Below are 54,831 nucleotides of genomic sequence, written 5' to 3' on the forward strand. Positions count from 1 at the left end.
AGGCCGAGCACGGCAAAGGAGAGGACGAAGATCGCCCCCAACCAAAGCCATAGCTTCTTTGAATATTCCATCTCAGCCCCCTCAGGTCGGCAAATCGTGGAGGCTGCGGCATTAGAAACGCCCAAGGGGCTCGCCTATTCGGGAGTTCCCCCTACGTAGTGTTCCGGAGGGGCGGCCTATTCGCGCGCGATCGCGACGGCCGCCGCACCTTCCGCGTCCGCCGGGGCTGGGCCGTCGAGCGTCACCACGACCTTGCGCAACGCGCCTGTGAAGCGGAACGGCGCCGGATAGTGGGAAACGGGGCTCGCCCGGTCCTGGCCGATATCGAGGCCGGACCAGGAGATGAAGTTGACGAAGCCGTAGCGGATCGGCCCGGTGCCGACCGGTTCGCCGTCGACCAGCAGTGTCGCCACGAGGCCGTTTTCCTGCTTTTCCGCCTTGAGGCTGAAGACGTGCTCGCCGGGCTCGTGCGGGCTGTCGGCGGTGACGACCTGATGCTCACCGACATTCTGGTCGTAAACGAGCCGCCCGTCCTTGATGTAGAGGCTGTAGCCGCAGGTCGCGTCGCCGTGCGCGATCAGCACGCCCTGGTCGCCGGGCTCGATCGTCGCATAGGCGTCAATGCGGAAGCTCCGGTCGCGCAGGTCGGGCGCGATGTCGGTGGGGATGTGCCCCATGCCGGCGTGGAACGTGAAGACGCGCCGGCCGCCCAGCCGCCGCGCCGCATTCTCCGCGAAGCGGGGGCCGAAGCGGTCGTCGAGCGGCAGCACCTGGTGCTTCTCGGCCTCCTGCCACCACAGATCGATCATCTCGGCGAGCTTGTCCGGCCGCTCGGCGGCAAGGTTGCGCGCCTCGGAAAAATCGTCGGGCAGGTAGAACAGCTCCCACTGATCGGCGTCATAGGACGTGCCTGGCGGGTGGAACGCGACCGCCTTCCAGCCGTCCGCGATCACGCCGCGATGACCGAACATCTCGAAATATTGCGGGCTCGTCTTGCCGGGCGCGGCGCGATCGAAGAGCGAGGCGGCGAAGCTTTCGCCCTCGATCGGCATCTGTGCGACGCCCGCGACCGTCTCAGGCGGCGCGATGCCGACCAGCTCCAGCAGGGTCGGCGCGACGTCGACGGCATGGGCGAATTGATGCCTCAGCCCGCCCCGATCCGCGATCCGCCTAGGCCAGCTGACCACCAGCGGGTCGCGGATGCCGCCGCCATGCGTGTTCTGCTTATAGCGCCGCACCGGCGTGTTCGCTGCCATCGCCCAGCCGAGCGGGAAATTGCTGTGGCTCGCCGGCCCGCCGATATCGTCGATCCGCGCCAGCTTCTCCGCCGGGAATTCGGGGCGCTGGTTGTATGGCCCCATCGCGTTCACGAAACCATAGACCAGCCCTTCCTGGCTCGCGCCATTGTCGGAGAGGACGAGCACGAGCGTGTCGTCGGTCAGACCGGCGGCATCGAGTGCGGCGATCACGCGCGCGATCTGCCGGTCGGCATGGTCCAGCATCGCCGCATAGGCGCCCTGCAGCCGGCACGCGACGCGCTTGAAATCCGGATCGAGCGCGTCCCAAGGCTGCACGAAGTCGTTGCGCGGCGGCAGGACCGTGTCCGGCGGCACGATCCCCATCTTCTTCATCCGCGCGAGCCGCCGCTCCCGCTCCGCATCCCAGCCATGCTGGAACAACGCGTCGTAATGGAGGATCAGGTCGCGCGGCGCCTGATGCGGCGCGTGGCAGGCGCCGAACGCCAGCCAGAGCAGGAACGGCGCATCGGGCTTCGCCGCGACATGATCGGTCATGTAGCGGATCGCTTCGCCCGCCAGGTCTTCGCTCAGGTGGTAGCCGCTCTCGTAAGTGCCCGGGGCCGCGACCGGCGTGTTGTCGCGCACCAGCTCCGGCGCATACTGATCCGTCTCCGCGTCCATGAAGCCGTAGAAATGATCGAAACCACGAGCGAGCGGCCAGCCGTCGAACGGTCCGATCGGGCCGGTTTCGCCCAGCGGCGTCACGTGCCATTTGCCGACCATGTAGCTGTTGTAGCCATGCGGGCGCAGCATCTCCGCGATCGTGCCCGCCTCGCGCGCGATCTTGCCGCGATAGCCGGGATAGCCGCTGTCGAAATTGGCCAGGCACCCCATGCCCACCGAATGATGGTTGCGCCCGGTCAACAGCGCCGCCCGCGTGGTCGAGCACATCGCGGTGGTGTGGAAGCCGGTGTAGCGCAGGCCCCGGGCCGCGATCGCATCGATCGCAGGCGTCGCGATCGGGGAACCGTAGCAGCCGAAGTCCGACAGCCCGACATCGTCGAACAGGATGACGAAGATGTTCGGGGCCCCTTTCGGCGGCGTCGGCCCAGAGGGCCAGTGCGGCGGATGGGGGGCGGCAAGCGGGTCGCGGTTGTCCATCCTCGAAGGCTGCCCCTGGCTGCCGGCGCGCGCAAGCCGTTTCGCCCCTGGATCGACCTGCGGGCGGAATCGTGCCGAAGTTCTCGCGCCTGGCGGCGGCTGGATACCGTTTCTTCACCGGAATGGCGGTAACTGCGGCCTGATGTCTGTCCCCAGACCGCCAGAGCCGTCAGTCGGGCCGTGCGGCGACCATGTCGCGCGCGGACTCAAATTGCTGCTTGAGGCGCATGGGCGCAAAGACGTGGACGGCTTTCTCGACAGCTTCGCGGCGATGGCGGAATTGCAGGCGGCCGCGGCGCAACTCGCCGTCAGAATCGTCAATGCGGCATGGGACGAGCTGTCGTCATTCCAGCTGCCGGTGCTCGCGCTGGGCGACGCAGAAGCCTTCCTGATTACCGGCATCAGCGGCAACGTCGCCCGCGTCCGCTATCCGCTGCTCGGGGAGTTCACGCTGCTGCGCCCCTGGGTCGAGGAACGCTGGTCGGGCCAGATCGCCTTCTTCGGCCCGGCGGCACTGCTCTGGACGAGGCACGTCGGGTGATCGCCGACCTCGTCTCGTTGCGCGACGCCCCGCGATCGAAGCCGCGGCTGCGCATCCTGCTCTGGGCGCTGGCGATCTGCATCGTGCTGGGCGCGATCGAATTCGGCGAGCCGCTGGACGACACGTTCAAGGCCGCACGCGATATACTGCGCAGTCGGCCGGCGAGCGGCGAGATCGTCGTCATCGGCATCGATGATCGAACCGGGGCACGATATGGCGGCTTCTCCTTTTCGCGGCGCATCGACGCGAAGCTGGTCGACAAGCTTTTCGCCGCGGGCGCCGAGCGCGTGTTCTTCGATCGGGTTTATGCCGACGAGACCAATCCGGCGGATGATGCCGCGTTCGCGGCGGCGCTGGCGCGCCATCCCGGCCGTGTATTCCTGGGCGCGATCAGTCCGCCCGGCGAATCCCAGGAGCGAGTCGAGACCTTGCCGCGCCCGCAATTCCGCAAGGTCGCTCCCTATCGATCGCTGAACGGCGGCAACACGCCTTTCATGCTGTCGGCAAAGCTGGCGTTCGCCGATCGTTTCGAGGGAAAGCTGGTGCCGTCGCTCTCCAGCGAGATTGCCGGCTGGCCCGTTTCCGCGAAAGGTTATTACCGGCCCGACTGGTCGATCCGGATGGCGACCGTGCCGACCTACAGCTTTGTGGACGTGATCGACGGCAGGGTCCCGAAACTGGCATTGGCGGGCAAGGACGTGATCGTCGGCCCGACATCGCCAACGCTTCGAGACGTCTATCCGATCCTGTTCCAAGGCCGGTTTGCAGGGGTCTATTTCCACGTCATCGGTGCAGAGACGCTGCGCGCCGGCACGCCCCGCGACTGGGGCTGGCTGCCGCCGTTCGGCTCCGCCGTGCTGCTGTCGTGCCTGTTCCTGCTCGCGCAGCGGCGCCTGACGCGATTGCTGACGATCGCGGTCGCGCTGGCGACCTTTGCCGCGCTGCCCGTGTTCCTGGCGTCGCGGCTGATCGAGGTCGATGTCTTCCCCGCGCTGCTGCTGGTCGCGATCGTCGCCTATCGCGGCTTCAGCCTGGCCCGGGTCGAGGCGACGCGCCGCACCAACCCGGCTTCGGACTTGCCCAACCTGGTCGCGTTGATCGAGAGCGAGGCGGGCGACGCACCGACCGTGATCGCATTGAAGCTGCGCAACCAGGCGGAGATCGTCGCCAGCTTTCCCAACGATGTAGCCCGCGCGCTGATCGGGGAAGTCGAGCGGCGGCTGCGCGTCGCCGGCGGGAGCGACCAGCTCTACCATGGCGAGGACGGGCTGTTCTGGACCTCCCGCCAGCCGGTTTCCGACGAACTGCTGCAGCACCTGCGCGGGCTTCACAAGCTGCTGGCCCAACCGATCCAGCTCGGTGACCGCAGCGTCGATCTGCTGACCGCGTTCGGGATCGACGGCAGCACCGACCGGCCGCTGACGAGCCGGATCGCCAGCGCCACGCTGAGCGCCGAGGAAGCCGCGCGTGCGAACGAGATCTGGAAGCTCTATGACCCGCAGCGCAATCACGCCGCCGCGTGGCAGCTGTCTCTGATGGGTCGGCTCGATTTCGCGATCGAAAGCGGCGAGCTCTGGGTCGCGTACCAGCCCAAGGTGTCGCTGCCGACGCGGCAAATCGTCGGGATGGAAGCGCTGGTGCGTTGGAATCATCCGACCGCGGGGCCGCTCAACCCGGTCCAGTTCATCGCCGCGGCCGAAGCGCACAACAAGATCGCTGCGCTGACCTATTTCGTGCTCGACCGCGCGCTTGCGGACCTCGCCGCGCTGCACGCGGCCGGGCACATGATGGGCGTCTCGGTCAATCTTTCGCCCAAGCTTCTAGAGGAATCCGACCTGGTCGAGCGGCTGTCGGAGGCGCTCGCCAGGCACCGCGTGCTGCCGTCGGACGTGACGCTCGAGATCACCGAGACCGGTGACCTGCTGAGCGTTCCGGGCAGCATCGAGACAATGCAGCGGCTGGTCGCGACCGGGGTCAAGCTGTCGATCGACGACTATGGGACCGGCAACGCGACGCTCGAATATCTCGCGCGGCTGCCGTCGCACGAAGTGAAGATCGACCGGACGTTCATCACCGATCTCGACCAGAATCGCGACAATCTGATCCTGGTGCGCGCGACGCTGGAAATGGCACACCGCCTCGGCCGCCACGTGGTGGCGGAAGGGGTCGAGAACGAGGAAGTGCTGCGGCTGCTGCAGAAGCTCGGCTGCGACATCGCCCAGGGCTATCTGCTCAGCCGACCGATTCCCTTTGCCGACCTGCTCGCGCTGCTGGACGCCGATTCCGCCCCGGATCGGGTCCGCCTTGTCATATCGTAAACGCAACGTTAACCTTAACATAGGGCACACCGAGTCGCGTGCCCCGTGTGCAAGGGAGACGTTATGGCGAAGAAAACCGTGAAACGGCCTCAGCCGAACGGCAAGGGGTTCTGGGGTGACTTGATCGGCGGCTTTTTCGGCTGGCGCTAAGTCCTCATAGGGATTCAGACGAGGGCTCCGCTGCTGCGGGGCCCTTTTTCTTTGCCCGGCCCACGGCGCGGCCTAGGGGCGTTGCTCCTCCCGTGACCCTCTGCTAGCCCCGGCACCATGTCGCGTTCGGCTGTCATCATCATCCTGATCATCGTGCTCGTCGGCGGCGGGCTCTGGTACCTCTCCGGCGTCGATGCCGAGAAACCGCTGACTCGCGTCGAGAAGACGATCCCAAATGAGAAATTGGGCAAGTAGGCGGCTGCTCGGCGGGGCGGCGCTGGCCGCCGCGCTCGCCGCCGTCGCGATCCCCGCGCTGGGGCAGGACCAGGCGCCCGAATCGCTGCTGCCGCCCGGTTTTGGCGACACGCCGGTCACGCCCACGCCGCCCCCGGCGGGACAGCCGGCGCCGCAGCCCGGCGCGACTCCGGCCGCGCCCGGTGCCGAGCTGCCGCTGACCGCCGAGGACCAGCAGGCGACCGGCGAGGAAGAGCTTCCGGCCGATGAAACGGAGACGGCCGAGGCGAGCCCCTTCGACCTGCCCGAGGCGGCGCGGCGGGATCCAAACCTGGTCGGCGTGCTGACCCCCGACAATGGCGGCTATGATGCCGACCAGTGGGGCAATGTCGACGGCCGTTTCGCTTCGACCCTGATGCGCGACATCAAGGCGCCGGTCGCTTCGCGCTGGGCGCAGATCCTGCTGCGCCGCGTGCTGTTGACGCGCGCGCCGGCGCCGGCCGGGATCGACGGCGCCGACTGGGTGGCGGAGCGCGCCTGGCTGCTGCTCCGGATGGGCGAGGCGGATCCGGCGCGGATGCTGGTCGCCGGCGTCGATGTCGATCGCTTCACGCCCAAGATGTTCGACGTCGCCCAGCAGACGGCGCTCGCGACCGCGGACCCCGCGGCGATGTGCCCGCTGACCGACCATGTGCCGGCTAGCGCCGACCAGACCAGCTGGGACCTGGTCCGCGCGATGTGCGCGGCGCTGTCCGGCGATAACGGTACCGCCGGCGCGATCGTCGACGCCGCGCGCCACCGCGGCCGCGCGCGCGGCATCGACCTGCTGCTGGCCGAGAAGGTCGTGGGTGTGGGCGGCGCCCGGCGCGCGATCAACATCGAATGGACCGGCGTCGACAACCTGACCGCCTGGCGGTTCGGCCTGGCCAACGCGGTCAACGTGCCGATTCCAGCCGCGCTGTTCGATACGGTGGGGCCGCATGTCGAGGCATGGCAATATCGCGCGCCGATGATCTCGAGCGACCAGCGGCTGGTGCCGGCCAGCTGGGCGGCCAGCCTGGGCGTGCTGTCCAACGCGGCCTATGTCGACCTGATCGGCCGCGCCTATGAGGATGCGGACCCCGACACGATCGAGGACACGGCCGGCTTCCGCCTGCGCAACGCCTATTCGGCCGACGATCCAGCCGACCGGATCGAGGCGCTGAGAACGCTCTGGTCCCAGCCGAAGACCGACATGGAGAAATACGCGCGGCTGGTGCTGACCGCGCGCGCGGCGGCGCGGGTTGCGCCCGGGGAAGACTATGCAGACGATGCGCGTAACCTGATCGCGTCGCTGTTCACCGCCGGGCTGGACGACGCCGCCTCGAAATGGGGCGCGGTGGCCGACCAGCTCGACGACGGGGACGATGGCTGGGCGCTGCTTGCCGTCGGCGCACCGAAGCGCGTGGTGACGATCAGCGCGGGCCGCGCGGGCGACTATGTCGACCAGCAGAACGAAGGCAGCCGCAAGGGCGCGTTCCTGGTCGCGGCGCTCGCCGGGCTGGGCCGGATCACGCCGCAGGAAGCGCAGACGCTGGCGACCGATCACCAGCTGCCCTTGGGCCTGCAGAACAGCTGGACGCGGGCGATCGACCGGGCGGCCGCCCGGAACCAGCCTGCCACCGTCGCGCTGCTCGCCGCCGCCGGCATGCAGACGCTGTCGTGGAAAGCGGTGCATCCCGCCTATCTGATGCACATCGTCTCGGCGCTGCGCCGCGTCGGGCATGAGCCGGAAGCGCGGATGATCGCCGCCGAAGCCATCACCCGCGCGTGAGCGGCGACCGGGAGCTGATCGAACGGTTCCTGGAGATGCTGACGGCTGAGGCCGGGGCTGCGCGCAACACGATCCTCGCCTATCGGACGGACCTGGAGCAGGCATCGGCGCTGCTGGCGGACGGGCTGACGGCGGCGGACCAGGCGGCGATCGCACGGGTGGCGGAAGAGTGGATGCCGCTCGCCCGATCGACGGTGGCGCGGAAATCGGCGGCGCTGAGGCGCTTCTTCGCTTTCCTGCAGGAGGAAGGGTTTCGCGCCGACGATCCGGGCAAGGCCTTGCCGCGTCCCGGTGGCGCGCGACCGCTGCCGAAAGTGCTCGACCGCGGCGACGTCGACCGGCTGTTCACCGAGATCGACCGGCGGCTGGCGGCCGAGCATCCGCCGCTGGCCGATATCCGCCTGTCCGCTTTGATCGAATTGCTCTACGGCTCCGGCCTGCGCGCGACGGAGCTGGTCTCGCTGCCGCGCGGCGCGATCGCCAGCGACCGGCCATTCATCATCCTGAAGGGCAAGGGCGGCCGCGAGCGGCTGGTGCCAATCTCCGACCGCGCCCGCGCCGCCGTCGCGCGCTGGCGGGCGCTGGTGCCGTCCAGCCAGCCCTGGCTGTTCCCGTCCGGCAAGAAGCATTTGAGCCGCGTGCGGCTGTTCCAGATCGTGAAGGCGCTCGCCGCCGCGGCGGGCGTGCCGCCGGACCGCGTCGGCCCGCATGGGCTCCGCCACGCCTTCGCCACCCATCTGCTGGAGGGCGGCGCCGACCTGCGCGCGCTGCAGGCGATGCTGGGCCACGCCGACATCGCGACGACGCAAATCTACACGCATGTGGATTCGCGCCGGCTGGTGGAGCTGGTCAACGCCCGCCACCCGTTGGCGGATGAAACTCCCGGGCGTCGCTGAGAAGGCTTTCGGCTAAGGCTGGAAACGACGCATTGCGGACGAAAATCTCTTCGGTAGCTTTCTCCAATGGTCGATCGCTTCTGGACTTTTGCCATCGCGCTTGCTTTGCTGTCGGGCTGTTCGGATCAGCAAAGGATAGGTGAGGCGCAATCGCGCATCGCGAAATTGGAGGGGCCGTCTCCAGAGTTTCGGGATGTGCGCATATCGCGCGATGGTTCGGCCGTCTGCGGCGAAGTTCGCTCGATAGCGCCGTCCGGCAGTCTGGGAAGCTTCCGTCGTTTCCACGTTGGCGAACAAATCGCCGAGGTTGAGCCATATCCGCCATTTGCACCCCGGGAATCTGGCCGACCGCTAACTCCCTTCGACTACTTTCAAATGCGGGATGAGGTCTGTCGCGATTGATGCGAGGGTTCGGTCCTATGTCCGAAAACCACCCCTTTTGGATATAGGCTTCGCCTATCTCCGCGGCACAAGCCGAAGGGATAGCCCGCCCGACATTGCGTTGGGGCGCGCAAGCGCTTAACCGCCGCCCCCGATGATCAGCTTTCTCGATTTCGAAAAACCGATCGCCGAACTCGAGGCGCGGGTGGCGGAACTGCGCGAGACGGCGGCGGGGGGCGCGGTCGATATCGATGCGGAGATCGGCCGCCTCCAGGGCAAGGCCGACAAATTGCTGCGCGACACCTATGCGCGGCTCACGCCGTGGCAGAAGACGCAAGTCGCGCGGCATCCGGCGCGGCCGCATTTCAAGGATTATGTCGCGCGGCTGGTCGATGATTTCATGCCGCTGGCTGGCGACCGCGCCTTTGCCGACGACCAGGCCATCATCGGCGGGTTCGGGCGGATGGGCCGCCGCAAGGTGATGGTGATCGGCCATGAGAAAGGCGACGACACCGCCAGCCGGCTGAAGCACAATTTCGGCATGGGCAAGCCGGAGGGCTATCGCAAGGCCATACGGCTGATGCAGATGGCCGACCGTTTCGGGCTGCCGGTGGTGACGCTGGTCGACACGTCGGGCGCCTTTCCGGGCGTGCAGGCGGAGGAGCGCGGCCAAGCCGAAGCGATCGCGCGATCGACCGAGCAGTGCCTCGCGCTGGGGGTGCCGATGGTCGCGGCGGTGGTGGGCGAGGGCGGCTCCGGCGGCGCGATCGCGCTGGCGGCGGCCAATCGCGTGCTGATGTTCGAGCACGCCGTCTATTCGGTGATTTCGCCCGAAGGCTGCGCCTCGATCCTGTGGCGCACCGCCGATCAGGCGCCAGCCGCGGCGGAGGCGATGAAGATCACTGCACAGGACCTGCAGGCGCTCGGCATCATCGACCGGATCGTGGCGGAGCCGGTGGGCGGCGCGCACCGCGATGCCGACGCGGCGATCGACGCGCTGGGGAAGGCGATGGGCGAGGCGCTTGACGAGTTGGCGCCGCTCGACCGCGATGCGCTGCGCGCGGACCGTCGCGCGAAGTTCCTGAAGATGGGCACGCTTTAGAGCCGCAAAGAGCTAATCGCTCGTCCCGAGCGAAGTCGAGGGGCGCTGCTCCGAGCCGGCGCCCCTCGACTTCGCGCTGCGCGCTCCGCTCGGGACGAGCGATAAATGCGCTTTGAGGGCCGTGCGGGACATACGAAAACGGGCGGCGAGTCGCCTCGCCGCCCGTCGTTCGTTGGCAGTAAGCTTTGGGCTTACTGGACCATGCTGCCGGCGACGTTGTTGAACGTCTTGCCGACCTTCGAACCCAGGTTCGACATGGCGGTGATGGCGGCAACGGCGATCAGCGCGGCGATCAGGCCGTACTCGATCGCGGTCGCGCCCTTGTTGTTGCGGAAAATCTTGCGCAGAATCTGCATGTTCGGTCTCCCTGGCCAGTAATTCCCCGTTGACCCGACTGGCCGGCCGAAGATCAACGCATACTCTGCTAGTGCCGGCCGGGTTGCGAAAAACTAAATGGTCATAGCCTTACGCGCGTTAACCAAGCCGCCCGTCAGATTACCTTGCGATTCGTCGAGCTGTTGTGGAACGCGGCGCCGAGATCGACGCCGAGGCCGGTCATCGCAGTGAGAGCCGCAACCGCGGCCAGCGCCGCGATCAGCCCGAGCTCGACTGCCGATGCGCCATGGCTTGACCGCCCCAGCCTGTTCACGAACAAGGCCAGGCGGCGCGGGCGCATCAGTGTGCCAGCACGTTTTCGGAAATGCCGTTCCACATGCTGATCGTGGTATCGGCGAGCGCACCCATCGCGCCCAGGCAGGCGATGCAGATCAGGGCCAGGATCAGCCCGTATTCGATCGCAGTCGCGCCGTCGGTCTTGCGGAGCAATTTGCGGAGGAATTGGATGATCACGCCGGTCCCCGGTGGGTGCAAAGTGGTCGAGAACCTGCACGACGGAGGTTAAGGAACGTTTATGGCGCCCGATTACCCGATCCTCCTTGTCGTCGCGGCGGCACTGATCGATGGCGAGGGACGAGTGCTGCTGCAGCAGCGCGCGCCGCATCGCTCGATGCCCGGGCTTTGGGAGTTTCCGGGCGGCAAGGTCGAAAGCGGCGAGACGCCCGAGGCCGCGCTTGCCCGCGAGCTGGAGGAGGAACTGGGCGTCGGGGTCGCGCCCGGTGCGATGACGCCGGTCGCTTTCGCCAGCGACACGCTCGACGAGCGCCACCTGGTGCTGCTGCTCTACATGGCCCGCGAATGGGCGGGCGAGCCGCACCCGCTCGACGCCAGCGCGATCCGCTGGGTCGACATCGAGGACATGAAGGGGCTGCCGATGCCGCCTGCGGACGTGCCGCTGGTGGCGGCGTTGGAGTGGCTAATCCCGCTTCGGGCGTAGTGCATCCGCCAGCGACGCGGTGCCGCTGCCGCGACGGGCCGGCCGAGGCTGGTCGGGTGCCGGGGCCCAGCCGAGCAGGTGGACGATCTCGATCGTCTCCGCGACCTTCCCGTCCGGATCGGCCGCCGCCTGGAACAGCCCAGCGGCGCGCGCGAGCGCCGAGCGGGTGAGCGGCGGCGCGGCGTCGGCGAGCAGGCTGGCCGAGGCTGACCCGCGCAGGTCCGCGAGCAGCGCGAACAGGGAGCCGTAGCGCACCGCCAACCGCTCCCCATCGGCGACCGGCAAGGCGAAACCGGCGCGGGCGAGCAGGTCGCCGGCCGAGCGCACGTCGATCTGCGGATGGAGACGGGCGACGGCGCGGTCCTCGGCGCCGAGCAATGCGGCGCGTAACCGCGGCAGGCTGCCGGCGCCCACGAAGGCGCCGAGGAACAGCCCGTCCGGCTTCAGCACGCGCCGGATCAGCGTAAGCGCGCCCGGCAAATCATTGACCTGGTCGAGTCCGCCGCAGGCGACGATCAGGTCGAAGCTGCCATCGGCGAAAGGCAGCTGGTCCTCGTCGCACTGCACGCCGGCGCCCGCGCGCGCGAAGCGGAAGCCGGCGTCCGCGGCGACTGACTCGATCCCGCGGGCGGCGAGCGCCCGTCCCACGCGCCCGTCCAGGCAGCCGAGATCGAGCGCGCGCGTGAACTGGCGCTGGACCGAGTCGAGCCGGTCGAGCAGCTCCGCAGCCATTCGCGCGTGGAGAAAATCATGCGAGGCGAAGCCGGTTGCGGCGCGGTCGCGGCGGAGCCGCCGGCGCCGGCGATCGAAGATCTGGGGAGCGCTCATCGGGGGCGCTTGTGCAGAAGCGCGCGACGCGGAACAAGGGGACGTGACCTCGATCGCCGCACCGATCCGCGCCGTTGTCGATTTCGCGCTGCCGCCGCGCTGCCCCGCCTGCGGCGCGATCGTGTCGGCCGACGGATCGTTCTGCGAGCCGTGCTGGTCGAAGCTCGACTTCCTCGCCGGACCCGCCTGCGCGGGTTGCGGCGTGCCGTTCGAGCTGGACCGGGGCGAGGAAGCGCTGTGCGCCGCCTGCCTGGCCGAGCCGCCGCCGCACGACGGCGTGCGGGCTGCCGTCGCTTACGGCCCCGCCGCCCGCGCAGTGGTGCTGAAGCTGAAACATGGCGGCCGGATCGGCATGGCGCGCGTGATCGGGCGCCATCTCGTGCGGTTGGCGCTCGCTGAGCCGGAAGCTTTGCTGGTGCCGGTGCCGCTCCATCGCTGGCGCATCTGGCGGCGCGGCTTCAACCAGTCGGCGCTGCTGGCGCGCGAAGTGGCGCGGCGAACGGGGCTTGAGCTGCGCACCGACCTTATCGAGCGGCGCAAGCGCACGCCGATGCTGGGCGGGCTGGGGCGGGCGGCACGCGCGCGCGCCTTGCGCGGCGCCTTCGCGATCCCATCTGAAAAGCGGCCGGTGCTCAAAAGCCGGACGGTGCTGCTGGTCGACGATGTCTATACCAGCGGCGCGACCGCGGGCGCCTGCGCCAAGGCCCTGAAGCGGGCCGGCGCCGCGCGAGTGGTGGTGCTGTGCTGGGCGCGCGTGCTGCAGGACGGTGTTGACGATCCGCCGGGCTTGGGCGACGGATCGGATTGAGGAGGCGAGGCGTTGGCCAAGGTCGAGATCTACACCAAATTCGGATGCCCCTATTGCGTGCGCGCGAAGCGGCTGCTGGACGGCAAGGGCGCCGCCTACGAGGAATATGACATCACCATGGGCGGCCCGAAGCGCGCCGAGATGATCCAGCGCGCGAACGGCCGCATCACCGTGCCGCAGGTGTTCATCGACGGGCATCATGTCGGCGGCTCCGACGATCTCGCCGCGCTCGACGCCCGCGGCGGGCTCGATCCCTTGCTGAAGGCCGCCTGAGCGGACCATGCGCGCTGCCATTCTCCAGATGCAGTCGGGCATCGACCCGGCCGCCAACACGCGCACCCTCGTCGACGCGATCGGCGCGGCGAAGGCGGGCGGGGCGGACATGCTGTTCACGCCCGAAATGTCGAACCTGCTGGACCGCGACCGCGCGCGCTCCGAAGCGCATCTGCACGCCGACGCCGAAGACCCGACGCTCGCCGCAGTGCGGGACGCCGCGCGCGAGGCAGGACTGTGGGTTCATCTCGGCTCGCTGGCGCTTCGCGGCGAAAGCGGGCAGCGGCTGAACCGCGGCTTCCTGATCGATGCCGAGGGTGCGATCCGCGCTACCTACGACAAGATTCACCTGTTCGACGTCGATCTCCCCACCGGCGAGAGCTGGCGCGAATCGGCGGTCTATGCGCGCGGAGACCGGGCGGTCGCGGCCGAGACGCCATGGGGCCGCCTTGGTCTCAGCATCTGCTATGACCTGCGCTTTCCCGACCTGTACCGGGCACTGACCGGGGCGGGCGCCGCGATCCTGGCGGTTCCGGCCGCGTTCACCGTGCCGACCGGCCGCGCGCACTGGCACGTGCTGCTGCGTGCCCGCGCGATCGAGGCCGGCGTGTTCGTCATCGCCGCGGCGCAGGCCGGCCGGCATCAGGATGGGCGCGAGACCTTCGGCCATTCGCTGGTCATCGGGCCCTGGGGCGACGTGCTGCTCGACATGGGCGAAGCGCCGGGTCTTGGCTTTGCCGATCTCGATCTCGCGCAGGTGCAGGCGGTGCGGGCGCGGGTGCCGGCGATCGAGCATCGCCGCGATATCCCGCCGGTCGAGGTGGCGCCGTGATCGTCTTCGACCTGAAATGCGGCCGCGAACACGTGTTCGAGGCGTGGTTCGGCTCCAGCGCCGATTATGAGGACCAGCGCGGGCGCGGCTTGATCCAATGCCCGATGTGCGGCGATGGCGATGTGGGCAAGGCTGTCATGGCGCCGCGACTGGGCGGGAAGGCGGCCGACGAGCCGGACACGCCGGTGCCGGTCGCCAACGCCCCCGCGCCCGAAATGAAGGCGCTGATGGCGAAGATGGCTGAGGTGCAGTCGAAGATGCTGCAGGATTCGGAATGGGTCGGCCGCCGCTTCGCCGACGAGGCTCGCGCCATTCACCATGGCGAAACCGGATATCGTACCATCCATGGCCAGGCGACGCGCGCCGAAGCGGCGGCGTTGAAGGAGGAAGGCGTGGGGGTGATGCCGCTGCCCTTCCCGGTCGTGCCGCCCGACCAGACGCACTAGCCGCACGCGCAACCCGATGGTGCGCCATGGGTTGAAATGCCCGGTTCAGCTACCGCACGGCAAAGGCTGCGGCGCGTAACGAAAAAAAGGACAAAAATAATGATCGGTCGCGTTGCCTTGCTGTCGGCCCTGCTGGCCGGTGCCGCGGTGCCGGCCCTGGCGCAGGAGATGGGCGCGCCGGCGCCGGCGCGGCAGGCGACGCAGGCTGCACCCGCCGCCTCCGCACCGGTGCCCGACGAGATGATGGGCGACGAGGAGGACATCGTCGTCACCGGCCAGCGCGAGCGCGGCGCGGTGATCGGCGACATCCCGGCCGAAGTGCAGCTGAGCCCGGCCGAAATCCGCTCCTACGGGGTCAATTCCGTCGCCGAGCTGCTGACCGAACTGGCGCCGCAGATCAGCACCAACCAGGGCCGCGACCGCGGCGCGTCCGTGGTGCTGCTCAACGGGCTGAAGATATCCGGCTTCAGCGAGATCCGCGACCTGCCGACCGAAGCTATCCAGCGCGTCGATATCCTGCCCGAGGAAGTCGCGCTCAAATACGGCTACAAGGCCGAGCAGAAGGTTGTGAACATCGTGCTGCGGCGCCGCTTCCGCGCCACCACGGTGGAGCTGAGCGACCGGCTCGCGACCGGCGGCGGCGCGAACAACCCGGAGATCGAGGCCAATCTGCTGAGGATCACGCCCGACGGGCGTTTCAGCCTCAACGGCGAATATGAGCGCAACAACCAGCTGCTCGAAAGCCGGCGTGACATCCTGGCCGGCACCGGCCTCGACCAGCGCCCGTTCCGGACGCTGATGCCATCATCGGACGAAGCATCGCTGAACGCCGTCTATGCGCGCGGCATCGCCGAAGGCGTGTCGGCCACGATCAACGGGCGCATCGAGCGCGACGACAGCCGCGCGCTGCTGGGGCTTTCGGCCGACGGCAACGGGCCGCTGATCACGCAGAACAATGATTCGCTGAACACCAGGCTGGCGACGACGATCAACGGCGCGATCTCCGGCTGGCAATGGACCTTCACCGGTGCCTTCGACCGCACGGAAACGGACACCAAGACCAGCGTCACCGCCGACACCGCACATTCGACCGCGAGCATGGTGGGCGGCGACTTCACGATCAACGGCCAGCCGCTGACGCTGCCGGCGGGGCCGGTGTCGGCGACGCTGCGGCTCAACTCGTCGACCAGCGACTTTTCCAGCCGCAGCACGCGCGGCGGCACGTTCCGCAGCGGCGACGTGCACCGCGACATCGGCGGCGGCCAGGTCAATGTCGACCTTCCCGTCGCCAGCCGCAACCGCGATGTGCTCGGCTTTCTCGGCAAACTGTCGCTGAACGGCAATTTCGAGGCGGAGCGGCTGAGCGACTTCGGCACGCTCTATACCTATGGGTTCGGCACCACCTGGTCCCCGTTCAAGGCGCTCGACGTGGTTGCGTCCTGGTCGGACGAGGATGGCCCGCCCAGCGCGCAGCAACTCGGCAATCCGGTGATCGTGACGCCGGGCGTCCGGGTGTTCGACCTGGTGCGCGGCGAATCAGCGATCGTCACACAGATCACCGGCGGCAATCCCAACCTGCTGGCTGACAACCGGCGGGTGATGAAGATCGGCATGACGCTGAGGCCGTTCGGCGAAACCGATCTGCGGCTGACCGCCAACTATACGCGCGCGCGGACGCGCAACGCGATCGAGTCGCTGTCCTCACCGACCGCGGCGATCGAGGCGGCGTTTCCCGACAGCTTCATGCGGAAAGACGGCAATCTGGTCGCGATCGACGCGCGACCGGTCAATTTCTTCCGGGAGCGCAGCGACCAGCTGCGCTGGGGAGTCAATTTCTCGAAACGGATCAAGGACAGCACCGCCGAGCAATTCCGGGCGCTGGCGGCGGCAGGCCGGCTGCCATTTCCGGGGCGCGGGCAGGGCGGGCAGGGCGGGCAGGGCGCACAGGGAGGCGGGAGCGCCGGCCCGGGCGGGCAACAGCCGGGCGCCGGCGGCAGGCGCTTCGGCGGGGGCGGTGGCGGCTTCGGCGGCGGGCGGCTGCAGTTCGCGCTCTACCACACCTGGCATTTCAAGGATGACGTGCTGGTGCGGCCCGGCGGGCCGTTCATCGACCTGCTGGAGGGCGGCTCGACCGGCCGCGGCGGCGGCCAGCCGCGCCACGAGATCGAGGCGCAGGCCGGCATCACGCGCAACGGGCTCGGCGCGCGCCTGAGCGCCAACTGGCAGAGCGGGACCACCGTTCTGGGGGCGAGCGGATCGCCTGCCGACGATCTCCGCTTCGGATCGCTGGCGACGGTCAATTTCCGCCTGTTCGCGAATCTGGGCGGCATGCCGAAAGTGATCGCGGACCATCCGTGGCTGCGCGGTTCCCGTGTGACGGTGTCGATCAACAACCTGTTCAACGAGCGGCAGCGGGTGCGCGACGCGACCGGCGCGACCCCGGTCAACTACCAGCCCGACCTGCTCGACCCGCTGGGCCGCACGATCCGGATCAGCTTCCGCAAGCTCTTCTATTCGATCCCGCAGCGCGTGGCGCCCCGGCCGGGAGACGATGATTGACCCGGCGAGCGGCGAAGGGCAGGAGTCGGCCCGCGTGCGCCCGTAGCTCAGCAGGATAGAGCATCAGATTCCTAATCTGAGGGCCGTGGGTTCGAATCCCGCCGGGCGCACCATCTTGCCCGCTCTTGGCAGAGGTCCGCAGTCGGCGATGATCGATGAAGCTCTTCCGGTACAGCGGCAGCCAAAACGCTTATGGGTTGCCGCGCTGCTGGTCGCCGGTGCGCTGGCGTTCGTGGCGCTCGGCGTGTGGCAGATCGAGCGGAGGGGCGAGAAGCTGGCGCTGATCGCGGCGGTCGACGCGCGCGTCCATGCGGCGCCCGTTGCGGCGCCGGGACGGGCGGAATGGCCGCCGATCAGCTTCAAGGCGGACGCCTATCGCCATGTCCAGGCGCGCGGCGTGTTCCTCCATGACCGCGAGACGCTGGTGCAGGCGGCAACCGCACGCGGTCCCGGCTATTGGGTGATGACGCCGCTGCGGACGGTCGCCGGCTGGACGGTGCTGGTCAATCGCGGCTTCGTACCCGCCGACGATCGCAACCATGCCGCGGACGAGCCGGGCGGCACGGTGACAGTGGCCGGCCTCCTGCGGATCAGCGAGCCCGGCGGCGCTTTCCTGCGGTCCAACGATCCCGCGCACGATCGCTGGTATTCGCGCGACGTGGCCGCCATCGGCCGGGCGCGGCAGCTTGCCGGGCTCGCGCCATACTTCATCGATGCGGAGGCGGGACCGACGCGAGCGGGGCAGCCGGTCGGCGGGATGACGGTTGTGTCGTTCCCCAACAACCACCTGCAATATGCTTTCACCTGGTTGGCGCTGGCGGCGCTTGCCGGGTTGGGGGCCGTCCGGGCGTGGCGCGTCCGCCGCTAGCGCTGCATCTCGATCATCTGGTCCATCGGCATCATGTTGGCGTTCAGATGGTTCATGATCCAGACCGAGCCGGCCACGATCAGGAACACGACTAGGATGCCGAAGGCGAGCGCCAGCACGTTGTTGGTATTGTCCGGGCCCGTCGTGATGTGGAGGAAGAAGACGAGGTGGACGCCCATCTGCGCCACCGCAAGCACGAGCAGGGCGATCGGAATCGACGGTCCGTAGATCAGGTTCGTGTTGGCGAGCACGAACGCCCCGGCCGTCAGGATTACCGAGAAGCCGAGGCCGAGGTTCGAGTTGGCAATCCAGTGGCCGGCATCCTCCGCCGGCTCGTCGCCGGGCGCGTGGTCTTCGCGATCATCCAAAGCGCCGGTGTAGCGGTGGGGATCGAATTCGAGCTCGCTCATATGACGGCTCCCATCAGATAGACGATCGTGAAGATGCCGATCCAGACGATGTCCAGCGCGTGCCAGAACAGGTTGAAGCAGATCAGCCGGTGCACGATTTCGGGGCGGAAGCCCTTTACCTGGACCTGGGCCATCATCGTCAGCAGCCACAGGCCAGCGATGGTGACGTGCAGGCCGTGCAGGCCGACCAGGCCGTAGAAGGAGGTCAGGAAGCCGCTGCGCTGCGGAATCATGCCATGGCTCGCGAGCTCGATGAATTCCTGCAGCTCCATGCCGACAAAGGCGAGGCCCAGCAGCCCGGTGATCAGCAGGAAGGTCTGGGTCCAGAACAGGTTGCGGGCGTTGGTCGCGGCGAACGAGAGGCCGCAGGTATAGCTGGACAGCAGCAGCGCGCCGGTTTCGAGCGCGACGCGCGGCATCTCGACCAAGTCGCGCATGCCCGGACCGCCGGCCGTCGCATTCCGCTGCACCGCGAACGCCGCGAAGAAGCAGGCGAACATCACGATGTCGCTGAGCAGGAAAATCCAGAAGCCGTAGCCGACGATGATCCGCTTGCTGGCCGGGCCGGTGGTGCCCTGGCCGGTCCCCTCGACCGGCTCGCCGGCGTGATGGTCACGGTGGCCGAGCCGGTAAGGGTCTTCGCGGACGCGCCGGATCGTTTCGCGCGTGGCGGGAAGGGAAGTGTCGGTCACGCCAGCGCCCCCTGGTCGGCAATGCGTTCCATCAACGCCTGGCGCGCGGCACGGCGGGCGCGGTCGACCCGCGCGACTTCCTCGGCCGGCACATGGAATTCGTGCACGTCGCGCCACGCGAAGACGACGAAGCCGATAAAGGCGCCGAGCAGGCCAAGGCCCGCCAGCCACCAGATGTGCCAGATCAGCGCGAAGCCGGTCACGCTGGCGAAGACCGCGGTGTAGAAGCCCACCGGGCTGCTCAGCGGCATCTCGATCGGCTCATATCTGGGTTCGGGCCCGAGGCGCTGGGATTCGATCGCGCGCACCTTGATCCCCCAATAGGCCTCCTCGCCCTCGACGTTCGGCATCGTGGCGAAATTGAAGAAGGGCGCGGGCGACGGGGTCGCCCATTCCAGCGAACGCCCGTCCCACGGATCGCCGGTCACGTCGCGCAGCTTCTCGCGGTCGCGGATAGAGACCACCAGCATGACCACCTGCGAAATGACGCCCAGGATCAGCACGCCGATGCCGACGACGGACAGGTCGAGCATCGGCTTCCATTCGTCGATATTCACGTGCTGGAGCCGCCGGGTCATGCCCTGAAGACCGAGCACGTAGAGCGGCGCGAAGGTGATCCAGAAGCCGAAAAAGGCGAACCAGAAGGCGGCCTTGCCCCAGCCTTCGTGCAGGCGGAAGCCGAACGCCTTGGGGAACCAGAAGTCGAGGCCGGCGAACAGCGCGAACACCACGCCGCCCACGATCACGTTGTGGAAATGGGCGACCAGGAACATCGAGTTGTGGACCAGGAAGTCCGCTGGCGGCACCGCCAGCAGCACGCCGGTGAGGCCGCCCATGATAAAGGTGAAGATGAAGCCCATCGACCAGAGCATCGGCACGGCGAACCGGACGCGGCCACCGTACATGGTGAAGATCCAGTTGTAGATCTTCACGCCGGTGCCGACCGCGATCACGCTGCTGGCGATGCCGAAGAAGGTGTTGACCGCAGGCCCCGCGCCCATCGTGAAGAAATGGTGCAGCCACACCATCATGGACACGACGCAGATGAACAGGGTGGCCGCGACCATCGATCGGTAGCCGAACAGCGGCTTGCCGGAAAAGGTCGAGAAGATTTCCGAGAAGATGCCGAAGGCGGGCAGCACCAGGATATAGACCTCGGGATGGCCCCAGGCCCAGATCAGGTTCATGAACATCATCGGGTTACCGCCCGCGTCGTTCGTGAAATAGTGCCAGCCGAACACCCGGTCGAGGCTCAGCATCGCGAGCGTCGCGGTCAGGATCGGGAACACCGCGACGATCAGCAGGCTGGACGACAAAGTGGTCCAGCAGAACATCGGCATGCGCAGCAGGCTCATGCCCGGGCAGCGCATCTTCAGCACCGTGGTGACGAAGTTAATGCCCGTCATCAGCGTGCCTATGCCGGCGATCTGCACTGCCCAGAGGTAATAGTCGACGCCGACGCCCGGCGAGTACGTCGCTTCGCTGAGCGGCGGATAAGGGAGCCAGCCGGTGCGCGCGAACTCGCCGATGAACAGCGAGACGTTGACCAGCAGCGCGCCCGATGCGGTCAGCCAGAAGCTGACCGAGTTCAGCGTCGGAAAGGCGACGTCGCGCACGCCCAGCTGAAGCGGCGTCAGGAAGTTCATGAAGCCGATCACCAGCGGCATCGCGCCGAAGAAGATCATGATCGTGCCGTGGGCGGAGAAGATCTGGTTGTAGTGCTCGGGGTTGAGATAGCCCTGAGCGCCTCCGACCGCGGCGGCCTGCTGCGTGCGCATCATGATCGCGTCGGCAAAGCCGCGGATCAGCATCACGACGCCGAGAATGCAGTACATGATCCCGATCCGTTTGTGATCGACGCTGGTGATCCATTCGGTCCAGAGATATGGCCACCAGCCCTTCACGGTGATCAGGGCCAGGATGCCCAGCATGACGAGGATCACCACGATCGAGGTGATCAGCGCGATCGGTTCGTGAACCGGAATCGCCGACCAGCTGAGCTTACCGAACATCGATCAGTGCCTCCCTCCGGTCGAGACTTCCCGGCCCGCATGCTCCGGCGTCGGCGGCTCGGGGCCGGGCCCCGGCGCGATCTTCTGGCTCGAAATGGCGTCGAACAGTCGCGGATCGACCGCGCGGAACGTGAGGGCGCGCACATTCTCGCTCTGCTGCGCCAGCTGCGTGTAAGTCGCGAGGTTCAGGACCGGGCCGGCGCTGCGAACGCCCTGGAGCCAGGCCGCGAATTGCGCCGGCGGCACGCTCTTCACCTCGAACTGCATGTCGGAAAAGCCGTCGCCGCTGAAATGGGCGGAGATGCCGAACAGGTCGGCTGGCCGGTCCGCCTGCAGGTGAAGCTGGGAAACCATCCCGGGCATCGCATAAATCATCGAGCCGAGCCGCGGCACGAAGAAGACGTTGAACACGCTTGCCGAGGTGATCGAGAAATGGACCGGCACGCCGGCCGGGACCACGAACTCATTGACGGTGGCGATGCCTTGCTGCGGATAGATGAACAGCCATTTCCAGTCGAGGGAGACCACCTGCACCTCGAGCGGCGGCACCGTGGTCGACAGCGGCCGGAACGGATCGAGCCGGTACGATCCGATCCAGATCACCCCGCCCAGGAACATGATCGTCAGGATCGGGATCGACCAGACGACGGCCTCGATGCGGCCGGAATAAGACCAATAGGGGAGATATTCCGCCTTCGGGTTGGATGCGCGGTATCGCCAGGCGACCCAGAAGGCGAGCACGATCGTCGGGATCACGATCGCGAGCATGATAATCGTCGCGTCGATCAGAATCTTGCTGGCGTCGGCGCCCACCGGGCCCACCGGGTCCAGAATCCCTCCGGAACAGGCCGAAGTGGCAAGCGCAAGGCCGGCACCCAGGAACAACCTTCGCGAAAGTCGCGCCCTGGCCTGCAAGTTCGGGGAAGGACACATGCGCATAGGCCCCCCTGCTTCCGGCAATCGCGTGCCTAACTCTGCGCGCAAAGCCAAAGTTCCGCACGCAGTTCGATTCCGGCGCTATGGCCGCGCAATCATCAGCCAAAACACGGCCGCCAAACCGAGAAAGGCTGGCCAGCCGAGCAGGAACCACAGGCGCATGGTACGATCATAATCGCGCCCGAGCCGCTCCTGCGCCGCGTGCGCCGCCTGGGCGAGGCGCTGCGCGCGAATCTGCAAGCCAACGACCGGGAACCAGCAAGCGAATGCCAGCGCATAAAGGCCGTAGGTCGCCAGCAGCCAGGGTTCGGCCAGCGAATAGCCTGTCAGGCGGGCAAGGATCAGTCCGCTGGCCGGCTGCACGACGCCGCTGGTACCCGTGAAAATCCAATCGGCCCTGACGACCATCCGGCCAATGGCCGCAATTGTCGCTGGGTCGCGGGTGCGATGCGCCGACCAAAAATACCAAGCCGTACCCGCGCCGAAGCCGAACAGCACGGTCGAGCTGATCACATGGACCCATTTGACGAGCAAATAGAGCTCCATCAGCGCTGCACCGCCACCGCGCCGCGCATGAGGATCAACACGATGATCGGCAGGTTCTTCAGCAGCGGCCCGAGAGGGTCGAACCACAGATGCGGCTGGGCCAGCCCGATCACGACAGTGTAACCGAGGACAACGACCAGTTGGACGGCCGTGGACCAGCGAGCGGTGCGATCGGCCGCCAGCAGGGCCGCGACGGACAGGTCGAGCAGGCTGCCGCCGAGCTGGAGCGGGCGCACACAGGTTTCGGGCAAACCCAAGCCCTGCACAACGGCGCGCGTTTCGGCGTCCCCAAATGCCAAGCCCAGAACCGCCGATGCGATCCACATCGCCAGCAGCACCGCGGTGGCAAGCGGCGCGAGGAAGAAAAGGCGGGCGTGCCAGCGATCCTGCACGTGCGACGGCCGGTCGCGTAGCGCCTCGTTGATGCTGCGCGGGGTAAAGCCGATCGCGGCGGCGAAGGCGGCACCGTCTCCGCCGTTGCCCGCGATCATCTGACGGACGCTGTTGGTGGCGATCGGCCCGGCGCCGAAAAGATCTCCCAGCCTGCCGAAAAGCCGCATCGCGGCCATCGGGATCGTCAGGATACGGGGGGTGCCGAAGCCGAGCCAGCGCCGATAGCGGACAAGCAGGTCGCGCAGGCTGAGCGTTTGGGGGCCGGCGGGCTCCAGCGTCTGCCCGGAAAAGCCGTTGTCTTCGCAGATTAACCGGACCGCGCGTGCGAGGTCGTCGGCGTGGATGGGCGAGAAGGCGAAGCTGCCGTCGCCGGGAACGGGAATGAACCAGGGGAGGCCCGCCATGCCGCGTATCAGCGAGGTGCCGCCATAGCTGCCATCGCCATAGACGAGCGACGGCCGCAGGATCGTCCAATCCAGGCCGGAACGCATCAGCTCCGCTTCGCCGCGCAGCTTCGTGCGGGAATAGTCGGTGTCCACCTCCGACCGTGCGCTGATCGCGGAAATCAGCACCACGCGTTTCACGCCCGCATCCGCACATGCGGAATAGAGGGCGCGGGGCGCGTCGACATGCACGGTTTCCATTTCCGGTCCGCGCAGCACGCCCGCGGCGTTGATCACGACGTCCACTCCGGCCAGATGTGGATGCCACGAGGCGGGGTCGGTCGCCTCGGCGAGATTAATCGCGACGCGCCGATCACCGGAGCCGTCCGGCCGCCGAACGACGGCCACCACATCATGGCCGCGGCGCAGCAGCTCCGCCCTGATGGTGCGGCCGATGAATCCACCGGCGCCTAGCAGCAGGATGCGCATTCAGCCGCCGAAGCCATCGAGAAGGAAGCTCGCGCAGGCGAGGTCCTGGACGATCGAGCCCAGCGACTTGTAGATCGTCACGTCGGCCGGGCCGAGGCGGCCGGCACTGGCACCGGCGAAGACGGTGCCGATTTCGGAAAGCACATGCGCGTCGGTGACGAGACCGGCCGCGCGGGCGCGGAGGAACTCGGCGCCCTGGGCGAGCACGCCCTCGCGGTGATCGGGGATGAAGCGGGCGCGGGCGACGAGCGCGCTGTCGATCTCGACCGGACCGGCGCGGCTGGAGCCGACCAGGTTGATGTGGGTCCCGTCGGCAACGTCGCTGGAGTGGAGCACCGGTTCGGCCGCGGCCGTGGTCGTGCAGACGATCGCGGCGTCGGCGACGGCTTTCGCGGCCGAGGCGGCGACCGTGGTAGCGATGCCGAGCCCGCCTTCAATCCTGCGGGCGAGCGCCTGAGCCTTGTCCGGCGCGCGGCCCCAGAGGCGGACCGTGTCGATCGGACGGACCAGCGGCACGGCGAGGGCGTGTTGCCAGGCCTGCTCGCCGGTGCCGAGGATCGCGAGCGTGTGGGCGTCGGGCAGCGCCAGCGCGTCGGTCGCGGCGGCGGAGGCGCAGGCGGTGCGAATCGCGGTGACTTCGCCGGCGTCGATCACCGCGGCAGGGGCGCCACTGGCTTCGTCGAACAGCACGATCACGCCTTGATGCGAATGCTCCTCGAGCGGGAAGACGCTGACCAGCTTGGCGCCGAAGCCGGCGCCCTCGAGCGCGCCCGGCATCACTCCGAAGGCGTTGCCGCCGTCGAGGTCGATGATGCCACGGAGGAGCTGCTTCGACTTGCCGGTCGCGAGCGCGATCATCGCTTCGCGCATCAAGGCGATGCAGGTGAGATGATCGAGGCGGCGGCGGACCTCCGCCCGGTCGAGGACGATCATGCGCCCCAGATCTCGGTCGCGAAGCGCAGGAAATTGAGGCCGAGAATCTTGTCGATCTGGCGCGGGCTGTAGCCGCGCGCGCCCAGCAGAGCAGCGAGCTTGCGGAACTGGTCGGGCCCGCGCAGGTCGACGAGGAAGGGATAGGTGTTCGGCCCTTCGCCTGGCGCCGCGACGCCGGCCGCGCGCCGCTCCGCGTTCTCCTTCGCAAGCGCGGCGGCGTATTTCTGCAGGTCGTCGATCTGGGTGACCGAGCCGTCGGTGCCGATGCCGACATGATCCTCGCCGCAGACCTGCACCGCATGATCGATGTGCCGGACCACGTCGGCGGCGTGGGCGTGGCCGGCGGGATCAAGGAAGGGCATGAAGTAGATGCCGACAAACCCGCCGCGCGAGGCGACCAGCCGCAGCTCCTCGTCGGTCTTATTGCGCGGCAGGTCGACGAGCGCGCGGCAGCCGGTGTGGTTGATCGAGATCGGCGCCTTCGACGCGCGGGCGGCGTCGAGGCAGGTCCGGGTGCCGCTGTGCGACAGATCGACCATCAGATGCTTTTCATTTAGGCGGGCGACGACTTCGCGGCCGAAGGGCGTCAGGCCGGGATTGCCCGGCGCCATCGATCCGCCGCCGAGCTGGTTCAGGGGATTGTAGGTGAGCTGGAAGATGCGCACCCCCATGTCCGCGAACAGATCGACGCGAGTGGCGTCGCTGCCCATCATCGCGCCGTTCTGGAAGCCGTAGATGATGCCGATCCTGCCTTGATCCTTCGCGCGGCGGATGTCGCCCGCGGTGAAGACCTTCAGCAGATCGTTCGGATGGGCGCGGAGGAAGGCGTCGTATTCGGCGACGCTGCGCACGCTCTGTTCGAACGGATCGCCGGGGCCGGCGACATAGCCGAGCGTGGTGTTGACCGCGGTCAGGCCGGAGGCGTGCGCTTCGGCAAGCACGCGCGGCGTGAAGGGATCGCCATCGCCGTCGGTGTTAGGGTCGCCGAGGCCGCCCAGCGCATTGACGACGATCTTGCCGGCGAGCGGATCGGCCGGGGCGAGCTCCGCGAGAGCCGGCGCGGCCGCGGCGACCGCCGCCAGCGCGAGGAAGCTGCGGCGATTGTGCATCAGTGCTCCTTCGGCCTGAAGTCGGCGCGCGGATATTCGCGACCGCGCTTCACGGTCATGGCGATGCTGCGGATATTCTCGATGGCGGACAGCGGGTCTTCGGTCAGCACGACGAAGTCGGCCAGCTTTCCGGCCTGGACGGTGCCGGTCTGCTGCGCGCGGCCCATCGCGAGAGCGCCGTTCAGCGTCGCCGCGCGGATCGCCTGGAGCGGCGGCATGCCGGCCTGGTGGACGAGGAAGAAAATCTCGTCATGCACGGCGGGCCAGGGAAAGTCCGGCGGACCGCCGTTATCGGTGCCGGCGGAAATGGTGACGCCGGCGCGATACGCCTGCGCGGTCAACCGCGCGGTCGTCTTGCCGGTGCAGCGAAGCGGCGCGCGCTCCGGATGCTTCGCCCGCTCTGATTCCATGCGGACGAACAGAGCTCCAGTCGCGTCGAGGACAATGCCGCGCCGCTGCATCTCCGCGAACAGCTTGGCCATTGCCGGGTCCTCCCCCTTCGCGGCAAGCAGGTTTTCGTGGACCGGCGTGTGGTCTTCATAGTTCGCCAGCATCACCGGCTCGACTTGATATGCGAGATAGCACACATGGCTGATCGCGTCGGGGCCGGCGGCGAGCACGTCGGCGGGCCGGGTCGGGAAGATCGCGGAATGGGTCCAGACCAGCAGCCCCTGCCGATGCGCCTCCGCCGCGATCGCGGCGACGAGGGCGGGGGGCAGGTCTGCATAGATCTTGATCGCGTCGGCGCCGGTGCCTTTGGCGCGAGAGACGGCGAGCGGCAGGTCGGTGCGCGAATCGATCGCCTGCATCCAGGGCGCGGTGCCCGGCGCAAAGCCGCGGCTGGCGGCGGCGACGCGCGGATCGGCAAAGAAGGACGGGCCCGCCATCAGCGCCGCGAAGGCGATGTCGGGCGCCTCGATCTCGCCCTGCTCGGCCTCGCGCGCTAGATCCGCGATCGCGCGCAGGTCGTCAGCCATGTCGCGCACGCCGGTGACGCCGCCGTAGAGGTTGCGGCGCAGCTCGGCGAGCGCCGCGGCGCGGTCGGGCGGCGTCGCGAGATGAACATGGCTGTCGATCAGGCCCGGGATCATGTAGTGGCCGGCAAGGTCGACCGTGCGCGCGCCTTCCGCCTTCACTCGGCCGTGAGGCCCGATCGACGCGATCCAGTCGCCGCGGACCAGCACGTCGATGTGGGCACGCGGCGGGGCGCCGGTGCCGTCGATCAGCGTCACGTCACTGTAGAGGACGGGCGTGGGCGGCTGGGCGACGCACGGTGCCGCCGGCAGCAAGAGGGCGAGCGCGGCGGCAAGAATGGAACGGGGCATGCCCCCTTGCTAACCGGCGCGCGGATTTTCGCAAACCTCGCCCGTATCGACACCGGTTGACACCCCCCGTGTCCTTGCCTAATCGGGCGCCGCGCTGGCGGGGACGCCGGCTTGAGCCGTCGCCGCGACCCCGAGTCGGGCGACGTTTTCTTATTTCTCAAGGTGCTTGCTTGGCGGACGATCGCAACAACGACGAGCTTGACCGGCGCATCGCCAAGGCGAAGGCGACGGCCCATCGCGGCGTGACCGACGCCGAGGGCCGCGCCGAAAGCCGCGGCTGGGCGATCGGCATCGAATTCGTCGGATCGGTGCTGGTCGGCGCCTTTGCCGGCTATCTGCTGGACCGCTGGCTGGACACGACTCCCTGGCTGATGATCGTGCTCCTGATCCTGGGCTTCGCGGCCGGCCTGAGGCGGGCGATCAAGACGTCGAACCAGTTCGACGCCGATCCGACCAACGATCAGAAGTAGGACGACGAAGACGTGGCCGCTGGCAACAACCCGATGGAGCAGTTCGCGATCCGCGTGATCCACCCGTTCGAAGCGGGCGGATACGACGTATCGTTCACCAACTCATCGCTGTGGATGCTGATCGCGCTGGGCGTGATCGCCGCTTTCCTGTTCGTCGGCACCGCCCGCCCGCAGCTGGTGCCGGGCCGGATGCAGGCGGCTGTCGAATATATGTACGATTTCGTCCGCGGCATGATCGACGACAACGTCGGTCCCGAGGGCAAGCGGTTCACGCCGCTGATCTTTTCCGTCTTCATCTTCGTTCTGATCCTGAACCTGCTGGGCCTAGTCCCGTGGGTGCACGCATTCACGCCGACCAGCCATGTCGCGGTGACGCTGGCGCTGGCGTCGATCGTGTTCCTGATCGTGTGCATCGTCGGGTTCCTGCGCCACGGGCTGCATTTCCTGACGCTATTCTGGCCCAAGGGCGTGAACCCGTTCCTGGCCCTGTTCATCATGCCGATCGAAGTGATCAGCTTCCTGGTGCGGCCGTTCACGCTGGCGATCCGGCTGTTCGCGAACATGACCGCGGGCCATGTGCTGCTGAACGTGTTCGGCACCTTCGTCGTGGCGCTCGGCTCGTTCGGGGCGCTGCCCTATGTGTTCGGCGTGGTGCCGCTGGCAGTCAACGTGGCGCTGACCGCGCTCGAGCTGCTGATCGCGGTGATCCAGGCCTATGTGTTCGCTCTCCTCGCGTCGATCTACCTGAACGACGCGGTCAATCTCCACTAAAGTCAGACAGGAAAAGGAAATCATCATGGATCCAGCAGCAGCGAAGCTGATCGGCGCCGGCCTTGCGGCGATGGGTGCGGGCCTTGCCGCCATCGGCGTGGGCTTCATCTTCGGCAGCTATGTGCAGGGTGCGTTCCGCAACCCCGAGGCCGACGGACGCGTTTCCGGTCGTCTGTTCCTCGGCTTCGCGGTGGTCGAGGCGCTCGGCCTGATCGCGGCCGTCGTCTCGCTCTACCTCGCGTTCGCGGGCTGACACCGACTCTCAAGCGAGCCGCCCGATGCCTCAATTCGAAGTCGTCAATTTCGCGCCCCAGTTCGTCTGGCTCGTGATCACGTTCGCGATCCTGTACTTCGGGATCGTGCAGCTCACCGTGCCCAAGATCGGGCGGGTGATCGGCGAACGCGAGCAGACGATGTCGGGTGACATCGAGTCCGCCGAAGCCGCCAAGGCCGAAGCGGACAGGATCGAAGGCGACTACGCAGCGAGCGTCGCAGCGGCGCGCGAGCAGGCGCGCGAGGCCCTGAACGCCGCGCGCGGCCGTGCGACCAAGGCGATGGAGCAGCGGCTTGCCGCGGCCAATGCCGAGGTCGAGAGCAAGCAGAGCGCAGCCCAGGCCCAGCTCGACGCCGCCCGCACCAAAGCGCTCGCCGAGATCGAGGCCGTCGCTGCCGAAGCCGCCGCCGATATCGTCGAGCGGCTGACCGGGGCACGGCCTGATTCCGGCAAGGCGGTGCAAGCCGTCCAGTCGGTCGCGCTGGCGGCGGAGTGACGACGATGGCGGAAAACACTGTCGCCCTGACCGAGGTCCAGCACCACGAGCCGATCCTGCTCGGCTTTACGGCTGAAGGTTGGGTTTATTGGGGCCTGACCATCTTCCTGTTGCTGGCGATCTTCGTCGGCAAGGCGCCGAAGCGGATCGCGGAAGCGCTCGATGCCCGCATCGCGGAGACGCGGCGCCAGCTGGATGAAGCAAAGGCGATCCGTGCCGAGGCGGAAGCGCTGCTCGCCAAGGCCAAGGCGCAGCAGGCGGCCAGCGCCGGCGATGCCGAAGCCATTCTCGCGCACGCCAGGCAGGAAGCGGACGACCTGATCGCAGAGGCCGAAAAGACCGCGACCGAGCTGACCGCCCGCCGCGCCCGGATGGCCGAGGACAAGATCGCTGCCGCCGAGCGCAGCGCGATCGCGGAGGTGCGCGCCCGCGCTGCCGAGGCGGCAACCGGGGCCGCCGCGCGGCTGATTGCCGAGCAGCACGACGTCAAGGCCGACAAGGCGCTTGTCGACCGCACGATCGCCGGGCTGAACCGGGTCCATTAAGTCGGGTGTGCTGAGCCAGGCTGGGCATCGATGCGTTTCCGTCACTCCGGCCTTAAACTGGGTTCCCGCTGCCTTTGCGCGGAAAGAAGAAACGGGATCCCGGCTCAAGGCTGGGATGACGATGGGATATTCGTCATCAGCATGAGCTTCTGGGCTCTAGCCCAGCCTTTGCGAGCCGGCCGAACAGGTCGGCTCGTAGCGTTTCCAGCCTGCTCTTATCCCACGCCTCGATCCGCGCGGTGAGCTTCGGCTCGGTGCCCGAGGCGCGGAGCAGCCACCAGCCTTCCGGGCGTGTGACGCGCAGGCCGTCGGTGCGGTCGATCGGCCCGTCGATCCCCGCTGCCACCGCGGCCAGTATCTCCTGCTTCCGAGCATCGGGACAAGGCAGGCGCAGTTCCGGCGTCGCGACGGTGCGCGGCAGGGTCGCGCGAAAACCCGGGAGGTCGATCCTGCCGAGCGCGGCGAGCAGCCGCATCGCGACGTGGAGTGCGTCATCGGTGCCGGTCCATTGGTCGGCGAAGAAGATATGGCCGCTCATCTCGCCGGCCATCGGCGCACCTTCGCGCAGCATCGCCTGGCGGATCAGCACATAGCCGGAGGGCGCCATCACCGGCCGGCCGCCGGCCGCCGCGATGCCGTCGAACAGCACGCGCGAGGACTTCACATCGGCGACGATCGACGCGCCGGGCTGGGAGCGCAGCAGATCCTGGCCAAGCAGCAGGACCAACTGGTCGGGCCAGAGGATTTCGCCCTGGGCGTCGACCACGCCGATGCGGTCGCCGTCGCCATCGAAGGCGATGCCGAGATCGAGCCGCTTCTCGCAGACCAGCGCCTGCAATTGGGCGAGATTTCCGGGGACGGACGGGTCCGGATGGTGGGCCGGGAAATGGCCGTCGATCGCGCCGTTGATGATCCGGTGCTCGCCTGGAAGCCGCTCTACCAATCGGGCGAGAACGTCGCCGGCGGCCCCATTGCCCGGGTCCCAGCCGATGCGGAGCGCCGGCGCGGCGTCGCTCGCCGCCACCAGGCGTTCGACATAGTCGTGGAAGACGGGAGCGTTTCGGACGATGCCGCCCGCCCTTTCCTCGCCGCGCCGCCTGACCAGGTCGGCGAGCGCCTCGCCGAACACCGGTTCCTTGCCCAGCAGCAGCTTGAAGCCGTTCTGATCGGGCGGGTTGTGCGACCCCGTGATCATGATGCCCCCGTCCAGGTCACGGCTGTGCACCGCGTGGTAGAGCATGCCGGTCGGGCCGAGGCCGATCCGTTCGACCTGCGCGCCGCCCGCGACGAGGCGGTCGACCAGCGCCGATTCCAGCGCGGCGGACGAAAGGCGGCCGTCATAGCCGACCGCGACGCGGCGTCGGCCCTGCAGCGCGGCGGCGTAGGAGAGGCCGAGCGCGCGGGCATCGGCGTCGGTAAGATCGGTGCCGACCTCGCCCCTCAGGTCGTAGCTGCGGACCAACCGCGGGTTGACGAGAGGGGCGTCGCGGGCGCTCACTCGGCGGGAACGCGAGCTGGGCGCAGAGGTTGCGATCTTGCCCTCTCCCCCGAAGGGGAGAGGGTTGTTCGTTACTTCCGCTCCGCTGCGGTCTTGTCGCGGGCGGCGCGGAATTCACTGTCCATGCTCCAGTTCGGCCATTCGCGGCTATTCGCGAGGTTCTGCCCGAGCGTGTAGAGCAAGCCGAGATCGTTCTGCATGCCGGTCAGGTCCCAATCCGGGCTCCATTCGTCGGCCGGCTGATGGTAGCGATCCTTGACATATGCTTTACCCAGCGCCTCGCCGCGCGCGATGCCGCCGTTGACGAGGTCATTGCCGCCGTCGAACGAGATCGCCGGCACGCCGCGCTTCGCGAACGGGAAATGGTCCGAGCGGTAGAAGCCGCCGGCTTCCGGATGCGGGTCCGGCGCGTAGGAGCGGTCTTCCGCGGCGGCCAATTTGGTCAGGTCGTCGAGCAGACCGAGCTTCGCGCTGCCGGAGATGGTGAAGTTCTTCGTCGCGCCCGCGATCGAACCGCCGTCCATGTTGATCACGCCGACCGTCTTGCCGAGCGGGAAGAGCGGGTTGGCCGCGTAATATTCCGAGCCGAGCAGGCCCTTTTCCTCGGCGGTGACGGCCAGGAACAGCACCGAGCGCTCCGACTTCGGCCCCTTGGCGAAAGCGCGCGCAAGCTCCAACAGCTGGGCGGTGCCGGTCGCGTTGTCGACGGCGCCGTTGTAGATGCGGTCACCCTTCGCGTCGGGCTCGCCAACGCCCAGATGGTCCCAATGGGCGCTGTACACGACAGCCTCGTCGGGGTGGGACGAGCCCTTCACCATGCCGGCGACGTTGTGCGAGGTGATCACTTCGGAATTCACGTCGTAATCGGCCGAGAAGCTGGCCTTCAGCGGCACCGGCCTGAAGCCGCGGCTCTGCGCCTTCTTCTTCTCCGCCTCGAAATCGAGCCCGGACGCCTTGAAGATCGCGATCGCCTCGTCGCGCTGGATCCAGGCCTCGGCCGGCGTGTGCTCCGCCTTCGGGCCCTTGCGGACGACGTCGAACATCGCGTTGGTGTTGGAGTTCTTGACCGTGTTCCAGCCATAGGAGGCGGGATCCGTCTCGTGGACGATCAGGACGCCGGCGGCGCCGCGGCGCGCGGCTTCCTCGTACTTGTATGTCCAGCGGCCGTAATAGGTCATCGCCTTGCCGCCGAAATCGCCCTGGCCGGTCTCGAAGTCCGGATCGTTGACGAGCACGACGAGCATCTTGCCCTTGACGTCCACGCCCTTGAAATCGTCCCATTTCCGCTCGGGCGCGTCGACGCCGTAGCCGACGAAGACGAGCGGGGCGTTGTCGATCGTCACGTGTGCCTGGCCGGTCAGCGGCGCGCGCATCGCGATCTGCTCGCCCTGGGTCAACGGCATGGCCTTGCCGTCGAGCGTGAGCACCATCCTGGGCGCGGAATCCTTGATCGAGGCGCGCAGCAGCGGGACCTTCTGGTACCAGGTCCGCTTGCCGGCCTCGGTGTCGCCGGCCGGCTGCAGCCCCGCCGCCTGCATCTGCCGGGCGAGATAGGCGATCGTCTTGTCCTCGCCGGGGGTGGCGGGGCCGCGGCCTTCGAACGCGTCGGAGGAAAGCGTGCGGATGTCCTGCGTCAGCCGATCGGTGCTGAACTGGGGCGCCTGGGCGATCGCGGCAGTGGACAGGAGAGCGAGGACAAGCAGCGTCTTTTTCACTTGGCTTCCTTGGACTGGAGGGGAGGACGTCATGCCGTGCGAAACCCTGCAGTTCAACTCGCGTGCTGAACCAGGCGTGAAGCCATGCGAATCCAGAATGTTACGCTTGCGTTCCTTATCGATGCGGGAACCCCGGCACGACTGGGCCGTTCTGGCAGCGGAGCTTGCCTTCCCCCCTTCGCAGGCTCCGTGTTCCAAAGTTGGACGCCCCGCTGCTTACCCCCCTGCAGCGGGGCGCTTTGTATCCGCTCGACATCGCGGTCGATTGCAGGAATGTCCTGCAGCCATGACCCGCCTGGAAGCCCGCGCCCGCCTTTTCGCCGTCTGCCTGTCAGCCGTCGCCGGCTTCGTCGACGGCGTCGGCTATATGCAGTCCGGCGGCTTCTTCGTGTCTTTCATGAGCGGCAACTCGACCCGGCTGGGGGTCGGGATCGTCGAGCGGGCCAGCCATGCCGTGCTGGCCGCCGCGCTGATCGCCGCCTTCGTTCTGGGTGTGGCCGGCGGCACGCTCGCCGGCCGCGGCCGGGCCGCGCGCAAGCCGTTCGTGCTCGGACTGGTCGCGGCGGCGCTGGCCCTGGCGGCGCTTTGCGGGTCACTCGGAGCTGGCATCGCGGCGCTGCTGCTTGCCGCCTTTGCAATGGGCGCGGAGAACGCGACATTCGAGGAAAGGGGCGAGGTGCGGATCGGCCTGACCTATATGACCGGTACGCTCGTCAAGATCGGCCAGCGGCTGGCGGCGGCATTGACGGGCCGGGAAGGCGGCGCGTGGTTTCCCTATTTTCAGCTCTGGCTGGGACTGGTCGGCGGGGCCGTGCTGGGCGCGTTCGCGCAAACGCGCCTGCAGTCCGACGCCTTGTGGATCGCCGCTGCGCTGACGGCGGGACTGGCCTTGGTCGCGGCGGCGCGACAGCCGCACGGGCAGGAACGCTAGGCCGCTCTCAACCGGCTAAGGAAATCGCCGGCCGCCCGGGTGAGGGCGCGGCTTTGAGCATCGAGATCGCCGGCGAGCGCCCGCATCGTATCGGTCAGCGCGTCCGTCTCGCGGGCACGCTCGGCGAGCTGCGCGACGTTGCCGCGGACATTCTCGGCGTCCTCGGCGGCATCGAGGGCGTTGCGGCCGATATGGTCGGAGGCCTCGCGCTGCTGGGTCACGGCCTCGGCGATCGCGCTGGCGCCATCGTTGACCGACTCCATCTGGACCACCGTCCTTTCGACCGCAGCGACGGCATCAGCGACGCGCGCCTGGATTGCGGCCGTGGTCGCGCCGATCCGGCCGATCGCGGCCCCCGTCTGCGTCGCGAGATTCTTCACCTCGTTGGCGACCACCGCGAATCCGCGGCCCGCCTCTCCGGCGCGAGCTGCCTCGATTGTCGCATTGAGGGCGAGCAGGTTGGTGCTGGCGGCGATATCCTGAATGAAGGTCGCTACGCTGGCGATGTCCTCGGCGCTGGTGGCGAGCTCCTCGAGGGTGCGGCGAGTCTCGTCCGCCGAGGCGCGGGCGGTGGCGCTGGCGCGGACCTGCTGCGACACCCGTGCCGAGACGTGCTCAACCGCGGCGACCATCTGCTTGGAGGCTTCGGCGACGCCGGCCACGGCGCGCGTGGCGCCGGTCGCGCGCTCGGATGCCGCGGAGGCTCGGGCGTTGGCGTCGCGCCCGATCTCCTGAAGGCTGGCCGACGAGCCCTGCAGGTCCCCGACCGCCGCAGCGAGGCCACGGGCGACGGCGAGTACATTGGCCTCGAATTGCTCGGCCAGGCGCAGCAACTCGTCGTGATGGCGCTGCTGCTCCTGCGCCCGTGCGTGTTCGCGCTCCTGCTCGGCAGCGAGATGGTCCGCGGCGCGGCGCTCGATCTGCAGCCGCTGCTCCTCGCGCTTGGCGCGCTCTGCGGCGCTCAGCTGCTCGGCCGACTGAAGCTGGCCGACGAGGAGGTTGGCGAGGTCGAAATAGACGCGGCCAAGCATCAGCACGAACAGCAGGTCGGCGATGTACATGCCGAGCGGCACCGGCGTCGGTTGCAGCCAGAGCGTCAGCGCCAGCGTCGCGCCCATGATCGTCGTGTAGAGAAGCGCGGCGAGCGGCAGCATGGCGAGGACGAGGCCGCCCACGCTCATCGCAGCCACAAGCGTGCAGAACAGGTAGAGGCGGTCGCTTTCGGCCGTGGTCAGCAGCGGAACGCCCATGATGGCGCCCCAGACGAGACCGGTCACAGCCGCATAGACATGGACCGCTCGCCATTCGGTGGAGGCGCTGCCGTAGCGCAGGCGCGAATAGCGGGTGCGCGGCAGGGCGAGCAGGCCGCCGATGCTCGTCGCCAGCAGGGCCGCGCAACAGGCGAGCAGCACCGCACCGCCGGCGCCGCCGTAGAGATAGGCGACCACAAAGGCCGCGACGCAGTTGACGGGGGCGGTTTGCTCGATCTGGCGAACCACTTCGTCGACCTGGGCGCGCACAATCTCGGGGCTGGCGCGCAGATGACGCATCACGCGGCGGCGCTCGGCACGCATCGCGAGCCGAAGCCGTGTCACCAGCCGAGCCAGAGCGGTCCGTCGAGCCATTCCGGTATCCGTTCTGAAGGCGAAGTGGTTAACAACGCCTCAACCATGAGGTGAAGAGCGGCGAATTGCGCGGCGCGGGCGGCGGCCCTATCTGGACCGGCGAAGGGATTCTCGCACGCCATGACCATCCACAAGACACGCATGCTCATCCTCGGCTCGGGACCGGCCGGCCTGAGCGCCGCCATCTACGGTGCGCGCGCCGGCCTGAAGCCGATCGTAGTGCAGGGCATCCAGCCGGGCGGGCAGCTGATGACCACCACCGACGTCGAGAATTATCCCGGCTTCGCGGACGTGATCCAGGGCCCGTGGCTGATGGAGCAGATGCAGAAACAGGCCGAGCATGTCGGCACGACCTTCCACTATGACATCATCACCGACGTCGACCTGTCGCGGCGGCCGTTCCGGCTGACCGGCGACGGCGGCGACGTTTACGAGGCGGACACGCTGATCATCGCGACCGGTGCCCAGGCGAAATGGCTGGGCCTGGACAGCGAGCGGGAGCTTGCCGGCAAGGGCGTATCGGCCTGCGCGACCTGCGACGGCTTCTTCTATCGCGGTAGGAAAGTGGTGGTGATCGGCGGCGGCAACACCGCGGTCGAGGAAGCGCTGTACATGACAAACCACTCGCCCGACGTGACGCTGATCCACAGGCGGGATTCGCTGCGCGCCGAGAAGATCCTGCAGGAGCGGCTGTTCGCGAACGAGCGAATCTCGGTCCTGTGGAACAAGACGGTCGAGAAGTTCGTGGCCGGGGGATCGCCGGAAGGGCTGGTCGGGCTGGACCTGAAGGACACGCGCACCGGCGAGCACAGCTACGTCGCCTGCGACGGCGCCTTCGTCGCGATCGGCCATTCGCCGGCGACCGAGCTGTTCCAGGGACAGCTGGCGCTGGACGAGGGCTATATCACCGTCGTGCCGGGCACGAGCCGGACCGCGATCCCGGGCGTGTTCGCGTGCGGCGACGTGATGGACAAGCATTACCGCCAGGCGGTGACCGCAGCGGGTACCGGCTGCATGGCGGCGCTGGACGCGGAGCGGTTCCTGGCGGCGGCCGAGTTCGCGGCGAAGCGGGCCGAAGCGGCGTAAGCTGAGTTCGCCATTCGGGGTTGGCCCCGGGACCTATCCAGCTTTGTGAGGAAGGTAGGCCCCGGCTCAAGACCGGGGCGACGATGTCCTACTGAACCTTGCCGTCCAGGAACGTGACCAGGGCGCCGAAGGTGGCGAGCATGTCGCCGTCGACCTCGTCGTCCTCGATGACGACACCGAGCCGGTCCTCGATCTCGGTCAGCAGGCCGGCCACGGCCATCGAATCGAGCTCGGGAAGGGCGCCGAACAGGGCGGTCTCGGCATGGAACGCGGCGGCGCGGTCCGGGGCGATGCCGAGCACGTCGACGAGCACCGCGCGAACGGTCTGCTCGACCGTCTCGTGATATTCCGGGATCATGGCCGCGCGCGCTAATCCAGCGGCGAACGCCGGACAAGCCCCGCTGCGGATGCGCCGATCGCGGGCAGCCAGGCGGACGGCGCGCGCGGATCGAACAGGTCGAGCCGGCGAAGTACGCGGCGGTCGTCGGCCCAATCGGCCACGTCGGCTTCCTTGCCATTGCCGAGATCGATCCGCTGCGCATGGTCGACGTTCATCAGATAACGAAGCATCGAGGCGGTGAGCTCGGCCGAGGGATAGACCTGGCGCGCCTCGCGGTCCTCGACTCGCCAGTGCGCGAGGGCAAGGCCGTCCTCGAACGTCCAGAGCTGCGCCGCGACGGGCGCGTCGCCGACCCGCGCGATGCCGAGCCGGAGCGTTCGGTCGACGCTCGCATCCTGCGCAAGTGCGCGCAGGAACGGGTCGGGCCCGCCGACCAGCTCTACTTCTTCCCAAAGGGCCGGGGTGATCAGGTCGGTGATCTCGACGTGCAGATGGCGGCTGCCGGCGGCGACCTGCTCGTGCAACTGGGCTGGGCAGGAGTCCCAATAATCCTCGAAATGGCGGCCGCCGACGTCCAGCGTGAAATTGGCCGGGCCGGCGCGGTCCCGCACGACCCAGCCGCCGCTGCGGAAAGCCTGGGCTAGCAACGCCGCATCCTCGGGCAGCAGCGGCCCGAGGGTCAGGCGCGCCATGCCGAACAGGCGGAGGCGCCGCGCCATTGCCCGCAGCAGCGCCCGTTTCGTCGCGTCGTCCGGATCGCCGGCGAAAGCGGGGGCGAAATGGATGCTGTGCTCGCCGACCAAAGCGACCGCCCGATGGGGACGCGTGCGGGCGAGGAACAGCCATGCCTCGGCCGTCCCGGCGCGGGCGCGGGCGATCAGCAGGCGCGCGTCGCGGTGGGCGTGCTCCCAGGTCCTGCCAAACCACTCGAGGCGCAGCAACGGATCGGCCTGCGCGGGCGCGTCGAGCCGGCCGCGCGCGGCGAGCTGTGCCGCGCGGAAGGAGTCAAAATATTCCCCGGTGACCCACAAGACGCTAATCCCCGTTGCCGGCGCGACGTTTGGACGGGGAAGGGCGGCAGTTGCAAGAGCTTGATCCCGTTCCTCGGCCGATCGATCACCTGACGCTGTGTGGAAAGCCCGCCGCGCCGGCACTGATCGTCGGGGGCGAGACGCTGACGTTCGCCGAGCTGGAGCGGCGCGTTGGGCTCGTGGCCGGGTGGCTGCGCGGACAGGGAATCGCTCCCGGCGACAGGGTGGCGAGCTGGCTGCCGAAGACGTTGACCGTCTGCCTTTTACCGCTTGCCTGCCCGCGGATCGGCGCAGTGCACGTGCCGATCAACCCGGTGCTGAAGCGGGGACAAGCCGCGTACATCCTGGCCGATAGCGGCGCGCGGCTGCTGGTGACACAGGAGGCGCGGGCGGCGACGTTCGAGGCGGGGGATGTGCCCGGGGGGTGTGGTGTTGTTTTTGAGGACAAAAGTAAGGGAGGGCCTTCCAGCTATGTGCAGCCTGCCGAGATTGACCCCAGTTCTCTCGCCGCGCTCCTCTATACCTCAGGGTCCACGGGGCGGCCGAAAGGCGTGATGGCTTCGCACGCGAACCTCTGGCTGGGCGCGATCTCAGTGGCATCTTACCTGAAGCTGGCGCCGGAGGACCGGACATTGTGCGTGCTGCCGTTTGCGTTCGACTATGGACAGAACCAGCTGCTTTCGACCTGGGCGGCAGGGGCGTGTGCGGTGCCGCTCGACTATCTGGCGCCCCGCGACGTGGTGAAGGCGGTAAAGCGGCACGGGATCACGACGCTGGCCGGCGTACCCCCGCTCTGGGTGCAGCTGGCGGAGGCGAGCTGGCCCAAGGACACGACGCTCAGGCGGCTGACCAACAGCGGCGGCGCGCTGACCGAAGCGCTGGTGCGGAAGCTTCGGGCGCTGTTCCCGGAGGCGGACCTGTACGCGATGTACGGGCTGACCGAGGCGTTCCGATCCACCTATCTCGACCCTAAGCTGATCGATGCGCATCCGACCGCGATCGGATCCGCAATCCCGTTCGCCGAAGTGCTGGTGGTGCGGCCGGACAACAGCCTTGCCGCAGACAATGAACCCGGCGAGCTGGTCCATTGCGGGCCGCTGGTCGCGCAAGGCTATTGGCGCGATCCCGAGCGCACGGCGGAGCGGTTCCGGGCGGCGCCTGCCGCCTCGCGCCACGGCGGAACGGCGGTCTGGTCCGGCGATACGGTGGTGCGGGGCACGGACGGGCTGCTGCGCTTCGTCGGGCGCGCCGACGAGATGATCAAGTCGGCAGGCAACCGGATCAGCCCGACCGAGATCGAGGAGGCGGTGGGCGCGACCGGGCTTGCGAGCGAGGCGGTGGCGCTGGGCGTGCCGGATGCGCGCCTGGGGCAGGCGATCCTGGTGATTGCGCGCGGCGACGGAAGCGCGGAAGAGGCGCTTCGCATGGCATTGAAGCGCGATCTTCCCAATTTCATGCAGCCGGCGCGGTTCGTCTGGCTGGACGAACTGCCGCGCAGCCCGAACGGGAAACTGGATCGCGCAAAGCTGAAGGCAGAGCTTGGATCGTGAAGCCAATGGGTCCGATCCCCGCCGATTTCCGGGCGAGGGGCGGCGCGCTGCTGATCGGCGGGCAGAAAGCGAGCGCGCTGGCCGAGCGTGCCGGTGAAACGCCGCTGTTCGTCTATGATATCGCGATGGTCGAGGCGCGGATCGCGCGGTTTCGGACGGCCTTTCCGTCGATCGACCTGCATTATGCGCTGAAGGCGAATCCCTTCGCGGCCTTGGTCCATCGGATCGTGCCACTGGTGGACGGCATCGACGTCGCGTCCGGCGGCGAAGCCCGCGCGGCGACCGAGGCGGGTATGGCCGGCTTCTGCGTGTCCTTCGCCGGGCCCGGCAAGCGCGATGCGGAGCTGGAGTTCGCGATCCACCAAGGGATCACGATAAACCTGGAATCCGAGAACGAAGCGGCCCGGGCCCTTGCTGTCGGTGCCCGGATCGGGGTGCGGCCGCGGCTGGCGGTGCGCGTCAATCCGGAGTTCGAGCTGCGCGGGTCCGGCATGCGGATGGGCGGCGGCGCAAAGCCGTTCGGCGTCGATGCGGCGCGCGTGCCGGCGCTGGCCAGACGGATCGTCGCCGAAGGGGCCGAGTTTCGCGGCTTCCATATCTTCGCGGGGTCGCAGTCGCTCGACGCGGATGCGATCGTCGAGGCCCAGACAGCGACGGTCGCGCTGGCGGCACGGCTGGCGGAGGAGGCGGGCGCAGCGCCGCCGCGGCTGAACCTTGGCGGGGGATTCGGCATCCCCTATTTCGCCGGCGATTCGCCGCTCGATATCGAGCGGATCGGGGCGGCGCTGGAGGCGCGGTATCGCGATCGGCCGGCGGCGCTGGCGGACACGCGCTTTTGCCTGGAGCTCGGCCGCTGGCTGGTCGGCGAGGCGGGCGTGTACCTGACGCGGGTGGTCGACCGGAAGGAAAGCGGCGGCCAAATCTTCCTGATCGTCGACGGCGGCCTGCACCACCAGCTGGCGGCATCGGGCAATTTCGGAGCCGTGGTGCGCCGCAATTATCCGATCGCGGTGGCCGACCGGTTCGGAGCGGAGTCCGAGGAGGTCGCCAATGTCTGCGGCTGCCTGTGCACGCCGCTCGACCGGCTGGGCGACCAGGTGGCGGTGCCGCGCGCGCAGGTGGGCGACCTGATCGCGATCTTCCTGGCCGGCGCCTATGGCGCGAGCGCGAGCCCGTCCGCCTTTCTCGGGCACGGGCCGGCGCAGGAAGTCCTCGTTTAGTCGGGCGGGGAATCGGGGTGGGTGCCGGGATCCGACGGGTTGGGATCGGGAATGTCGACGTCCGGGCCGATCGGCGGGATTTCGCCGGGAATGCCGTTCGGCGTCGAAGGCGGCGTTTCGGGGACGCTGTCGGGTGGGGGGACGGTGGCCATGCTCACGCTCCTGAGGCTGAAAAGCTGGAACGCAGAGCCGTGTTGCGGGTTGCCCAACAGGAGCCGCTGGTATAGACGCCCGCGACCGGCGGTCCTGCCGCGGGCGTGGCGGAATTGGTAGACGCGCTGGATTTAGGTTCCAGTATCGCAAGATGTGGGGGTTCGAGTCCCTTCGCCCGCACCAATTCCGAAGCTCCCGCGACGGTAAGGACCCTTCCAAGGATTTGCAAAGGCGAGACATGCAGACTGTCGAGACGTTGAACGAGGGCCTGAAGCGGGCGTACACGCTGAAGATTGCCGCCAAGGACATCGAAGCCCGCGTCCATGGCGAGCTGAAGAAAGTGGCGCCGCAAATCCGGATGCCCGGCTTCCGTCCCGGCAAGGTCCCCGCCAATCTGGTTCGCAAGATGCACGGCCCGGCGCTGGAGCAGCAGGCGCTGGAGACCGCCGTGCAGGAGGGCGTGCAGCAGCTGCTCGCAGAGAAGAACCTGCGCCCGGCGATGCAGCCCTCGGTCGAGCTCGACGAAGGCTTCGCGCCCGGCAAGGACGCCGAGGTGAAGGTCTCGCTGGAAGTGCTGCCCGACGTGCCGGTGGCCGAGATCGACGGGCTGAAGCTGGAACGGCTGACCGTGCCGGTCGAGGACAGCGAGATCGACGAGACGCTGAAGCGGATCGCGGCCGGCAACAAGCAGTTCGAGGCGGCCGAGAAGACGACCTACAAGGCGAAGACCGGCGACCTGGTCGTGATCGATTTCGTCGGCAAGGTCGACGGCGTCGAGTTCGAGGGCGGCAAGGGCGAGGGCGTCTCGCTGGAGCTCGGCTCGGGCCAGTTCATCCCGGGCTTCGAAGACCAGCTGGGCGGCGTGAAAGCGAATGACCAGAAGACCGTCAACGTGACCTTCCCGGAGGATTACGGCGCCGCGCACCTGGCCGGCAAGGCAGCCTCGTTCGACGTCACGGTGAACGAAGTCCGCACGCCCAAGGAAACGGCGCTGGACGACGAATTCGCGAAGCAGCTGGGGCTGGAAGGGATCGACAAGCTCCGTGAGCTGATCAAGGGTCAGCTGGAGCAGGAGCATAACGGCCTCACCCGCACGCACATGAAGCGCAAGCTGCTCGACCAGCTTGCCGCCGCGCACGACTTCGACGTGCCGCCGTCGATGGTCGACGCCGAGTTCAACCAGATCTGGGCGCAGCTGGAGCATGAGGCGAGCCACGAGCCGGATCCGGCCAAGGCGCGGGGGGAGATGGAGGCGGACCGGGATGACTACCGTCGTATCGCCGAGCGGCGGGTGCGGCTGGGCCTGCTGCTGTCGGACATCGGCACCAGGAACAATGTCGAGATCACGCCGGCCGAGATGAACCGGCTGATCGCCCAGGCCGCGCAGCAATATCGCCCCGAGGACCGCGACCGCTTCGTCCAGTATATCCGCCAGGAGCCGATGGCGGCCGCGCAGCTCCGCGCCCCGCTGTTCGAGGACAAGGTCGTCGATTTCATCTTCTCCAAGGCCGATATCACCGACCGCAGCGTGACGCGGGCGGAGATCGAGGCCGAGATCGAGGCGGACGAGGACGGCCATGTCCACGGGCCGGGCTGTGGCCACGACCATCACGATCACGACCATGAGGCCGCCAAACCCAAGGCGAAGAAGGCGGCGGCCAAGAAGCCGGCGGCCAAGAGCGAAGCCGATGCGGGCGCGGTCGAGGCCGAAGCTCCCGCCAAGCCGAAAAAGGCCGCGGCCAAGAAGGCTGCCCCGGCTCCGGAAGCGGCGGTGAGCGAGGAAGCGGCGGCTGAAGCTGCTGCCGCGAAGCCGAAGCGCGCCAAGAAGGCGGCCGCCAAGTAACCACTGCGCGACGGCGCTCCCGCCGGGAGCGCCGCTCCGTGTGTTACCGCCCTGCAACAGTGTTGCGGGAATCGATCAGCCGCCGCAGGCGTCCGCTTCCGCGCCGTTCGCGTCAGGTTTATGTCCCGTCCCGGGACTCCGCGTCGTCACGAAGCGGAGGTGGGAGGATATATGAATCGACCGGCCACTCTGCTTGGCGGGACGGCGCTTGCCGTCCTGTCGATTGTCACCGCGACTCCGTCGCTCGCGCAAACCCCGGTTAACACGACGGCTGACGCCGGATCGCAGGAGACGATCGTCGTCACCGGATCGCGCATCCGCCGCAACCCGCTCGACCAGAGCTCGCCGGTCGTCACGCTCGACCAGTCGTCGCTGGCGCAGACGGGCCTGACCTCGGTCGCGGACATCCTGCAGCGGCTGCCGAGCGCGTCGGGCGGCCTCAACTCCAAGGTCAACAACAGCGGCAACCTCGGCAACCCGCCGGACGGCGGCGGCGTCGGCGCCGGATCGGCCGAGATCGACCTGCGCTATCTGTCGGCCAAGCGGACGCTGGTTCTGGTCGACGGGCTGCGGTTCGTGAACGGCACCAGCGCGAGCGGTATTCCGGCGACGGTCGACATCAACGCGATCCCGGCCAGCATGATCGACCGGGTCGAAGTGCTGCAGGCGGGCGCGTCGCCGCTCTACGGCTCCGACGCGATCGCCGGCGTCGTCAACATCATCACCGTCGCGCAGCAGGAAGGCCTGCGCGCATCCGCCCAATATGGCGCGTTCCGCCAGGGCGACGGCGATACGTTCAACGCCGACATCAGCTATGGCGTGAAAGGCGAGACCACGAACCTGGTGTTCGGTGCGAGTTATGTGAAGCAGAGCCCGGTGCGGTCGGCCAATCGATCCATATCGCTGTTCCCGAACCCGGGGCAGACGAGCTGCACCGATCCGGTCGGCGGCTGCTCCAGCGCCGCGGTCAACGGCCGCTTCCTGACCGATTTCGGCAATCAGACGATCTCGAACCCGCCGGACAGCACGCCGACCCTGGCCGAGCTTCGCCCGTTCACATCGGCCGACCGCTTCAACTTCGCGCCGTTCAACTATCTGCTGACGCCCAGCGAGCGCTACGGCGCCTGGCTGAGCTTTCGCCAGGAGCTGACCGACAAGATCAACCTGCGGCTCAAGGCGCAGTATAATCGCCGCAATTCGCAGAACCAGGCAGCATTCGAGCCGCTGTTCATCGGCCCCGACGCGGGCAACGGCGCGGGCAGCCTGTTCGACACGCTGTCGTTCGACGCAACCAACCCGTTCAACCCGTTCGGCGTGACGCTGTCGGCCGGGCGTCCGGGCCAGCCGGCGCAGAATTACTCGTTCATCGCGAGGCGCCTGGTCGAGGCCGGGCAGCGCACGTTCGACCAGACCGTCGACACGCTCTCCGCCACCGCGACGCTCGACGGCTCGTTCATGGTCGGCGGGCACGAATGGTATTGGGATGCGAACGCGCTGTTCGGCATCAACGACGCGCACCAGAGCTTCACCGGCAACGTGCGTGCCGACCGCGTCGCCCAGGCGATCGGCCCGATCGCGAACTGCACCGCGCCGTGCGTGCCGCTGAACCTGTTCGGCGGCCTCGGCTCGATCACGCCGGCGATGCTCGACTGGATCGCATTCACCGAGCACGATCGGAGCAAGCAGGAGCTGTACGATTACACGCTGAACCTGAGCGGCAATCTGTTCGACCTGCCGGCGGGCCCGGTGGGCTTTGCCGTCGGTTATGAGCACCGCATCCAGATCGCGAACTTCATCCCGGACCCGATCGTGTCGGCCGGCCTGGGCGCCGACATTCCCGCGCAGCCGGCCGCCGGGCGCTACAATGTCGACGAGGTCTATGGCGAGGTCCGTATCCCGCTGCTGAAGGACACGCCGTTCTTCTATTCGCTCGAGGTCGACGGCGCGATCCGCCATTCGAGCTATTCGATCAGCGGACAGAGCACGACCTACACCGCAACGGGCCTGTGGAAGCCGGTCGAGGACCTGCTGCTGCGCGGCGCCTATACGACCGGCTTCCGCGCACCGAGCCTGGGCGAGCTGTTCGGCGGCCGCTCACGCTTCGACCTGCCGGTCGTCGATCCGTGCACGAGCGACCCGTCCGGCCTGTTCCAGACCAACGCCACGGTGCGCGCCAATTGCATCGCGGACGGTGTGCCCGCCGACGGCAGCTATGCCGAGCCGCCGGGCCAGCTGCCGGTCATCACCCGGGGCAACATCAACCTGAAACCGGAGACGTCGCGCAACATCACTTTCGGCGCGGTCTATGCGCCGGCCTGGGCGCGCAACAGCGGCTTCGCCTCCACCTTCAGCCTGGAAGCCAATTACTACGACATCCGGGTGAAGAAGGCGATCGGCGCAGTCGATCCCAACCTGACGCTGAGGAACTGCGCGCTGCTGGGCGACGCGGCGAGCTGCGCGCTGACGGTGCGGACCAACAACGGCTTCGTCAACGAGATCGACGGCACGCTGCAGAACCTGGACAGCATCCGCACCCGCGGCATCGACCTCACCGGCCTCTATCGCACGCCCGAGACCGGGATCGGTTCGTTCGGGCTGGCGGTCAACGCGACCTGGTTGCTGAAATATGTGCTGTCCGCCTCGAACGGCTTCGTCGTGATCGACCGCAAGGGGACCGAGCGCGGCAGCCCCGACCAGGCGTTCCCGAAGTTCAAGGGCAATGCGACGGTCGACTGGTCGCTGAACGACACGATCGCGGCGTCGTTCACCGGCCGCTACATCTCTGGCGTCACCGAGATCAACCCGAATGACGGGCTGCCGAACCGGATGCACAGCCGCTTCTACGGCGACGTGCAGCTGACCTTCACGCCGGGCTTTGCCCAGCACCGGTTCGCGTTCACGATCGGCGTGAACAATGTGTTCGACACCGATCCGCCGCCCTGCTTCTCGTGCAGCCTGAACAATTTCGACCCGACCACGTACGACGTGCCCGGGCAGTTCGGCTATGCGCGGATCAGCTACAAGATGTGATCAGGTGCGTTCCTCCCCTCAGCGCAGCTGAGGGGAGGGGGACCGCGCGAAGCGCGGTGGAGGGGCCGGAGCGGAGCGGAGCGTCGCCAGTCCTCCCCCCGCTCGACGCCGGGGTGCGGCCCCTCCACCACGCGCTGCGCGAGTGGTCCCCCTCGCCGAGCGAGCTCGGGGAGGAGCTTGCAGGGGGGTTGAACGCCTCCGGCTTCCGTCCGATGTAGGGGGCCTGAACACCTACGAAGGACGCATTTCCCCATGAACAATCCGTTCGAGAACGGCCAAATCCACGACGCGCTCGTCCCCATCGTCATCGAGCAGTCGAACCGGGGCGAGCGCAGCTTCGACATCTATTCGCGCCTGCTGCGCGAGCGGATCGTGTTCGTGACCGGCCAGGTCGAGGACCATATGGCCTCGCTGATCACCGCCCAGCTGCTCTTCCTCGAGTCCGAGAACCCGAAGAAGGATATCTACATGTACATCAACTCGCCGGGCGGCGTGGTCACGGCCGGCATGGCGATCCACGACACGATGCAATATATCCGGCCGCGGATCGGCACGGTCTGCATCGGCCAGGCCGCGTCGATGGGCAGCTTCCTGCTGTCGGCGGGCGAGCCGGGCATGCGCGTGGCGCTGACCAACAGCCGGATCATGATCCACCAGCCCTCCGGCGGCGCACAGGGCATGGCCGCAGACATCGAGATCCAGGCACGCGAGATCCTGCGCATGCGCCACGATCTCAACCAGCTTTACGCCAAATATACCGGCAAGCCGCTGGAGGAGATCGAGCGCGCGATGGATCGCGACAAATTCATGTCGGCGACCGAGGCGAAGGAATTCGGTTTGATCGACGAAGTGTTCGACAAGCGCCCGACGCCCGCCGAGGAGCCGACCGCGGCGGCCGCGTGAGCCGGCGATTCTTCCCTGCCCGGATGAATCGTTCGTAGATCAGAGCCGCGCCCGGTGGAGACCAGGGTGCGGCTTTTCTCTTGGGCGGCTCGCCAGGCGCGCATGGTCGGGGCGGGCTCCCTGCTTGCAATTACTGCGCTGACAGGCTGCTCCATTCCTGAACGTGTGAACCAAATGGGTGAAAATGTCTTGACATCGTGACGATGATCTGGCACTAGATCCGCGATTATGTAGTTTACAAACCCAGCGGTTGAGGATATAAGAGGCCCATCAACTAAGGGTTCTCACCATGTCGGTTCTTTCCTCTCCCCACTTCCACGACGAAGCTAAGGCTTTCGCATTTCTGGAGAGCATCGTTTGGGCCGATGGGGTTGTTTGCCCGCATTGCGGTGTTGTCGGTGGCCGCGTGTATGACCTGTCCGGCGTTCGCTCCAAGCCGAGCCTGAAGAACCCGGAAGGCGTCGTTCGCCACGGCCTGAAAAAGTGTGGCGAGTGCCGCAAGCAGTTCACGGTCAAGGTTGGCACCGTGTTCGAGCATGCCCGCATGCCGCTCCATAAGATGCTCCAAGCCGTGCACCTGATCGTGTCCAGCAAGAAGGGCATCAGCGCCCATCAACTCAGCCGCGTGCTGGAGGTTCAGTACAAGTCGGCCTGGTTCCTGGCGCACCGCATCCGCGAAGCCATGCGTTCCGGTGATCTTGCTCCGTTCGGTTCGGGCGGCGGCGCTGTCGAGGTGGACGAGACCTATTTCGGTGTGAAGCAGGGCCGCACGCGCAACACTGGCGGCGGCCATGCTCACAAGTTCGGCGTGCTGGCGCTGGTCGATCGCGACACCCGCACGATGCGCACCTTCACCTTTGACCGCTTCAAGGCGGAAGAGGTTCACCCGATCGTCCGCGCCAACATCAGCCGCGAAGCCCGCCTGATGACGGACGAAGCCCGCATGTATTCCAAGATCGGCAAGGAGTTTGCCGAGCATGGCACGACGCTTCACGGCATCAAGCAGTTCGTGGATTATGGCGATCGCACCATTCACACGAACACGGTCGAGGGCGCGTTCTCGATCTTCAAGCGCGGCATGAAGGGCGTCTATCAGCACTGTGGCGAGCAGCACCTGCACCGCTACCTCGCCGAGTTCGAGTTCCGCTACAACAACCGGGTTGCGAACGGGGTTGATGACCGCCAGCGTGCCCGCAATGCCGTAAGGGGCATCATTGGCAAGCGCCTAACCTACGCGGCTTAGTAAGGGCGGAATTGCGTCAGGCGCGCAAAGCGTCAGTTTTGATTAGGAATTGCGGGTCTACTATGCTTTTCCTTCGTTGGAAGCGAAGGAAACGCCCCGGGAAGGCTCCAGCGATTCCGAGCCCCAGACGCCAAGCGTCTGGGGCTTTCTAGTTCACCCGCAGACTGCTCGCTACCTCTGTCACACGCTGCTCGACCCGATCCTTGGCATATCGAATGTCATAGTATCGGTCACCATCGCGAAGTAGTGCGCCGTCTGCTTTTAGCCTCGATAGTAGCGAAGTAACTGTGGCCGGTGCCACGTTAGGAGACTCCACTTTGGCCAGTGCCACTACTTCGGCGGCCGTGGCGCCAAGGAAGCCAGCGCGCTGCATGATATCAAGAACAAGTGGCTTAACGTTTGTAAGACGCTTCTTAGCGCTGGGCTCCTCCATCTTCTCCCCAGAGAAAGCGGCCTGAATCCTAACAAGGGCCGCCTCCTCTACGCGGAGTCGCTCGATTTCCGTTCGGATACGAGCGAGCTCCTGTGCTAATGTTTCTAGCATGTCGCTCGCTTTCGCCATGTCTGATCCTCTTGGTTGCGAAGGAAAGCCGTACCCCCGACAGGACTCGAACCTGCACGCCCCGGGAAGGACTTCGGTTTTAAAGACCGCTGCGTCTACCATTCCGCCACGGGGGCACAGGCAGGGTGTGACTCGTTTTGCGCCGGTTTGCGAGTCGGGAATGGCGCAACGTACGCAAAATGATGTGGATAACCCTGTGCGGGAGATTCTGTGTGGATAAGGCTGTGAATAGCGGGGGTCAGCTCGACAAGTTCAAGGAAGCCGCTCGCCAGCTAGAGACGGACGACGATCCGGAGCGCTTCAAGGACAGGCTCAAGAAGCTGGTGAAGCATAAGCCGGTGGAGAAGCCGGAGTGAGCACGTTCGAGCTTCTGATTGCCGGATCGCTTGTCACCATTGCGGCTAGTCACCTGGCTATCGCCGGCAGGCTTGCCGCGCTCCAGCGTGATATTGCTGAAATCTGGAAGCGCATGCCACGCATAGATTAGTGGGCTGTCCTACATACCCGCCGCTGTGCTTACGGTCGCGCATGGATCGAGAGCCGGATTGGAAAGCGCGCGCGGTTGCGCTGGAGTGGTGGACGGCCACGGCGATCGTCGCGGGAGCGTTGATCTATGGGGTCGTTTCAGCAGCCATCGCGCTGTTGGGTGTGTAAACTACATAAACGCCACTAGATCAGCACGCTCGGAAACTGTGATTCGACGGGGCGGCGGAGCCTCCCATCAGAGCAGGCGGTGGATCGGCGTCCAAAGCAGGAGCACGCACCCGATCGCCGCAAAGGTGACGAGCGCCCAGAACTCCCTGGGCTCGTCGTGCCGCGCGAATGCCAGCGGGCTGCCGTCGCCGAAGCCGGAAGGCCACAGCGTCGCGGTGGACGTCCGCAGCGTGCGGACGAGCCAGGCGAACAGGGCGATCGCGAAGCCGACCGGCATGATCAAGGGTTCGGCCCACCGCAGGGTCTGGAGAAGCTGTTCGACCGCGCCCACGCCGCGAGACTAGCGGCCTCGCGAAGCAACGCAAGAACCGGGGAGACGGCATGAAATGGTTCGGGAAGAAGGCCGCGCGCGGCAGTGCGCGGCCGGCGCTGGCGCGCGGGTTCGGGATGGCGTTCGGGAGCGGCGAATGGCCGCGATCCTATGAAGCGCAGGTGCGCGATGCCTATGCCCTGAACCCGGTGGCGCAACGGGCGGTGCGGCTGGTGGCGGAAAGCGTCGGTTCGGCGCCGATCGCCTGTTCCGAACCCGAGGTGGCGCGGCTGATCGCGGCGCAGTCGGGCGGCCAAGGACTGGTCGAGACGGTCGCATCGCACCTGCTGCTGCAAGGAAATGCCTATGTGGAGGTGCTGACGGGCCGGTCCCTGGATACGCGCCTCTCGACTTCGCTCGCAGCGAACGGAGAAGAAGTAGCCGAACTCTTTGCCTTGCGGCCAGATCGGGTCTCGATCGAGGCGGACGTGCGCGGGTGGCCAGGCGCCTATCTGTACCGCGTCGGCGAGGTGACGCAGCGAGTCGAGCCGGAGCGGCTGGTGCATGTGCGGACGTTTCACCCGACCGACGATCATTACGGGCTCGGCTGCCTCGGCGCCGCGGCGGGCGCCGTGGCGATCCACAACGCGGCGACGCGGTGGAACAAGGGATTGCTGGACAATGCGGCGCGGCCGAGCGGGGCGCTGGTGTACGAGCCGCAGGACGGGTCCAATCTCTCGCCGGAGCAGTTCGAGCGGCTGAAGGCGGAGCTGGAAGCGAGCTTCCAGGGCGCGGGCAATGCGGGCCGGCCATTGCTGCTGGACGGCGGTCTTCGATGGCAGGCGCTGAGCCTGACGCCCGCGGACATGGATTTCGTGTCGCTCAAAGCGGCCGCCGCGCGCGAGATCGCGCTGGCATTCGGCGTGCCGCCGATGCTGCTCGGCCTGCCCGGCGACAACACATACGCGAATTATCGCGAGGCGAACCGGTCGCTGTGGCGGCTGACGATCCTGCCGCTCGCCGCCAAGATTTACGGCGCGCTGGCGCAGGGACTGGCGCCGTGGTGGCCGGGCGTGACGGTCGCCGTCGATGTCGACCGGGTCCCCGAGCTGAGCGAGGATCGGGAGCGGCTGTGGGCGATGGTGTCGGGCGCGGATTTCCTGTCGCCCGAGGAAAAGCGGACGACGGTGGGATTGTAGTTCGCGCGAAGACGCGAAGAGTGATCGGTTCGCGCGAACCAGATGGAGACAGGCTGATGTCTCAGGACACGATGCTCGCTGCGCTGCTGGCGCAGGCGGAGAGCGAAGGCGCCTTGCGCGCGACGCTGCGCGGGCTGGTCGAGGAGGCGTCGGAGCTCGGGGCGCGGCGGGCGCTCGCGTCGCTGGGGCTGGAGGATGCCGCCGCGGGCAAGGACATGCGCGAGCTGCGCGACCTGCTGGGCGCCTGGCGTGACGCCAAGAAGTCGGCGGTGCAGGCGGTCGCGGGCTGGTTCGTGCGGCTGCTGCTGGCGCTGATGGTGGTCGGGATCTCGGTGAAGACCGGCCTGTGGGCGCGGCTTTCGTGATGCGGTTCGCGGGCTATGCGGCCGTGTTCGACCGGCCCGATCGCGGCGGCGACGTGATCCGGGCGGGAGCATTCGCTTCCGCGCGCGGCGCGGTGCCGCTGCTGTGGGAGCATGGCGGGCCGGCGGGCTCGGTCGAGCGGATCGAGGAGGATGCGCGCGGGCTGCGCGTGATCGGGGCCGCCGAACGCGAGCTTCGGCCCGGCATGGGCTTGTCGATCGGGTACCGGGTCCGGGCTGCACGCGACCTGCCGCGCGGACGCGAGCTGCTCGACCTGGAGCTGCTGGAAGTGAGCCTGGTGCGGTTCCCGATGCAGCCGCTGGCGCGGGTGCTTGCGGTGGAGGCGCGGCGCTGACGCGCCGCACCCCTCACCCCGCTCAGCTTCGCTGAGTCGCCCTCTCCCGCAAAGGGAGAGGGGCATTTTTGAAGCAGGAGAAAGCGATGGAACAGGTGACGGGCTCGCTGGAGGCGAGTTTCGAGACGGTGACGCATGCGCCGGCTATGGAGCGGCCGGCCTTGTCGGGGGCGCGCGTGAGCGGCTCTCGGGAAGCGTTCGTCGACGGGTATCTGCGGCGCGGCTCCGAAATCGAGCTGAAGAGCTTTACCGGCGCGGTCGCCGGCGACGGCGGCTATGCGGTGCCGAAGGAGATCGACGCGGTCATCGACCGGACACTGACGGCGATCTCGCCGATCCGCCGGATCGCTAATGTGGTTCGTGTCGGCTCCGCCGGCTATCGCAAACTGGTGACGACCGGCGGCACGCCTTCGGGCTGGGCGTCGGAGACCGGGACGCGGGCGGAGACGGCGACGCCGAGCTTCAAGGAAATCGCGCCGCCGATGGGCGAGTTGTTCGCCAACCCGGCCGCGAGCCAGGCGATGCTGGACGATGCGGCGTTCGACGTCGAGGGCTGGCTGGCGGGCGAGATCGCGACCGAGTTCGCGCGCGCCGAGGGGGCGGCGTTTGTCTCCGGCGATGGCGTGAACAAGCCCATGGGTTTCCTGACCGGCACGCCGACCGATGAGCCGGACGACGAGCGGGCGTTCGGGACGCTTCAGTATCTGGCGACCGGCGCTGCCGGTGCGTTCCCGGCGTCGAGCCCGCAGGACAAATTGATCGACCTGATCCAGTCGCTACGCACGCCTTATCGGCAGGGCGCCGCGTTCGTGATGAACTCGGCGACGCTGGCGCGCATCCGCAAGTTCAAGACCGCGGACGGCGCCTTTCTGTGGCAGCCGGCGATGGCGAGCGGCCAGCCGGACACGCTGCTCGGCTATCCGGTCGTGGAGGCCGAGGACATGCCGGACATCGCCGCCGACAGCTTCTCGATCGCGTTCGGCAATTTCCGTGCCGGCTATCTGATCGCGGAGCGGAGCGAGACGAGCATCCTGCGCGATCCGTTCACCCACAAGCCGTTCGTCCATTTCTACGCGGTCAAGCGGATCGGCGGCGCGGTGACCAACGCCGAAGCGATCAAGCTGCTGAAGTTCGCCGCGAGCTGACAAGCCCCACCTCCGGCCCCTGCTCCTTCGACCTGGCTCAGCACAGGCCTGAAGGGGAGGGGCTTTGCACCTGTCGAGGAGATCATCATGTCCGATCCGTTTTCCGGGCTGGTCGACGGCGTGTCGGCGCCGGCGACGCGCGGTGTCGCGGTCAGCCCGCACGACAGCAATCCGCTTGCCGAGATGCCGAAGGCATTGTTCATCGGCACGGCCGGCGACCTGGTCGCGCGAGGCATCAACGACGGCGCCGACGTGACATTCAGGAACCTGGCGGCGGGGTCGGTGCTGCCGTTCCGCGCGCGTTTCGTGCGGGCGACCGGCACCACGGCCGCCGACATCGTGGCGCTGTACTGATGGGGATCTTCGGTTTCGCGACGGACCTCGCGGTGCGGCAGCGACGGGTGAGCGCACCTGCCGCGCCGGCCGCGGCGATCACGTCGCTGGAGGTTCTGGGCGCGGCCGTCCTGCCCGATGGGGCGGACGCCGCGATCCCGAACGGCTGGGTCGCGAAAGCGACGTTGCCGGATGACGGCGTATCAGCCTTCGACCCGAAGAAGATCAGCCTGACGGTCACCGATCCGGGCTTCGACACGGCGGGCAATGCGACGGTCGTGACGCGCACGATCACCGGCACCGAGATCGTCCGCAAGCAGTATCCGAACCAGGGGCAGCGGCTGAACTCGGCACCTGGCGGTATCGGCACGCCGCGCACCGTCTATTTCGCGCTGTCGGAAGAAGTGTTCGCTGGATCGACGATCACCGCCGCCAATGCCGCCGCCGGCTATTATGGCGGCGCGGCGGCCGGATCGATTGCGGGGATCGTCAACTCGTCGTCGCTCGCCTATCCGGTGCCGCTGTTCGCCTGGCTGCAGCCGCAGCACGAGCGGGCGACGGGGGCAAGCTTTGCCGTCGAGGCGGCCTGTTATCACCGCCACGCGATGAACGGGCAGCAGGTCGCCTGCATCGAGTTCTACGGCCGCGATGCGGCGGGCGGCAACCTGACCGCGGTGCAGCGCGCGTCGCTGCCGGCGCTCTCCGCCTTCCAGACGGCGGGCCCGATCGTCGAGGCATGGAAGGCGACGATCCCGCTGGCGACGCTGCCGCAGGGCGATCTGTGCCAGGCGATCGCGGTGGTGAAGCCGTGGATCGGCCCGGCCTTCGACCTGTCGGTGGCGGGAACCGGCGTCTATGGCACGCTCACCGCCGGCACGCCCGTCGACACGGCCCAGCCGGAGACGCCGCTGCGCTTCCTGTGCGACAAGACGGGCGGCTATGGCGGGCTGCAGGCATGGGTGAAGGCCGGGGCGTCGGGTGGCGCGGTCGGCTCAAGCGCGACGCCGTTTGCGACCGTGCAGGCGGCGCTTGCCGCGCTCGCCACCGCCAACGGCAGCGGCAAGGGCCATGCCGACCATAGCGGCTCGACGATCTTCCTGATGGACAATGGGGGAGCCGCCGTCGATCACGCGATCGGCGCCACCAGCGCGACGGCGGCGGGCAAATGCTGGACCGATATCAAGGTCGATCCGGCCGCCACCGGGCAGGTGCGCGCGACCGTCGCCGGGCTGGTCGCGACCGCCGACCTGCTGCGCTTCTTCGTGCCGTTCTTCGTTAACGCCACCGGCAACAACACGCTGGACGGCGGCAGCAGCGCGAACGTCAAGCGGATCGCGTTCGAGGGCGCGGCGCTCAGCTATGGCGCGAGCCTGCCCGCCCAGGGCCTGACCTTCCGCTTCGGCATGGGCTATTGGCGCAACTGCACGCTTACCAATGCCTTTACCCCCTTCGGCACTTTCAGCGGCCACCGCAACGCGGCGGCGCTGGTGCTCGGCTGCACCGGCAACCTGGTCTCGACCGGTGCCGGCGCCACGCCTTACGCCTTTATCGGCAACGCGATCGACGGGCTGCGGATCGACGACGTGGCGGCGGCCGATGCCAATGCCTTCCCGCAGGACGGGATGATCATCGCCAATAATGTGCTGACGCGCATGGCCGGCGTATTCAAGATCGCGACCCAGCGGTCGATCGCCGGCGCGGCGCGCGTGCAGAACGTGCTGGAGACGGCGGCCGGCTATCCGGCGGGCGGCGAGGCGGCGAACATCGCCGCCGGCGGCACCGCCGCCGTTTCCAACATCGTCTCGATGCACAACACCGTGCCCGGCGTCGGCGTCGGCAGCTCCAACCAGGCGCGGCAGCTCGGCGTCTATGCCGATACGGCAGGCACCGTCGGCGTGCAGCGGCAGATGGTCGAGCGGTTCGAGCTGCTGCACCAGCGCAACTGCAAGGTCGACACCTTCACGGTCAACACGACCGCGACCGGGCGGACCGGCCCCTGGCGCTATCGCTATGGCGTCGGGCTGCTCGGCAACGTCGTCGTCACCGGCGATGCCTCCAGCGGCCTCGCGACCGTGGCCGACCCGAGCGGCAACAACTGGTCGGGCGAGTATCTGGAGCCGGGCAGCAGCTGGACCGCGGGCGAGGCGAACGTGGTGTTCGTCGACAACAAGTCAGGG

Annotated in this window: 59 protein-coding genes and 2 tRNA genes (2 of these 61 cut by a window edge); 38 read left to right on the forward strand and 23 right to left on the reverse strand. The window is 67.8% G+C overall.

The features are described 5' to 3' along the window. Together GON01_RS07935 and GON01_RS07940 are read right to left on the reverse strand one after the other, a co-directional pair. Positions 1-71, reverse strand: the 5' portion of a protein-coding gene (locus GON01_RS07935) for a nitric-oxide reductase large subunit (protein ID WP_157026835.1). 2,206 nt of this gene lie to the left of the window's left edge; only the first 71 of its 2,277 coding nucleotides appear in the window; its start codon is at positions 69-71; its stop codon lies off the left edge, out of view. Between the two features lie 105 nt (positions 72-176). Further along, complete coding sequence (locus GON01_RS07940; protein ID WP_157026836.1) at positions 177-2,399, reverse strand: arylsulfatase; 2,223 nt, start codon at positions 2,397-2,399, stop codon at positions 177-179. A gap of 142 nt (positions 2,400-2,541) precedes the next feature. Between GON01_RS07940 and GON01_RS16650 the strand changes: the two genes are divergently transcribed. The 7 genes from GON01_RS16650 to GON01_RS07970 all read left to right on the forward strand — a co-directional run bounded on the left by GON01_RS16650 (position 2,542) and on the right by GON01_RS07970 (position 9,834). Next, positions 2,542-2,940 (forward strand): hypothetical protein, encoded by a 399-nt coding sequence (locus GON01_RS16650; RefSeq protein WP_181600113.1) that lies wholly within the window; start codon positions 2,542-2,544, stop codon positions 2,938-2,940. Continuing rightward, positions 2,937-5,258 carry an EAL domain-containing protein gene (locus tag GON01_RS07945; RefSeq protein WP_181600114.1) on the forward strand — a complete coding sequence of 774 codons (2,322 nt, stop codon included), beginning with the start codon at positions 2,937-2,939 and terminating at the stop codon, positions 5,256-5,258. The genes GON01_RS16650 and GON01_RS07945 overlap by 4 nt, the downstream gene beginning before the upstream one ends. A gap of 267 nt (positions 5,259-5,525) precedes the next feature. Next, a complete protein-coding gene (locus tag GON01_RS07950) occupies positions 5,526-5,663 on the forward strand; it encodes a hypothetical protein (RefSeq protein ID WP_157026838.1) in 138 nt (45 codons plus the stop codon). Further along, positions 5,644-7,455 carry a hypothetical protein gene (locus tag GON01_RS07955; RefSeq protein WP_157026839.1) on the forward strand — a complete coding sequence of 604 codons (1,812 nt, stop codon included), beginning with the start codon at positions 5,644-5,646 and terminating at the stop codon, positions 7,453-7,455. The genes GON01_RS07950 and GON01_RS07955 overlap by 20 nt, the downstream gene beginning before the upstream one ends. Continuing rightward, positions 7,452-8,351 carry a tyrosine-type recombinase/integrase gene (locus tag GON01_RS07960; protein WP_181600115.1) on the forward strand — a complete coding sequence of 300 codons (900 nt, stop codon included), beginning with the start codon at positions 7,452-7,454 and terminating at the stop codon, positions 8,349-8,351. Before GON01_RS07955 ends, GON01_RS07960 begins: the two co-directional genes overlap by 4 nt. Before the next feature lie 66 nt (positions 8,352-8,417). Next, a complete protein-coding gene (locus tag GON01_RS07965) occupies positions 8,418-8,753 on the forward strand; it encodes a hypothetical protein (RefSeq protein ID WP_157026840.1) in 336 nt (111 codons plus the stop codon). 133 nt (positions 8,754-8,886) lie between these two features. Beyond that, positions 8,887-9,834: an acetyl-CoA carboxylase carboxyltransferase subunit alpha gene (locus GON01_RS07970; protein ID WP_157026841.1), complete on the forward strand. Its 948-nt coding sequence runs from the start codon at positions 8,887-8,889 to the stop codon at positions 9,832-9,834. A 191-nt stretch (positions 9,835-10,025) separates the two neighbouring features. Here GON01_RS07970 and GON01_RS07975 read toward each other — a convergent pair whose 3' ends face one another. The 3 genes from GON01_RS07975 to GON01_RS07985 form a co-directional block, all read right to left on the reverse strand. Next, positions 10,026-10,190: a Flp family type IVb pilin gene (locus tag GON01_RS07975; RefSeq protein WP_157026842.1), complete on the reverse strand. Its 165-nt coding sequence runs from the start codon at positions 10,188-10,190 to the stop codon at positions 10,026-10,028. A 134-nt stretch (positions 10,191-10,324) separates the two neighbouring features. Continuing rightward, the gene (locus GON01_RS07980; RefSeq protein WP_157026843.1) at positions 10,325-10,510 is read right to left on the reverse strand and encodes a Flp family type IVb pilin; all 186 of its coding nucleotides are present in this window, start codon (positions 10,508-10,510) and stop codon (positions 10,325-10,327) included. Then, a complete protein-coding gene (locus GON01_RS07985) occupies positions 10,510-10,683 on the reverse strand; it encodes a Flp family type IVb pilin (protein ID WP_408640909.1) in 174 nt (57 codons plus the stop codon). Before GON01_RS07985 ends, GON01_RS07980 begins: the two co-directional genes overlap by 1 nt. 61 nt (positions 10,684-10,744) lie before the next feature. Between GON01_RS07985 and GON01_RS07990 the strand changes: the two genes are divergently transcribed. Further along, positions 10,745-11,167: a (deoxy)nucleoside triphosphate pyrophosphohydrolase gene (locus GON01_RS07990; protein ID WP_157026845.1), complete on the forward strand. Its 423-nt coding sequence runs from the start codon at positions 10,745-10,747 to the stop codon at positions 11,165-11,167. Here GON01_RS07990 and GON01_RS07995 read toward each other — a convergent pair. After that, entirely contained in the window at positions 11,147-11,995 is an 849-nt protein-coding gene (locus GON01_RS07995; protein ID WP_157026846.1) for a class I SAM-dependent methyltransferase, read from the reverse strand. The two genes, GON01_RS07990 and GON01_RS07995, sit on opposite strands and share 21 nt — an antisense overlap. Before the next feature lie 43 nt (positions 11,996-12,038). Here GON01_RS07995 and GON01_RS08000 point away from each other — a divergent pair, with 43 nt between their 5' ends. The 7 genes from GON01_RS08000 (at position 12,039) to GON01_RS08030 (ending at position 17,781) form a co-directional block, all read left to right on the forward strand. Continuing rightward, positions 12,039-12,803, forward strand: coding sequence for a ComF family protein (locus tag GON01_RS08000; RefSeq protein ID WP_181600116.1), 765 nt, complete (start codon positions 12,039-12,041; stop codon positions 12,801-12,803). A gap of 12 nt (positions 12,804-12,815) precedes the next feature. Beyond that, a complete protein-coding gene (gene grxC, locus GON01_RS08005; RefSeq protein ID WP_157026847.1) occupies positions 12,816-13,076 on the forward strand; it encodes a glutaredoxin 3 in 261 nt (86 codons plus the stop codon). Positions 13,077-13,083: 7 nt separating this feature from the next. Further along, complete coding sequence (locus tag GON01_RS08010) at positions 13,084-13,908, forward strand: carbon-nitrogen hydrolase family protein (protein WP_157026848.1); 825 nt, start codon at positions 13,084-13,086, stop codon at positions 13,906-13,908. Next, positions 13,905-14,354, forward strand: coding sequence for a DUF1178 family protein (locus GON01_RS08015; protein WP_181600117.1), 450 nt, complete (start codon positions 13,905-13,907; stop codon positions 14,352-14,354). Before GON01_RS08010 ends, GON01_RS08015 begins: the two co-directional genes overlap by 4 nt. A 99-nt stretch (positions 14,355-14,453) precedes the next feature. Next, positions 14,454-16,913 (forward strand): TonB-dependent receptor, encoded by a 2,460-nt coding sequence (locus GON01_RS08020; protein WP_157026849.1) that lies wholly within the window; start codon positions 14,454-14,456, stop codon positions 16,911-16,913. A gap of 36 nt (positions 16,914-16,949) precedes the next feature. Then, positions 16,950-17,026: transfer RNA gene (locus GON01_RS08025), tRNA-Arg, on the forward strand. Between the two features lie 35 nt (positions 17,027-17,061). After that, complete coding sequence (locus GON01_RS08030; protein WP_157026850.1) at positions 17,062-17,781, forward strand: SURF1 family protein; 720 nt, start codon at positions 17,062-17,064, stop codon at positions 17,779-17,781. On the opposite strand, the gene cyoD is transcribed toward GON01_RS08030, so the two are convergent. The 9 genes from cyoD to GON01_RS08075 all read right to left on the reverse strand — a co-directional run bounded on the left by cyoD (position 17,778) and on the right by GON01_RS08075 (position 27,009). Continuing rightward, the gene (cyoD, locus tag GON01_RS08035) at positions 17,778-18,191 is read right to left on the reverse strand and encodes a cytochrome o ubiquinol oxidase subunit IV (protein ID WP_157026851.1); all 414 of its coding nucleotides are present in this window, start codon (positions 18,189-18,191) and stop codon (positions 17,778-17,780) included. The genes GON01_RS08030 and cyoD overlap by 4 nt on opposite strands. Next, positions 18,188-18,883, reverse strand: coding sequence for a cytochrome c oxidase subunit 3 (locus GON01_RS08040; protein WP_309503616.1), 696 nt, complete (start codon positions 18,881-18,883; stop codon positions 18,188-18,190). Before GON01_RS08040 ends, cyoD begins: the two co-directional genes overlap by 4 nt. Then, complete coding sequence (locus tag GON01_RS08045) at positions 18,880-20,895, reverse strand: cbb3-type cytochrome c oxidase subunit I (RefSeq protein ID WP_157026852.1); 2,016 nt, start codon at positions 20,893-20,895, stop codon at positions 18,880-18,882. Before GON01_RS08045 ends, GON01_RS08040 begins: the two co-directional genes overlap by 4 nt. Before the next feature lie 3 nt (positions 20,896-20,898). Beyond that, positions 20,899-21,780, reverse strand: a complete 882-nt coding sequence (gene cyoA / locus GON01_RS08050; RefSeq protein ID WP_232328731.1) for a ubiquinol oxidase subunit II — start codon at positions 21,778-21,780, stop codon at positions 20,899-20,901. A gap of 132 nt (positions 21,781-21,912) precedes the next feature. Then, on the reverse strand, positions 21,913-22,377 hold the full coding sequence (locus GON01_RS08055) for a DUF2269 family protein (protein WP_181600118.1): 465 nt from the start codon (positions 22,375-22,377) through the stop codon (positions 21,913-21,915). After that, a complete protein-coding gene (locus GON01_RS08060) occupies positions 22,377-23,642 on the reverse strand; it encodes an NAD(P)H-binding protein (RefSeq protein WP_157026854.1) in 1,266 nt (421 codons plus the stop codon). Before GON01_RS08060 ends, GON01_RS08055 begins: the two co-directional genes overlap by 1 nt. Continuing rightward, complete coding sequence (locus tag GON01_RS08065; RefSeq protein ID WP_157026855.1) at positions 23,643-24,575, reverse strand: ornithine cyclodeaminase family protein; 933 nt, start codon at positions 24,573-24,575, stop codon at positions 23,643-23,645. After that, a complete protein-coding gene (locus GON01_RS08070) occupies positions 24,572-25,684 on the reverse strand; it encodes a dipeptidase (protein WP_181600119.1) in 1,113 nt (370 codons plus the stop codon). The genes GON01_RS08065 and GON01_RS08070 overlap by 4 nt, the downstream gene beginning before the upstream one ends. Continuing rightward, positions 25,684-27,009, reverse strand: a complete 1,326-nt coding sequence (locus GON01_RS08075; RefSeq protein WP_157026857.1) for an amidohydrolase family protein — start codon at positions 27,007-27,009, stop codon at positions 25,684-25,686. Before GON01_RS08075 ends, GON01_RS08070 begins: the two co-directional genes overlap by 1 nt. A 170-nt stretch (positions 27,010-27,179) precedes the next feature. Between GON01_RS08075 and GON01_RS08080 the strand changes: the two genes are divergently transcribed. The 5 genes from GON01_RS08080 to GON01_RS08100 are packed head-to-tail and all read left to right on the forward strand — an operon-like array spanning position 27,180 to position 29,565. Then, positions 27,180-27,479 (forward strand): AtpZ/AtpI family protein, encoded by a 300-nt coding sequence (locus tag GON01_RS08080; RefSeq protein ID WP_157026858.1) that lies wholly within the window; start codon positions 27,180-27,182, stop codon positions 27,477-27,479. A 12-nt stretch (positions 27,480-27,491) separates the two neighbouring features. After that, positions 27,492-28,250: a F0F1 ATP synthase subunit A gene (locus tag GON01_RS08085; RefSeq protein WP_309503619.1), complete on the forward strand. Its 759-nt coding sequence runs from the start codon at positions 27,492-27,494 to the stop codon at positions 28,248-28,250. Positions 28,251-28,275: 25 nt separating this feature from the next. After that, positions 28,276-28,503: an ATP synthase subunit c family protein gene (locus GON01_RS08090; RefSeq protein WP_046348191.1), complete on the forward strand. Its 228-nt coding sequence runs from the start codon at positions 28,276-28,278 to the stop codon at positions 28,501-28,503. 25 nt (positions 28,504-28,528) lie between these two features. Next, on the forward strand, positions 28,529-29,020 hold the full coding sequence (locus tag GON01_RS08095; protein WP_157026859.1) for a F0F1 ATP synthase subunit B family protein: 492 nt from the start codon (positions 28,529-28,531) through the stop codon (positions 29,018-29,020). A gap of 5 nt (positions 29,021-29,025) precedes the next feature. Continuing rightward, positions 29,026-29,565: a F0F1 ATP synthase subunit B family protein gene (locus GON01_RS08100; RefSeq protein WP_157026860.1), complete on the forward strand. Its 540-nt coding sequence runs from the start codon at positions 29,026-29,028 to the stop codon at positions 29,563-29,565. A 136-nt stretch (positions 29,566-29,701) separates the two neighbouring features. On the opposite strand, the gene GON01_RS08105 is transcribed toward GON01_RS08100, so the two are convergent. Both GON01_RS08105 and GON01_RS08110 read right to left on the reverse strand, forming a co-directional pair. After that, positions 29,702-31,063, reverse strand: a complete 1,362-nt coding sequence (locus GON01_RS08105; RefSeq protein ID WP_181600120.1) for a phosphomannomutase/phosphoglucomutase — start codon at positions 31,061-31,063, stop codon at positions 29,702-29,704. A 71-nt stretch (positions 31,064-31,134) separates the two neighbouring features. After that, positions 31,135-32,778 (reverse strand): M28 family metallopeptidase, encoded by a 1,644-nt coding sequence (locus tag GON01_RS08110; RefSeq protein ID WP_309503621.1) that lies wholly within the window; start codon positions 32,776-32,778, stop codon positions 31,135-31,137. A gap of 286 nt (positions 32,779-33,064) precedes the next feature. On the opposite strand from GON01_RS08110, the gene GON01_RS08115 reads away from it, so the two are divergent. Continuing rightward, positions 33,065-33,709 carry a YoaK family protein gene (locus GON01_RS08115; protein WP_157026862.1) on the forward strand — a complete coding sequence of 215 codons (645 nt, stop codon included), beginning with the start codon at positions 33,065-33,067 and terminating at the stop codon, positions 33,707-33,709. Here GON01_RS08115 and GON01_RS17330 read toward each other — a convergent pair. After that, on the reverse strand, positions 33,706-35,304 hold the full coding sequence (locus GON01_RS17330) for a methyl-accepting chemotaxis protein (RefSeq protein WP_181600121.1): 1,599 nt from the start codon (positions 35,302-35,304) through the stop codon (positions 33,706-33,708). The genes GON01_RS08115 and GON01_RS17330 overlap by 4 nt on opposite strands. Positions 35,305-35,454: 150 nt before the next feature. Here GON01_RS17330 and trxB point away from each other — a divergent pair, with 150 nt between their 5' ends. After that, positions 35,455-36,420, forward strand: a complete 966-nt coding sequence (trxB, locus tag GON01_RS08125; protein WP_157026864.1) for a thioredoxin-disulfide reductase — start codon at positions 35,455-35,457, stop codon at positions 36,418-36,420. Between the two features lie 88 nt (positions 36,421-36,508). On the opposite strand, the gene GON01_RS08130 is transcribed toward trxB, so the two are convergent. Beyond that, positions 36,509-36,778, reverse strand: a complete 270-nt coding sequence (locus GON01_RS08130; RefSeq protein WP_157026865.1) for an acyl carrier protein — start codon at positions 36,776-36,778, stop codon at positions 36,509-36,511. Between the two features lie 11 nt (positions 36,779-36,789). Beyond that, a complete protein-coding gene (locus GON01_RS08135) occupies positions 36,790-37,791 on the reverse strand; it encodes a GNAT family N-acetyltransferase (RefSeq protein WP_157026866.1) in 1,002 nt (333 codons plus the stop codon). A gap of 50 nt (positions 37,792-37,841) precedes the next feature. Here GON01_RS08135 and GON01_RS08140 point away from each other — a divergent pair, with 50 nt between their 5' ends. Together GON01_RS08140 and GON01_RS08145 are read left to right on the forward strand one after the other, a co-directional pair. Further along, complete coding sequence (locus GON01_RS08140) at positions 37,842-39,341, forward strand: AMP-binding protein (protein ID WP_157026867.1); 1,500 nt, start codon at positions 37,842-37,844, stop codon at positions 39,339-39,341. Next, positions 39,338-40,561, forward strand: a complete 1,224-nt coding sequence (locus GON01_RS08145) for a pyridoxal-dependent decarboxylase, exosortase A system-associated (protein WP_181600122.1) — start codon at positions 39,338-39,340, stop codon at positions 40,559-40,561. The genes GON01_RS08140 and GON01_RS08145 overlap by 4 nt, the downstream gene beginning before the upstream one ends. On the opposite strand, the gene GON01_RS16655 is transcribed toward GON01_RS08145, so the two are convergent. After that, positions 40,558-40,713 (reverse strand): hypothetical protein, encoded by a 156-nt coding sequence (locus GON01_RS16655; protein WP_181600123.1) that lies wholly within the window; start codon positions 40,711-40,713, stop codon positions 40,558-40,560. The two genes, GON01_RS08145 and GON01_RS16655, sit on opposite strands and share 4 nt — an antisense overlap. Before the next feature lie 99 nt (positions 40,714-40,812). On the opposite strand from GON01_RS16655, the gene GON01_RS08150 reads away from it, so the two are divergent. The 5 genes from GON01_RS08150 to GON01_RS08170 all read left to right on the forward strand — a co-directional run bounded on the left by GON01_RS08150 (position 40,813) and on the right by GON01_RS08170 (position 47,733). Beyond that, positions 40,813-40,897: transfer RNA gene (locus GON01_RS08150), tRNA-Leu, on the forward strand. Between the two features lie 55 nt (positions 40,898-40,952). Beyond that, entirely contained in the window at positions 40,953-42,557 is a 1,605-nt protein-coding gene (gene tig / locus GON01_RS08155) for a trigger factor (protein ID WP_157026869.1), read from the forward strand. Positions 42,558-42,728: 171 nt separating this feature from the next. Beyond that, positions 42,729-45,587, forward strand: a complete 2,859-nt coding sequence (locus tag GON01_RS08160) for a TonB-dependent receptor plug domain-containing protein (protein WP_157026870.1) — start codon at positions 42,729-42,731, stop codon at positions 45,585-45,587. Positions 45,588-45,839: 252 nt separating this feature from the next. Beyond that, positions 45,840-46,490: an ATP-dependent Clp endopeptidase proteolytic subunit ClpP gene (gene clpP, locus GON01_RS08165; protein ID WP_157026871.1), complete on the forward strand. Its 651-nt coding sequence runs from the start codon at positions 45,840-45,842 to the stop codon at positions 46,488-46,490. Positions 46,491-46,779: 289 nt separating this feature from the next. Continuing rightward, on the forward strand, positions 46,780-47,733 hold the full coding sequence (locus tag GON01_RS08170; RefSeq protein ID WP_157026872.1) for an IS1595 family transposase: 954 nt from the start codon (positions 46,780-46,782) through the stop codon (positions 47,731-47,733). Between the two features lie 148 nt (positions 47,734-47,881). On the opposite strand, the gene GON01_RS08175 is transcribed toward GON01_RS08170, so the two are convergent. Next, positions 47,882-48,295 carry a hypothetical protein gene (locus GON01_RS08175; RefSeq protein WP_157026873.1) on the reverse strand — a complete coding sequence of 138 codons (414 nt, stop codon included), beginning with the start codon at positions 48,293-48,295 and terminating at the stop codon, positions 47,882-47,884. A gap of 212 nt (positions 48,296-48,507) precedes the next feature. Here GON01_RS08175 and GON01_RS08180 point away from each other — a divergent pair, with 212 nt between their 5' ends. Genes GON01_RS08180 through GON01_RS17195 form a run of 3 tightly spaced genes read left to right on the forward strand, consistent with a single transcriptional unit; the run spans position 48,508 to position 48,949 of the window. After that, positions 48,508-48,651, forward strand: a complete 144-nt coding sequence (locus GON01_RS08180) for a hypothetical protein (RefSeq protein WP_181600133.1) — start codon at positions 48,508-48,510, stop codon at positions 48,649-48,651. Beyond that, on the forward strand, positions 48,648-48,782 hold the full coding sequence (locus GON01_RS17190) for a hypothetical protein (RefSeq protein WP_258558437.1): 135 nt from the start codon (positions 48,648-48,650) through the stop codon (positions 48,780-48,782). Before GON01_RS08180 ends, GON01_RS17190 begins: the two co-directional genes overlap by 4 nt. Positions 48,783-48,823: 41 nt before the next feature. Beyond that, positions 48,824-48,949: a hypothetical protein gene (locus GON01_RS17195; RefSeq protein WP_269748896.1), complete on the forward strand. Its 126-nt coding sequence runs from the start codon at positions 48,824-48,826 to the stop codon at positions 48,947-48,949. Between the two features lie 67 nt (positions 48,950-49,016). Here GON01_RS17195 and GON01_RS08185 read toward each other — a convergent pair whose 3' ends face one another. After that, entirely contained in the window at positions 49,017-49,280 is a 264-nt protein-coding gene (locus GON01_RS08185) for a hypothetical protein (protein WP_157026875.1), read from the reverse strand. A gap of 50 nt (positions 49,281-49,330) precedes the next feature. Between GON01_RS08185 and GON01_RS08190 the strand changes: the two genes are divergently transcribed. The 6 genes from GON01_RS08190 to GON01_RS08215 form a co-directional block, all read left to right on the forward strand. After that, a complete protein-coding gene (locus GON01_RS08190) occupies positions 49,331-50,458 on the forward strand; it encodes a phage portal protein (protein WP_157026876.1) in 1,128 nt (375 codons plus the stop codon). Between the two features lie 56 nt (positions 50,459-50,514). Further along, positions 50,515-50,823, forward strand: coding sequence for a DUF6127 family protein (locus GON01_RS08195; RefSeq protein WP_157026877.1), 309 nt, complete (start codon positions 50,515-50,517; stop codon positions 50,821-50,823). After that, positions 50,823-51,176, forward strand: a complete 354-nt coding sequence (locus tag GON01_RS08200; RefSeq protein ID WP_157026926.1) for an HK97 family phage prohead protease — start codon at positions 50,823-50,825, stop codon at positions 51,174-51,176. Before GON01_RS08195 ends, GON01_RS08200 begins: the two co-directional genes overlap by 1 nt. A 146-nt stretch (positions 51,177-51,322) precedes the next feature. Beyond that, positions 51,323-52,321: a phage major capsid protein gene (locus tag GON01_RS08205; RefSeq protein ID WP_232328740.1), complete on the forward strand. Its 999-nt coding sequence runs from the start codon at positions 51,323-51,325 to the stop codon at positions 52,319-52,321. Positions 52,322-52,408: 87 nt separating this feature from the next. After that, entirely contained in the window at positions 52,409-52,675 is a 267-nt protein-coding gene (locus GON01_RS08210) for a spike base protein, RCAP_Rcc01079 family (RefSeq protein ID WP_157026879.1), read from the forward strand. After that, positions 52,675-54,831: the 5' portion of a hypothetical protein gene (locus GON01_RS08215; RefSeq protein ID WP_157026880.1), read on the forward strand. Its footprint extends 159 nt past the window's final position; only the first 2,157 of its 2,316 coding nucleotides appear in the window; it begins with the start codon at positions 52,675-52,677; the stop codon falls past the right edge of the window. Before GON01_RS08210 ends, GON01_RS08215 begins: the two co-directional genes overlap by 1 nt.

Origin of the sequence: Sphingomonas horti (assembly GCF_009753715.1) — a bacterium.
Classification (GTDB): domain Bacteria; phylum Pseudomonadota; class Alphaproteobacteria; order Sphingomonadales; family Sphingomonadaceae; genus Sphingomonas_B; species Sphingomonas_B horti.

Coding starts and splice junctions, on each gene's coding strand:
- GON01_RS16655 (WP_181600123.1), bottom strand. CDS start 40,713: ATGGCCACCGTCCCCCCACCCGACAGCGTCCCCGAAACGCCGCCTTCG.
- GON01_RS08045 (WP_157026852.1), bottom strand. CDS start 20,895: ATGTTCGGTAAGCTCAGCTGGTCGGCGATTCCGGTTCACGAACCGATC.
- GON01_RS08170 (WP_157026872.1), top strand. CDS start 46,780: ATGTCGGTTCTTTCCTCTCCCCACTTCCACGACGAAGCTAAGGCTTTC.
- GON01_RS07955 (WP_157026839.1), top strand. CDS start 5,644: ATGAGAAATTGGGCAAGTAGGCGGCTGCTCGGCGGGGCGGCGCTGGCC.
- GON01_RS08070 (WP_181600119.1), bottom strand. CDS start 25,684: ATGCACAATCGCCGCAGCTTCCTCGCGCTGGCGGCGGTCGCCGCGGCC.
- GON01_RS07980 (WP_157026843.1), bottom strand. CDS start 10,510: ATGCGCCCGCGCCGCCTGGCCTTGTTCGTGAACAGGCTGGGGCGGTCA.
- GON01_RS08190 (WP_157026876.1), top strand. CDS start 49,331: ATGAAATGGTTCGGGAAGAAGGCCGCGCGCGGCAGTGCGCGGCCGGCG.
- GON01_RS08115 (WP_157026862.1), top strand. CDS start 33,065: ATGACCCGCCTGGAAGCCCGCGCCCGCCTTTTCGCCGTCTGCCTGTCA.
- GON01_RS08010 (WP_157026848.1), top strand. CDS start 13,084: ATGCGCGCTGCCATTCTCCAGATGCAGTCGGGCATCGACCCGGCCGCC.
- GON01_RS08095 (WP_157026859.1), top strand. CDS start 28,529: ATGCCTCAATTCGAAGTCGTCAATTTCGCGCCCCAGTTCGTCTGGCTC.
- GON01_RS08075 (WP_157026857.1), bottom strand. CDS start 27,009: ATGCCCCGTTCCATTCTTGCCGCCGCGCTCGCCCTCTTGCTGCCGGCG.
- GON01_RS08090 (WP_046348191.1), top strand. CDS start 28,276: ATGGATCCAGCAGCAGCGAAGCTGATCGGCGCCGGCCTTGCGGCGATG.
- tig (WP_157026869.1), top strand. CDS start 40,953: ATGCAGACTGTCGAGACGTTGAACGAGGGCCTGAAGCGGGCGTACACG.
- GON01_RS07950 (WP_157026838.1), top strand. CDS start 5,526: ATGTCGCGTTCGGCTGTCATCATCATCCTGATCATCGTGCTCGTCGGC.
- GON01_RS08060 (WP_157026854.1), bottom strand. CDS start 23,642: ATGCGCATCCTGCTGCTAGGCGCCGGTGGATTCATCGGCCGCACCATC.
- GON01_RS08100 (WP_157026860.1), top strand. CDS start 29,026: ATGGCGGAAAACACTGTCGCCCTGACCGAGGTCCAGCACCACGAGCCG.
- GON01_RS07970 (WP_157026841.1), top strand. CDS start 8,887: ATGATCAGCTTTCTCGATTTCGAAAAACCGATCGCCGAACTCGAGGCG.
- GON01_RS08020 (WP_157026849.1), top strand. CDS start 14,454: ATGATCGGTCGCGTTGCCTTGCTGTCGGCCCTGCTGGCCGGTGCCGCG.
- clpP (WP_157026871.1), top strand. CDS start 45,840: ATGAACAATCCGTTCGAGAACGGCCAAATCCACGACGCGCTCGTCCCC.
- GON01_RS08030 (WP_157026850.1), top strand. CDS start 17,062: ATGATCGATGAAGCTCTTCCGGTACAGCGGCAGCCAAAACGCTTATGG.
- GON01_RS07995 (WP_157026846.1), bottom strand. CDS start 11,995: ATGAGCGCTCCCCAGATCTTCGATCGCCGGCGCCGGCGGCTCCGCCGC.
- GON01_RS08160 (WP_157026870.1), top strand. CDS start 42,729: ATGAATCGACCGGCCACTCTGCTTGGCGGGACGGCGCTTGCCGTCCTG.
- GON01_RS08210 (WP_157026879.1), top strand. CDS start 52,409: ATGTCCGATCCGTTTTCCGGGCTGGTCGACGGCGTGTCGGCGCCGGCG.
- GON01_RS08205 (WP_232328740.1), top strand. CDS start 51,323: ATGGAGCGGCCGGCCTTGTCGGGGGCGCGCGTGAGCGGCTCTCGGGAA.
- GON01_RS07990 (WP_157026845.1), top strand. CDS start 10,745: ATGGCGCCCGATTACCCGATCCTCCTTGTCGTCGCGGCGGCACTGATC.
- GON01_RS17195 (WP_269748896.1), top strand. CDS start 48,824: ATGGATCGAGAGCCGGATTGGAAAGCGCGCGCGGTTGCGCTGGAGTGG.
- GON01_RS08055 (WP_181600118.1), bottom strand. CDS start 22,377: ATGGAGCTCTATTTGCTCGTCAAATGGGTCCATGTGATCAGCTCGACC.
- cyoD (WP_157026851.1), bottom strand. CDS start 18,191: ATGAGCGAGCTCGAATTCGATCCCCACCGCTACACCGGCGCTTTGGAT.
- GON01_RS07940 (WP_157026836.1), bottom strand. CDS start 2,399: ATGGACAACCGCGACCCGCTTGCCGCCCCCCATCCGCCGCACTGGCCC.
- GON01_RS16650 (WP_181600113.1), top strand. CDS start 2,542: ATGTCTGTCCCCAGACCGCCAGAGCCGTCAGTCGGGCCGTGCGGCGAC.
- GON01_RS08200 (WP_157026926.1), top strand. CDS start 50,823: ATGCGGTTCGCGGGCTATGCGGCCGTGTTCGACCGGCCCGATCGCGGC.
- GON01_RS07975 (WP_157026842.1), bottom strand. CDS start 10,190: ATGCAGATTCTGCGCAAGATTTTCCGCAACAACAAGGGCGCGACCGCG.
- GON01_RS08175 (WP_157026873.1), bottom strand. CDS start 48,295: ATGGCGAAAGCGAGCGACATGCTAGAAACATTAGCACAGGAGCTCGCT.
- trxB (WP_157026864.1), top strand. CDS start 35,455: ATGACCATCCACAAGACACGCATGCTCATCCTCGGCTCGGGACCGGCC.
- GON01_RS08195 (WP_157026877.1), top strand. CDS start 50,515: ATGTCTCAGGACACGATGCTCGCTGCGCTGCTGGCGCAGGCGGAGAGC.
- GON01_RS07965 (WP_157026840.1), top strand. CDS start 8,418: ATGGTCGATCGCTTCTGGACTTTTGCCATCGCGCTTGCTTTGCTGTCG.
- GON01_RS08065 (WP_157026855.1), bottom strand. CDS start 24,575: ATGATCGTCCTCGACCGGGCGGAGGTCCGCCGCCGCCTCGATCATCTC.
- GON01_RS08130 (WP_157026865.1), bottom strand. CDS start 36,778: ATGATCCCGGAATATCACGAGACGGTCGAGCAGACCGTTCGCGCGGTG.